Consider the following 57,671-nt stretch of genomic DNA (forward strand, 5'->3'; position numbering starts at 1 on the left):
CAGTATGTAAGACCCCTTGAAGACGACGAGGTAGATAGGCTGGGGGTGGAAGTGCAGCAATGCATGGAGCTGACCAGTACTAATCGGTCGAGGGCTTATCCAATTTGCAAGTTCAATTCGCACACTTTCGTTTCGAATCTAGTTTTCAGGGAGCAATCCTTGAATGATGTTGAAGATTGTTATTTGGAGAGATACCCAAGTGGCTATAAGGGGACCCTCTGCTAAGGGGTTAGACTGCGTAAGCGGTGCGAGGGTTCGAATCCCTCTCTCTCCGCCATCTTTAGGTAAAGATGGACAAGCAATCAAGACACAATTAATATGGCGGTGTAGCTCAGCTGGCTAGAGCGTACGGTTCATACCCGTAAGGTCGGGGGTTCGATCCCCTCCGCCGCTACCATATTACCCAGGAGGCTTAGCTCAGCTGGGAGAGCATCTGCCTTACAAGCAGAGGGTCGGGGGTTCGATCCCCTCAGCCTCCACCATATACGCCGGTGTAGCTCAACTGGTAGAGCAACTGACTTGTAATCAGTAGGTTGGGGGTTCAAGTCCTCTCGCCGGCACCATTAATGCCTGGAACCGTGGTGTAGTTGGCCTAACATGCCTGCCTGTCACGCAGGAGATCGCGGGTTCGAATCCCGTCGGTTCCGCCATTAATCCTAAAAATTAAATATGGCTCGGTAGCTCAGTCGGTAGAGCAGAGGACTGAAAATCCTCGTGTCGGCGGTTCGATTCCGTCCCGAGCCACCTTTAATCCCTGGAGGATTAGCGAAGTGGCCAAACGCATCAGACTGTAAATCTGCTCCCGTACGGGTTCGGTGGTTCGAATCCATCATCCTCCACCAGTTTTATGAGTCATTAGCTCAGTTGGTAGAGCACCTGACTTTTAATCAGGGTGTCGAAGGTTCGAGCCCTTCATGACTCATCTTTAAGAAAAGAGTGATTAATCATTAATTTGATTAGTCGCTCTTTTTTGTTATGTAATTTTAACGGATTATGGATATTTATTAATGCTGCGCAAGATATGATAAACTAATAGAAAACATGCAGAGTGGTGACGTTCATTATATGAAGTTCATACCTGATTTAAAACAGCAAATTGAAGTCATTATAGGCACAACTTTGGATGAATATGAAATTACAATAGAGGAATGGACGCAATCCGTTGCGAATCTGGTAGGTCTTCATGAAAATTCAGAGACCTTTGGTAATGAAGGCGATAGTCAGGGGTTATCTGAACAATCTACATCTCCTAGCTCATCCGATGTGATCAGTTTGAATACGGGAGAGCGTATATTTTTTAAGGTTCGGATGAATGAGATAGATGAGACCGTTGTATGTTGGGGATGCGCTGCAAGATCTATCACTGTGGAGAGACGTAGATTTATTGAGCTTTTGATCCGCTCCAACACAGAATTACCCGATGAGACACAGCCTGTTGTATATGAGAATGATAGGGAGCAGTATTTGACTGAATTGGGTCTCTGGCTTAGAGAGCAGATCGAAGAACCAACCAAGCAGGAATCTGAAGCGGTTCCTGACCGCTTTGTGGTGGCTGCAGATTTGAATACTGAGAAAATTCTGTTCTTGCTGCAAGGAGATACGCCGGATGCACATCGTTTACGATCCAAGGAACTCAACAAGTTGCTTGAGAGTTATTTTGGCGAGGAGATTGTATTGATTCCCTTAGGGGAGCAAGAGTGGGTTTTCATGGGTGATAAAGAAATTGTTACAGAAGAAGCTGAAGAAGATACAACAGAAGCCAAAAAGGATTCACTGAACGCTTTTTGCCTTGGGTTACATGAACTGGTTGCCAGTGAGTGGGCTGGGGTATTCCATCTGTCTGCATCCCTGCCATGCATACCCGCACAACAACTAGTATCAGTCACAGCTCTTCTTAAAGAAAGTGTTCACTTGGGGAGAGCATTCCATGTTACGCAGCATATTCATCTCTCATGGGATCTGCATCTGGAACGATTGGTAGCGAGTATTCCAGATGCACAACGGATACGGTTTATACAGGAAACAGGCAAAGACACGTTAATCTTCAATGACAGTGAGACTCTTGCTACGCTGGAGACCTTTTTTAGCCTGGACTGTAATGTGAGCGAGACAGCCAAACGGCTTTTCATTCATCGTAATACGTTGGTTTATCGTCTGGACAAGATCAAACAAGAGATTGGTTACGATGTAAGGCACTTTGAAAGTGCTGTTCTAGTGCAGTTTTTGCTGCTTATGTACAAAGTGACGAAAAAGCATTGATATTTTTGTGCAGTTTGCGAATAGTCAAACCTCACGGTGATAGGGTATTATAAAAATACAAATTGTATTCGATTACAAAATGATCTCTGAGGAGGCAACAATCATGGCTGGAGTACGTTTAGAGCATATTTTCAAAAAATACCCGGGTTCTGATAAAGCAACTGTAGTTGACATTAACCTGGACATTAAAGATAAAGAATTTCTGGTATTGGTAGGCCCGTCCGGTTGTGGTAAATCAACAACACTGCGTATGATCGCAGGCCTTGAGGAAATTTCTGAAGGTAAACTCTATATCGGTGACCGTGTCGTTAATGATGTTGCACCTAAAGACCGCGATATCGCGATGGTATTCCAATCCTATGCCTTGTATCCGCATATGAGCGTATATCAAAACATGGCGTTTGGTTTGAAATTGCGTAAGGTTAAAAAAGACGAGATCGACAAACGTGTACGTGAAGCAGCTAAAATCCTGGATATCGAGCATTTGCTTGAGCGTAAACCTAAGGCATTGTCCGGTGGTCAACGTCAGCGTGTCGCTCTAGGACGTGCGATTGTCCGTGATCCACAAGTCTTCTTGATGGATGAGCCTCTCTCCAACTTGGATGCTAAACTTCGTGGTCAGATGCGTGCGGAAATCACTAAACTGGCTAAACGTTTGGAAACAACAGTTATCTACGTAACGCATGACCAGATCGAAGCAATGACGATGGGTGACCGGATCGTAGTTATGAAGGATGGTATCATCCAACAAGCAGCTTCTCCGGAAGAGTTGTATAACCTGCCGGCTAACCTGTTCGTAGCTGGTTTCATCGGTTCCCCGACAATGAACTTTATCTCGGGTAAATTGGCTGAGCAAGGTGCTAACCTGCACTTCGTAGCTCCAGGCGTGGACGTTGAAATCCCGCAAGGTAAAGCACAAGTGTTGAAATCTAGAGGATACATTGGCAAAGAAGTCATTCTGGGTGTTCGTCCAGAAGACATTCACGAAGAGCCAGTATTCCTGGAAGCATCCCCGAACTCTGTATTCTCTACTCACGTAGATGTAACAGAGAACCTCGGTCACGAAATGCTCCTCTACTTGAGCGGTGTAGGTAACGATACCACAATCGCACGTGTAGACGGACGTTCTAACACTCGTGATGGTTCCACAGTTAAAATGGCCATCGACATGAACAAAGTTCATATCTTTGACAAAGAGACTGAAGTAAACGTACTTCTTCAAGACTAATATTACTGGGATTCCTCGGTGACGATGGAATCTGACAGTTAACGCAATTATACATTGTAATGAGAGCCCCTTCCGTTATTGCTGGAAGGGGCTTTTTTTAAAATTAATGAATTCTATAATATTCAGCGGGGCTAGGATTCATAATTACCAGATAGACAACCGCTAAACCATCCATGTAGTATTCCCGATGGGTGCTCGATCAGAAGGTTTTTCTTATGAATAGTTGTCGGAGGCTGCGATTGCATTCATCCCGGAATTCATTTAAGATTATTTGAAGGTCTGTCTTCATATATTTGAGAGAACCGACTGTTGGAAGGGTATGCATTCTTTACCCTATGTTGTGAATGCGCTAATAATGGAAAGAACTGATACACGATCTGAATTACATAGAGGTACAGCGAATGCTGAAAGGAAGAGACAAATGGCGAAAAAAGTGAAAGTATCCGAATTGGTACAGCAGTTTCAGTTGGAGGTTGTTTCTGGATCTCACGGATTGAAAAGAGTCATTACGGTAGATGATCTGAACCGTCCTGGTCTGGAAATGGCCGGTTATTTTGAATACCATCCTCAAGAACGCGTTCAGTTGCTTGGAAGAACGGAACTTGCCTTTTTTGCAATGTTACCCGAGCAAGAGCGGCGTGATCGTATGCAACGTCTATGTACGGAAGAGACGCCTTGTATCGTTGTAACGCGCGGACTTGAAGTGCCGCAAGAACTGATTGATATCAGTGAAGAACGGGATTTGGCTGTATTGCGCAGTAATATGGCAACAACGATTCTGTCCAGCCGGATTACCGGATTTCTGGAAGGCAAATTAGCACCTACTGCAACGATTCACGGTGTACTTTGTGATGTCTATGGCGTAGGTATGCTGATCACAGGTAGTAGCGGTATTGGTAAGAGTGAAACAGCACTTGAACTGGTTAAACGTGGACACCGACTGATTGCCGATGATGCGGTAGAGATCCGCCAAACGTCAGATTTTCAGCTGCACGGTACTGCACCTGAATTGATCCGCCACTTGCTCGAAATTCGAGGTGTCGGTATTATCAACGTCATGACATTGTTCGGAGCCGGTGCAGTTCGGAATAACAAACGGATTACCTTGGTTGTACGTTTGGAAGCATGGCAGCAGGATAAACAATACGATCGTCTGGGTCTGGATGAAGAGACTACACGTATCATTGATACAGATGTGCCACTCGTTACGATTCCTGTTCGTCCGGGACGGAACTTGGCGGTTATTATTGAAGTAGCCGGTATGAACTATCGTCTGAAACAGATGGGTCTTAATGCTGCACTGCAATTCACGAACAAGCTGACAGCAACTATCTCGGAAGATATGGAAGACATGGATTAAGAAATATTTGATATAAGGAAATGAAGATAAATGGTTGACATGTTCTGCTTCTCTTAAGGCGCAGGGCATGCCAACCATTCGTCATGCGTGCGATTGATCGAATAAATAGGAGTGTGAATGAATGGATACATTATTACTGTTGAACCCGATTGCGTTCTCTATTGGAGCGTTAAAGGTTCACTGGTACGGGCTTATTCTTGGTGCCGCGGCACTTATAGGACTCCTGCTCGTGATCCGGGAGGGCAAACGATACAACATTCCACAGGAAGTGTTCATGGACATGGTCCTGCTGGGCGTGCCTTCTGCCATCATTGGTGCCCGCATCTACTATGTTGCATTTAAGTGGGAAGATTATAAGGATAATTTCTGGGATGTCTTTAAAATATGGAATGGCGGTATTGCCATCTATGGTGCCCTTATTGGTGCAATCATCTGTGCAGTTATTTTCTTCCGTCGTAAAGGGTATAACTTCTGGCGTATGGCCGATATCTGTGCGCCTGGACTGATTGTTGGACAGATGATTGGACGTTGGGGGAACTTTGTGAATCAGGAAGCCTACGGCGGTCCTGTGGAAGAATCATTTTTGAGAGACAAGCTTCATCTGCCGGACTTTATTGTGAATCAAATGAACGTAGATGGCGTATTCCATCATCCTGCGTTTTTGTATGAATCGATGTGGAGTCTCGTTGGCCTGGTCTTGTTGCTAGTTCTGCGTCGTCAGAAGTTCCTTCGCTCAGGTGAACTGTTCATGTCTTATTTCATCTGGTATTCTATCGGTCGTTTCTTCATTGAAGCTTTGCGTACGGACAGTCTGGGCTTCCAGGCTCCGCAATGGGTTGCTTCATTAGTGAACGGGCTGTGGTCTCCAATGACTGCGATGGGCTTCGAACAAGGCTATCTTGATCCTGCTTATGGTAACGTAAGAATCTCACAACTGCTGGCTATTGGTATCATTATTGTTGCTGTTGCATTCATTGTGGTGAGAAGAGTGACAGGTAAAGCGGATGTTCGTTACAGTGATCCGATTGTATCGTCCAAAGTTACCTCAGATGATATGGAGCATACGGGAACGGTTGTTGGCAAAGAGAGCAAGGTAACACCTCCAGCCAAAGATGATCCGAAGCAAGTTGATGATAAAAAGGAGTAATGCAACATGATTGACACGGTATTGTTTGATCTGGACGGAACGATTATTGATACCAATGAGCTGATTATCAGCTCATTCCAGCATGTCATGGGGGGATGGGAGCATTCAGCTCCATGGACACGGGAACAGATCATTCCACATATGGGTGGCACACTGGAGCAGCAAATGCGTACCTTCTCTGGTCAGGAGGAAGTCTCCGAGTACGTGAAAGGTTATCGTGCCTATAATGACATCCATCATGAAGCGATGGTTAGACCTTTTCCACATGTTATTGAGGTAGTAGAGGCGTTGCATCAGGCTGGCATTGTGATGGGTGTGGTCACAACTAAAATTCGGCCATCTACATTAAAGGTTCTGGAGCGTTTTGACCTACTGAAATATATGAAGACGATTGTAACCGTGACCGATGTGACGAATCCGAAGCCACACGCTGAGCCTGTATTGAAAGCCATGGCGGAACTGGGTGCAGATCCTACTAAAACGTTGATGGTAGGTGACAGTCCGGTGGATATCCAATCGGCTCAAAATGCGGGCGCACTTTCGGCGGGGGTTGCATGGTCTCTTAAAGGGGAAACAATCCTGAACGGATATGGACCCGATCATATGTTGCACGACATGAGAGACTTGTTAAAACTCATTGGTGTTGAAACGGGACGTCCATGAGAAAAGTAACCCGCTATCCGGTAGAGGACCAGAATGCACTTTGGCATATCTACAAGACAGTGAGTCCGTGGAAGGGCGTTCGTAATTTTATCTGGATCCAGTTGTCACGCTACTGTCCAATCCTATCGGTGAAGAATTGGATTTATCGCCGAATGCTGGGCATGAAGGTGGGAAAACACACGGCCTTTGGCCTGATGGTGATGGTGGATGTGTTTTTTCCGGAGAAAATAACGGTCGGCGAAAACTCGGTCATCGGTTACAACACAACAATTCTCGCTCATGAGTATCTCATTAAGGAGTACAGGCTCGGCGAGGTCATTATCGGGGAAAATGTACTGATTGGTGCCAATACAACGATTCTGCCTGGGGTAACCATAGGGGATGGAGCGGTTGTAGCTGCTGGAGCAGTCGTACATAAGGATGTTGCTCCGGGAGCTTTTGTTGGTGGCAATCCACTGCGTGATTTATCCCGTGCGGCAGCTCCTACGGAAGAGACTGTCTTTAACACGGATGATTCTTCTCAGGGCAGTGTGCATTAAGTAAGTAAAGTTATAAATCAAGATGAATCAATGAAGATGTGTCGAAATAAAAAGCTGCTTATGGCAGCTTTTTTCGTATATAAATACCGATTGGTGAGGGTAACAGTGTGTATATAAAACGATATGCCTATCCAAGGGCAATCAAGCTTCGGTATTGTTGACGGTAGTGCGGATTTCATGTTATCATATCCCATATCCTTTAGTTTGTTAGCACTTTACCATGTGAAAGTATTGTTGGAGAAATTAAACGTGATAAAGGTTGAACTAAACCAATAGATGAAGGCTTTTGCAGCAATACGTTGATTCAGGGTTACAAGATAGAATGGGGATTTACACTACATAAATCCTGTTGATATAGAACGAGTACCACTCTTAAATTACTGACTCGGGGTGAATAATACCAATGTCCAAACCAAAAGGATTTGAAAAACCAACCGGATTTCGCGACTATACACCACATGTAGTATCCAAACTGCGGACAATTGAGCGGAATGTACTGGAATGTATGGAACGCTGGGGTTACCGTCAGATCATCACACCAACAATTGAATACTACGACACGGTAGGTGTAGCCAGCTCTACATCGGATCGCAAATTGTTCAAATTATTGAACAGCCGGGGAACCACGCTGGTGCTCCGATCGGATCTAACGGCTCCGATTGCACGCGTCGTTTCGTCCATGCTCAAAGATGAGCAATTGCCGCTGCGTCTGTCCTATCATGCGAACGTATTTCGTTCCATTGAAGAGGAAGCTGGGCGCGAGGCAGAATTCTTCCAGACAGGCGTGGAGCTGGTCGGGGACGATTCACCTGAAGCGGATGCAGAAGTTGTTGCGCTTGCGATTGCCTCTTTGCAGGCAGCGGGCGTGTCTTCTTTTAAAATAGCGATGGGTCATATGGGATTCCTGAACGGATTACTGGAGGAAGTCATTCCAGGCCAGACAACGGAGCAGGAGCAATTGAAGGAAGGGCTGCTCGGACGTGATTATGTGGGCTATCGACAGTCCATTGAAACATTGAATCTGGAACCGAAGTTGAAAGAACAGCTTGAAGCGATCCTGCGTCTGCGCGGTGGCAAGGAAGTATGCACACATGCGGTAGAGCTAAGTTCAAGCGCTGAAGCAGCAAAGTCGATTGCACATCTGTGTGCAGTATTCGAAGTGTTGGAAGCGTACGGTGTATCCGAACATGTGCTGATTGATCTGACGATGATCGGGGATTTCTCCTATTATACGGGCATGACGTTTGAAGGATATGCAGCAGAACTGGGATCTCCGGTATGTAGTGGGGGGCGGTATGACAATCTGTTACAACAATTCGGGCGTTCGTTGCCAGCTACAGGGTTTGCACTGAAAACCAACCGGATTATTGATGGCGTTCACGGCATTACCATTGAAGAGAAGAAACCGATACTTATCCAATATAGCCCGAAACGTCGGGCCGAGGCACTGACAGAAGCGGCAAGATTACGCAGTCTGGGACAAAATGTAGTGACACTCCTTCTTCCTGAAGACGGGGCTGGAGCAAGTGCTGTATCTGCTGGAGCAACAACCGTTCAGGCTGAGCAGGTTATAACTTACGGATCTGAAGAAGGAGGACGCTGAGATGTTGGATATTCTGAAGGTGGCCATGCCGAAGGGCCGAATCTATAAAAAAGCCTCCAAATTGTTCCGTGAAGCGGGGCTGGATATTCCAGAAGACGTGGATGATACACGCAGATTGGTTATTGAAGTACCGGAAGCGGGAATGGAATTCATCATGGCGAAGCCAGTAGATGTTCCAACGTACGTGGAGTACGGTGTTGCTGATATCGGAATTGTTGGTAAAGACGTGCTACTGGAGGAAAATCGGGATGTGTACGAACTGTTGAATCTGGGAATCGCTCAGTGCCGTATGTCTGTGATTGGACTTCCCGACTGGAAGCCAGGCATTCAGCAACGTGTTGCAACGAAGTACCCGAGGATCGCTTCACAGTATTTCCGGGAGCAAGGGCAGCAGGTCGAAGTTATCAAGCTGAATGGTTCCATTGAGCTTGCACCCTTGATTGGTCTGGCAGACCGGATCGTCGATCTGGTGGAGACAGGTCAGACACTGCGCGAGAACGGATTGGTGGAGATGACAGGCATTCTGGACATCACCAGCCGTCTTATCGCCAATCGGGTAAGTTATCGGATGAAAAATGCACGAATTCAGGCTTTGTGTGATGCACTTCAGCAGGTTATTCCGGCATCGAATGAGATATCGGCGGGAAGCCTTCGGGGATAAATTACTGATATGCAAGGACTGCAAGGTAGCAAGAACGAGAAATAAAGCAACGGAAATAACAAAAGAATGAAACGATAGAAGCAAGAAACGTGAAAAATCAGAATCGAATCGGCCATAAAAAGGCAGGCATTACAGAGGATGAGGAGGTTGTACGTATGAAAATTGTACCTGCACGTGAATTTGATCTGAAGCGGGAAGTGGAGTATGGCACGCCAGAGCAAAATGAAACGGTACGGCGTATTGTCAGCGATATTCGCCGTGAGGGTGATGCGGCACTGCTGCGTTACACGGAGCAGCTGGACCGCACGAAGCTGACGGCCGCGGAATTGCGCGTGCCGCAGGAAGAGCTGCAGGCGGCTTATGCAGCCGTGGAGCCATCCTTTGTGACGGCGATTCGGCAAGCCGCCGCCAACATTCGTGCATTTCACGAGAAGCAGAAACGCAACTCGTGGATGGATTGGCAGCCGGACGGCAGCCTGCTGGGCCAGGTCATCCGGCCGCTGAAGCGGGTCGGCGTCTATGTACCTGGCGGCAAAGCAGCGTATCCATCGTCTGTGCTGATGAATGTGATTCCGGCACAGGTGGCAGGCGTGCCGGAGATCGTTCTCGTGACGCCGCCGTCTACGAACGGTGGCGAAGGCATTAACCCGTACATTCTCGTTGCTGCTGCGGAAGCAGGCGTAAGCGAGATGTACCGGGTTGGCGGCGCTCAAGCCATCGCCGCCCTTGCTTACGGCACGGAGAGTATTGCACCGGTCGACAAGATCTGTGGACCGGGCAATATTTACGTGGCGCTCGCGAAGCGCGAAGTGTACGGTGCGGTCGATATCGATAGTATCGCCGGGCCGAGTGAGATTGTGGTACTCGCCGATGATACGGCGAATCCGGTGTATGTCGCCGCGGACCTGTTGTCGCAGGCGGAACATGACGAGATGGCATCGGCCATTCTCGTCACGAATTCGGCCACGCTGGCGGAAGCCGTGCAGGGCGAAGTGCAGCGGCAGCTTGAAGTGCTGCCGCGGCGTGATATCGCTGCTGCTTCGGTGGAGCAGTATGGCGCGATTATTGTGGTCGATTCCATCGATGAGGGAATCGACGTGGTGAACCGGCTCGCACCGGAGCATCTGGAGATCATGGTACAGGAGCCAATGGCTTACGCTGGCCGAATCGAGAATGCCGGCGCGATCTTCCTTGGCCCGTACAGCTCGGAGCCGGTAGGGGATTACTTTGCCGGACCAAATCACATTATTCCGACCAATGGAACTGCGCGATTCAGTTCGCCAGTGGACGTGGATGATTTTATCAAGAAATCGAGTCTGATCTATTATAGTAAAGAAGCGCTGCTGCAGAACGGAGCGGCTATTATAGAGTTGGCCCGCCATGAGGGTCTTGAAGGGCATGCCCGTGCAATCGCTGTACGGTTAGAACAGGAAGGAAAGGCGGAATCGGACAATGGATAATCAAAATAACGGAGTGGAACTTGAAAACAAAGGTGCAGTGCGCCAAGCAGAGGTTGATCGCAAAACGAACGAGACCAATATCCAATTGGCCTTTAATGTAGACGGAACAGGACAATCCACGATTGAAACGGATGTGCCCTTCCTGAACCATATGCTGGATCTGTTCACGAAGCATGGACAATTCGACCTGAACGTACAGGCCCGTGGAGATATTGATATTGACGATCACCACACGGTTGAAGACATCGGAATTTGTCTAGGGCAGACGTTGCGAGAAGCATTGGGTGACAAACGCGGTATTAAGCGTTACGCCAGTGTTTTTGTACCGATGGACGAGGCACTCGCTCAGGTTATTATTGATGTGAGCAACCGACCTCACTTTGAATACCGTGCAGAATACCCTTCTCAACAGGTAGGCAGTTTCTCCACGGAGCTGGTACATGAATTCTTGTGGAAATTGGCGCTGGAAGCTCGGATTACGTTGCATGTCATTGTGCACTATGGTCAGAATACCCACCACATGATTGAAGCGATCTTTAAGGCATTGGGACGTGCACTGGATGAAGCAACGATGATTGATCCGCGTGTAACGGGTGTGCCTTCCACGAAGGGAGTGCTGTAGACGATGGCGATTGCAATTGTCGATTACGGTATGGGTAACCTGCACAGCGTTGGCAAAGCGGTCGAACGTCTTGGCTACGAAGCGCTGGTCACGGGTGACCGGGAAGAGATTATTGGCGCAGATGGTGTCATTCTGCCAGGCGTAGGTGCTTTTGGTGATGCGATGGTTCATTTGCGGGAGAGTGGACTGGATACGGTGGTAAAGGAAGCGGCTGTCGGGTCCAAGCCGCTGCTTGGTATCTGTCTGGGGATGCAGTTGTTGTTCAGCTCAAGTGAAGAGCATGGTGAACATGAGGGACTGGATATATTGCCAGGTAAAGTGGTGCGTTTCGCTCCCGGAGAACTGAAGGTTCCTCATATGGGATGGAACCGTTTGGAGTTCCTGCACGCGGAAAACCCGCTATTTATGGGGCTTGAGGCAGGACACGTCTATTTTGTTCATTCCTATCATGCGCTTACTGAAAACAGGGACGATCTGCTGGCGGTAACGGATTACGGACATCCGGTGACAGCCATTGTAGGCAGAGGATCCAACTTCGGCATGCAATTCCACCCGGAGAAAAGTGGAGAGCTTGGCATGAAGCTGCTCGGCAACTTTTTGGCTCTGACAGGAGCACCTGTACAAAGGTAAAACATCAGCTCTTCTTAACTATAGAAAGCGTACAAATCTAATTCATATTCAGGAGGCCTTGTATGTCATCTTTTATCCTATACCCGGCGATTGATATCCGGGACGGCAAATGTGTAAGACTGGTGCAGGGAGATTATAATCAGGAGACTGTGTATAACGATGACCCGGTTCAAGTGGCTTTATCCTGGGAGAAACAAGGCGGTACATATGTTCATCTGGTGGATCTGGATGGTGCGAAAGCAGGGCATCCTGTTAACGATGAGCTGATTGGGCGGATTGCGTCGTCTGTAAACGTACCTGTTCAGGTGGGCGGCGGACTTCGTACAGTAGCGGATGTAGAGCGTTTGCTGGGTCTGGGTGTTAGCCGGCTGATCATTGGAACAGCAGCAATTGAGGATCGTGCTTTTACAGAGGAAGTACTGGGACGTTACGGGGACAAAGTGGCAATTGGTATCGATGCACGTAATGGTTACGTGGCAACTCGCGGATGGCTTGAAACATCGGAAGTACAGGCAGAGGTACTCGCGAAGGAATTGGCGGCATATGGGGCAGAAACGTTTATCTTTACGGATATTTCCCGTGATGGCATGATGCAGGGTCCTAATGTGGAAGCGATTGTGTCTCTTGCCAAGGCGAGCGGACGTACGGTTATTGCTTCCGGCGGTGTAAGTGTAATGGATGATCTGCTTCGTTTGAGTCGCCACGCGGATGATGGTGTTGGTGGAGCAATTGTGGGTAAAGCACTGTATACAGGAAGTATCGATCTGTCTGAAGCAGTACGTGCGGTCAATAAGTAAGGGATATTCGGATAGAGAGGAAGAGGTAGCATGCTGGCAAAAAGAATCATCCCCTGTCTGGACGTGAAGGACGGCCGGGTCGTCAAAGGCGTCAACTTCGTTAATCTCCGCGATGCGGGTGATCCGGTAGAGCTGGCGGCACTATATGACCGCGAGGGCGCAGACGAACTGGTGTTTCTCGATATCTCCGCTTCGGTAGAAGGGCGCGAAACGATGGAAGAAGTCGTGCGGCAGACGGCGGGCGAGATCGCTATTCCCTTTACGGTAGGTGGTGGCATCTCCAAGGTAGAGGACATGAAGCGGATTCTTCGTGCGGGAGCGGATAAAATCGCAGTGAATACAGCCGCGGTACTTAATCCGCAGTTGATTGCAGATGGTGCACGTCGCTTTGGCTCGCAGTGTATCGTGGTAGCGATCGATGCCAAGTATAACGAAGCTTGGGGCGAGTGGGAAGTCTATACCCATGGTGGACGGAAACCCTCCGGCATCAAGGCGCTGGAATGGGTTAAACAGGCTGAGAGCTTGGGCGCGGGGGAGATTCTTCTCACAAGTATGGACGCGGACGGAACAAAAGACGGCTTTGATCTGAAGCTGACGGCAGCGGTATCCGAATCTGTGCGTATTCCAGTCATCGCATCGGGCGGTGCGGGCAAGGAATCTCATTTCTATGATGTATTTACCACAGGCAAAGCGGACGCAGGGCTGGCCGCAACGATTTTCCATTACAAAGAAATCGCCGTACCGGCGTTAAAACAACATTTGAGAGAACAAGGGGTGGAGATCCGTGACTAAAGTGAGCGATGAAATCAAGGAACAGTTGTCCTTGGAACAGGTTGTGGAACACATTCGTTGGAGTGATGGTTTGGTTCCTGCCATTGTGCAGGATGTGGATACTCGGGAAGTCTTAATGATGGCTTATATGAATCGCGAATCTCTGAAGTTGTCGCTTGAATCCGGTGAAACGTGGTTCTGGTCACGCTCGCGTCAAGAGCTGTGGCACAAAGGTGCAACATCTGGTAACGTGCAGACCATTACTTCCCTGAAATATGATTGTGATGGTGATACCTTGTTGGTTGAGGTCAAACCGAACGGTCCTGCCTGCCATACAGGTGCGGTAACATGTTTCCATAATGAAATCATTGGTTTGCCAGAGAAATCGGCGGATAAGGGTTCGGATGATGCGAGTGAGGCATCTGCTTCGGGAAGTTCCGATTCCGAAAGCCGCTTCGAGGTTTTGGCTGAACTGGAGTCCGTTATTGCAGAGCGTGAACGTGAACGCCCTGAGGGTGCATATACAACGTATCTGTTTGATAAAGGTGTAGACAAAATATTGAAAAAAATCGGTGAAGAAGCATCCGAAACGATCATCGCCGCCAAAAATAAAGATAATGACGAGCTTCGTCTGGAGGTCAGTGACCTGATGTATCACCTGCTCGTCCTGTTACAAGAGCGCAAGCTGCCGCTGGACGATATTATGTCAGAGCTGAGCCGCCGTCATGAACGGCCTCGCCGCGATTAGGAGGCGAGCTTCGTGCGTATAGATTATCACACACACCATGAGCGGTGTGGACATGCCGTTGGCAAACTGGAAGAGTACGTGCAACGTGGTGTGGAGATCGGACTATCCCAGATTGGATTGTCCGATCACATGCCATTATTGCATGTCGATCCGGCTCAATATTATCCGGAAATGGCGATGCCTATGGATGAACTGCCGCGTTACGTAGAGGAGTGTTTCTCCCTGAAAGAACGTTACCGCGGGCAGATTGACGTACGTGTTGGTCTGGAAGGTGACTATATTGAAGGCTGGGAAACAGAGATCCGTGCAATCATTGAGCGTTATCCATGGGATTATGTGATTGGCTCTGTTCATTTCCTCGGGGAATGGGACATTACGGATTTCCGCCAGACCCATCACTGGGAGGGCAAAGACATCCTTGACGTATATCGTCAGTACTATGATGCTGTAAGCAAGGCAGCTGCGACGGGCCTGTACGATATTATGGGCCATACGGATGTCATTAAACGGTTTGGCTATGTTCCTTCAGCTGAACAGACAGAAGAACGTATCTCACTGGAGAACGCAGCGTTGCAGGCTATTGCCAAAAGTGGCTGCGCCATGGAACTGAATGCTTCCGGGTTATCGAAGCCTTGCGCCGAGATGTTCCCTAGTCGCAGAATGCTGACGGAGGCCATTCGATTGGGTATTCCATTAACGATGGGCTCCGATGCACATGACCCTCTTAAGTTGGGGGATTATTTGCCGGAAGCTGAAGCACTTTTACATGAGTTGGGCTGTACGGAAGTCGCTGTTTTTGAAGGCCGTCAGCGCTCGTTCATTCCTTTAAATGTATAAGCCAGTAGAGTATAATGAGGGTAGGAAATAACCTTTTAGAGGTAGTTCAAAAAGTCCGCCTTTGATTACGAAGGATGCCTAATGGCATCTTCAGCATCGAAGCTGGAATTCAGCCGAAATGTCCGTTGCTCACGTAGTTTTGCTACGCTCCGCTACTCCATTTCTAGCTTTATCCCATCTTCTCGGTACTGAAAACCGGTCTTTTTGAACACTCGCTTTTAGATAAGGGATTATATAGGGACTTCAACCCTCGGGAGGGCATTATGCAGCATTCGTTACGTATTTTTTCCGGTTCATCGAACCCTAAGCTGGCAGAACAGGTATGTGACAAGCTGGGAGTACAACTGGGCAAGATCAAGCTGTCCAGGTTCAAGAGCGGAGAAATATACGTTCATTATGAAGAAACGATCCGTAATTGTGATGTGTTTCTGGTACAGTCGTTGTCCCATCCGATCAATGAGCTATTTGTTGAGCTGCTTGTGATGATTGATGCCGCGAAAAGGGCTTCTGCGCGCACGGTGAACATCATTGTTCCGTATTATGGCTATGCTCGTCAAGAGCGCAAATCGGCTCCACGGGAGCCGATCTCGGCCAAGATGGTCGCAGATGTATTAACTACGGCTGGCGCCAATCGAGTGGTAACGATTGACCTGCACGCAGCGGCCATTCAGGGATTCTTCAACATTCCAGTTGATCACATGACATCGCTGGACCTGATCAGTGATTATCTGTTAAGCAAAGGAATTGAAAATCCAGTCGTTGTCTCTCCGGATGCGGGACGAGCTTCCATGGCAGAGAAACTGGCGAACCGCCTGGATTCCCCATTTGCCATTATGATCAAGAAACGTCCAAGCCATAATGAATCGGTAATTACCCATGTCATTGGTGATGTAGAAGGACGGACACCGATTATTATTGAGGATCTGATCGACACCGGAACAACCATTCTGAATGTGGTGGAAGGGTTGAAGGAACGCGGGTCCAAAAATGTATATGTATGTGCAACACACGGATTGTTCTCAGATGGGGCAGTAAGTAAATTGAATCACCCGTCAATTGAAGAGGTGGTAGTTACGGACTCGATCGCACTGCCAGATGACCACCCTGAATGCTTCAAAGTGTTACCTGTTGCGCCAATGCTGGCTCGCGCCGTGCGCATTATTGTGGATGGTGGCTCCATGGCCACATTGTTTAAGGATTCTGGCATTTAGAGCATCGAGGATATAACGGTGTGTGGCCAGATGAACAGTTCCGTGTCTGAGTTGTTGTCTGCTCAGCACGGTTTTTTTGTTTTGGCTCTTGGAATTCAATTCTTGCATTGCTGCTCAGAGGCTTGTGCTATAATAACATAAAATCAGTCATGATAACGTTATCATATGGTATTCAGCCCCTAAGGTGAGATGGATGCTGAACAGTAGAACCACGGCTGAGAACATTGGCATCGTGGAGTGAGGAGTGGGGTCTATTGTCTCGTAATTGGTACTACCGGTTACTGTTCTCGTATTTCCCAATTTTTTTTCTTACGGTGACCATACTCATTTTCATCGCGTTTGTTTTCATCAATGACATATCTAAAGAGGAAACAAAAAAAGCAGACCGGATCTCCTCCAGTTATATGATAGACACAGTGGATCGCACAATCAGGGATATTGAATTATCCATCCTGGAAACGGTACAGAGTCAGCAGGCATACAAACTCTATTTTAATAATACCAACCTGGCCAGCTCGGACACGGTGTATGCAATTGCGCAGAATTTACGTGAGCTAACCAATTCGTCCTCATGGATTCAATCCATCTATCTATATGACAAGCGAAATAAACATGTTCTGACCATAAGTGGTTCCAGAGAAGCAGAAAGTTTCTCGGATAAGGCATGGATTGATCAGATGGCTACCGGATCTATCGGTTCAGGCTGGCAGCCAGTTCGGGAATTCGATACGGGCTCTGTTCAACGTACCCCTATTCGTGTATTGACCGTGAACAAGGACATGCCTTTGCCTTTTGGCTCTCAGGGCACATTGGTCATTAATATCAAGATGAGCAGCATTGAACAAAGTGTAGATAGTATGGTTAATGGTCAGCTCTCATTCCTGACGATTACGGATCGGGACGGTAAGGTTGTGTATAATGCACACTCGGACCAAGAAGGCTCGATAGATGGTCAGGAACTGAACAGGCTGCCACTAGAAAGACTGGGCTGGACAATATCCAGTGGAATCAAGGCCGGCAACTTATTTGGCTGGGTATCTGTCGTGTCTTATGTATGGGTAATCATTGCGATTGTGACTGTCATCTGTGCGATTGTGTATATCGTGTATATTACTCGCCGTAACTATAAACCCATTAAGATCATCATGAACCGGATTGAGTCTCATCAGATTCGGGCGTTTGAGCACTCGGGTGCTCGCACGGATGAGATGAAGATGATTGACGGTGTGCTTGAGAATCTGATTAATCACATGATGGATTATGACAAGAAAAGCAGGGAAAATGTACTCATGCAGCGTAGCAAGTTGTTCAATGCCCTATTGCATGGTGAACACATCGAAAATGCAGCAGAGCAATTAAAAGAACTCTCTCCACTGAATGACGTGTATGACTCCTCGCGCTTTGTCGTTGTCGTTGGAGAGATTAACCGTTATGAGAAGGGATTTCAGGAGAGGTACACAAGAGGTGAACAAAATACGCTGAAGTTTGCCTTGATGAACGTTTTGCAAGAACTGTCACGTAATACGGGAGTACAATGCTGGACGGAATGGATTAGTGTAGATCAGATTGCAATCCTTTTTGTATTCAAAGAACAGAGTGATAACAACTTGGACATGTCTGGTCAGATTCGTGTTGTAGCTGAGGAATGCAAATCTTGGGTGGAACAAAATCTACGTATCTCCTTAAGCTTTGGTATTGGACCTATTGCTCAGGGAATCGGTGCGATACGCAACTCCTATGCGGCAGCAGAAGCGGTAATGCAACGCAAACTATTGATGAATGGAGATGTCGGCCAAGCCGACTGCGGTGAACCACAGCATCCTTTGCTGGATACCTATACTTATCTACAGATGATTGCGGACTTTGTTAAGCGGTTCCGGATGTCGAGTGGACAGTGGCGGGAACAGTTGGAGGAGATCTTTACAGCATTTGAACAGAACAAACTGCCAGATGACGAGATTCGTTCTCTGATTCAGGCCATGTTTCAGATGCTCAGCCGAGAGGTGGCCATGATGTCGGAAGGGCTTCAGGAAGAGCTGTCCGAAGAAAATATAAACAGATGGTTGAGTGCTGTGGAAGAGGCAGAGACGCTTACTGATGTGAAGAGTCTTTTGTTCGATGGTCTGACGGACTTGTTCAGAACGTATGTGGCGGTAACGGAAACCAAGAGTTATAAAGCCATGGTTAACGAAATGAAAAATTATATCGAAGAACAGTTTGCGAATCCTGATCTTTCATTGAAACATCTCAGCGACCGATTCCAGATTACGGGCAAACATGCGAGTTATTTGTTCAAGACAGAATTCAACATGAAGTTTGTTGATTTTGTTACGGAGCTTCGCATGAAGGAGACGGAGCAGCTTCTGCTCAATACGGATTACTCTCTGCAGGATATTGCCCTGAAGGTTGGGTATGCAAATGGAATTACGTTGGGACGTGTATTTAAACGGGTAACGGGCATTACACCAGGAGATTATCGTCGTTTGAAACGAGAACATCGAGAACCCGAAGAGTAACGCAATGATGATCATATTCTGAGATCTGTACATCAGGATAGCACAGGGTGAATTTCATGCAGTCACTTTCCACCAGGAGAGCAGGCTTGCAGAGGTTCGCCCTGTTTTCGTTGAACAGTTCTCTGCTACGTGAGATCGATGCAACTGTTTTCGCAGGATAGCATGCTAATATTCCTGTTTTTCCCCGTATGCGAATATAGGCAGTGTGTGAAAATGGTTTATTCGAATGGGGACAGGCAGTTCCGAGTCGTGAGGCATTGAGAGCCATCACAGCCTAGGGCAGCGCGGCTTTGGGAAAATAATCAGTCTGCGAAAATGGGCTTAGTATATAAACCATAATCCGTTTGTAAGCGCTTCCGAAACTGGTTTATTGCAGGATAACGGAAAAATGTGAAATACTCTGGGCAAGCTTTAAACATTCACGCAAAGCCAAAGGGGATGACAAAATGACAAGAAAAGCAACCAAAGGGAGTCTGAAGAAATGGATGGGTTTGGCGCTTACGGTGGTAATGGGCGTTTCTTTACTTGCGGGATGCTCATCAGCATCAGAAGAATCAGCTGAAGGCGGAACATCGGGCAATGGTGAGCGCGTTACCTTAAAGGTGGAGATTTTCGACCGTGGTAACAGTCCTTCGCCGTACACAATTACGAACAACTATCTATCTAAAATGATTCAGGAGAAGTTCGGTGATCCCAACAATATTGATGTACAGTTTGTACCCGTTCAGCGTTCTGAGGAAGTTACCAAGCTGAATGTCCTGATGGCTAGTAATACGGATGTCCCTGATATTGTCTTTGTTTATGACTCAAGCGTGTTTTATCGATATGCTCAACAAGGTGGACTGACTGATGTCGGTGAGCTGATTGAACAGCACGGTCCAAACCTGAAGAAGTTCCTGGGCGAAGATACTTTGAAGTTCGGGCAAGTAGAAGGACAACAGTTTGCTGTTCCGGGTAAACGTGCTATTACAGGCCGATACAGCTCTTACATTCGTCAGGATTGGCTCGATAAGCTGGGATTGCCAGCACCGAAGACCACGGATGAATTATATACAACTTTGAAAGCGTTCAAGGATAAAGATCCTGGTGGTCTCGGAAGCAAAAACATCCCAATGGGTATGGCTCTTGCACCGGCTCAATTCGAAACGCTCATCTACTCATTCATCAAGCCGGTTAGTGGCGACCTGACTTATGGTCAACGGTATGAGTTGCCGCTGCATGAAGGATTCAAAGAATCGATGCAGTTCCTGAACAAACTGTACAACGAAGGTTTGATCAGCAAAGACTTCAGTTTAGATGAAGACAAAACGCAGTTAGGTAAAGACATTCAAAACGGTAATGTAGGTTACTGGTCTGAAGATGTTGATGCCATGTTCTACGGAGACGGAACACTGGATAATTTAACCAAGAACGTGAGTGGCAGCAAAGTGTTGCCGGTGGATGTATACACTAATCCAAATGCAGACAACAAACACATCAAGTCACGCTACGGAACAAATGGTATGTACATTATGATTCCGAAGAGCAGCAAACGTTCTGTCGAAGCGATCAAATATCTCGACTGGATGGCATCTGACAACAATCTGATTGATATCTACAGTGGTGTGGAAGGCGAGAACTATGATCTGGTAGACGGCATTCCAGTTGTGAAGGAAGATGCATCCCAAGAAGCGCAGGATCGCCTGTTCAATGCAGGGGATACAGCAATTATCTCCAACGGTAAAAACATCGGTGATCAGGCAACGAATGAAAAAGCATGGATTCTGGGCTTCCCGCAGAATAACCAGGAGCTCCTGAAACAATCCATTGATATTGCCAACACCGATACAGTAGGACCGATTATCTTCGATAAACCGATTGAAGCAGAGATGAAGTACAGCACAGCTCTCAAAGATAAATTGAACGTCATTATTGTAAAAACAGCGATGGCTAAGCCAGCAGATTTCGATGCAGTGTATGAGAAAGAAATGGCTGATTTCATGTCGCTCGGTGGTACTGAACTGAAAAAAGAACTTGAAGAAGCAGTTCAAGCACTCCCTGCAAACTAACTAGCTCTACACTTTGAGATCAAAGACAGATATGCATGTTACCGTATAACTTTGGAAGGGACGTGTGCCGCCGGCTTGGCGGCACAGCCGTTTCTTAGTTGATAGGAGGAAACCGACTTGACCACCACATACTTGAAGAGATATTGGCAATTGTACGCGCTAATTTCACTGCCCATTATCTACTTTTTAATCTTTCGTTATGGACCGATGTACGGTGTACAGATCGCCTTTAAGGACTTTAACTTGTTCCAGGGAATCAGTGGAAGTGAGTGGATCGGTTTTGATGCATTTCGTGAAGTCTTTGGAATGCGGGACTTCTACACCACATTGCGCAACACCTTTATGCTGAATTTTCTGGATTTGATCGTTTCATTTCCAGCTCCTATTATTTTGGCGATCATGCTCTATGAAGTTCGATTCAAATGGTTTAAAAAAATATCTCAGACCATTCTGTACATTCCTCACTTTATCTCATGGGTAATCATCGGGGGAATTGTATACCAATTGTTCGGTAATCAATCCGGTATGGTTAACGGTGTACTGGAGAGTATGGGTTTAAATTCAATACCATTTTTGACAGAAAAAAATCCATGGCTTGTGACATACCTGTTCACAGGTGTCTGGCAAAGTGCAGGATGGGGAACCATTCTATATCTGGCTGCATTAACCGGCGTCAACAAGGAATTGTTCGAAGCAGCTGAAATTGATGGAGCATCACGGCTGAAGAGAATCTGGCATATTACATTGCCAAGCATTAAACCAACCATTGTGACCCTGCTCATTCTTAATCTTGGACATATGGTCAGCATCGGTTTTGATCGGCCTTATATCATTGGTAATACGGCTGTGCGTGAATATTCCGATGTACTCAGTACCTTTGTATACAGAGTTGGTCTTGAATCAGGACAATACACGCTGGCAACTGTCGTCGGATTGTTCCAGGCAGTAGTAGGACTTGTATTCGTACTAGGCTCCAACTATATTTCGAAGAAAACAACCGGTGAAGGTATTTTGTAGGTTGTGATGAACGGAAGAGACACCAATCGGCTTGTTTGTATAGACCATCAGTAAAGGAGCTGTGCGCATATGAGTGAACGCACCTCAAACCGGATTTTTGATATCGTTAATATCTCCTTTATCACCTTGTTTGTTATATTCTGTCTGGCTCCATTTCTGCACACGATTGCGATATCATTCAGCTCTAACCGTGCGATTACGTCAGGTGAAGTAACCATATTCCCTAAAGAATTCAATTGGGATGCGTATATTCAGGTGTTCTCTGATCAGTCGATGATCTATTCACTGGGATACACGACGGTTCTGACAATTGCTACTACTGTCCTGTGCATGATGTTCACACTGGCAGCTGCATACCCGTTAACCAAGAAAAAATTGAAAGGGCGCAAGCTCTTCATGTATGTCATCATTATTACGATGTTCTTCAGTGGCGGGATCATCCCTGAGTACTTGCTCATTCGTGACCTGAACTTGCTTAATTCAGTGTGGGCACTGATTCTGCCTGGACTGGTCAGTCCGTTTAACCTGATTATCCTGATCTCATTCTTCAGAGGTATTCCTGAGAGTCTGGAAGAATCAGCAGAAATTGATGGCAGCTCACATATACACACGTTATTTAAAATCATACTGCCATTATCCATGCCAGTACTGGCTACATTAGCTCTTTTCTATGCGGTTGGACGCTGGAATGGGTTCCAGGATTCCCTGATGTATATTAATGATCCGAAGCTGTACCCGCTTCAACTGAAGTTATTCCAAATGGTACAGAACAATATGGTCAGCGAGCTTACTCAGATGGAGGGTGCTAACCGTACGCCATTGACTCCCGAGAGTCTCAAGGCCGCGACCGTTATTTTCGCAACCGTTCCGATTCTGCTCGTCTATCCGTGGCTGCAAAAGTATTTTGTCAGCGGTGCGATGCTTGGCGCGGTAAAAGGTTGAGTTAAGGCTGGTGTGAAAAGTTTAGCCAGAGGGAGGAGAAGGAAAACAGATGCAGCACATAGATAAGGGGATATATTCGTTCTCCACATGCTGGAATATCCGAAAACATGATGTCGGGGAAGATATGATTCGGGAGATTGCAGATCTCGGTTTTCGCCGGGTGGAGCTAAATTATAATGTGACGAAGGAGATGCTCAAGACGATTGAGCCCATGATTGAGCGTGGAGAGATCGGAATTTCTAGTGTCCACAATACCTTTCCACATGACCCTGATCCTGATTATGGGACGGATTCCATCTTGCTCGGCTTCGAAGATGAAGTGAAACGTAAGCGGGCGATCGAATTGCTGGTAGAGTCGGCTGAATATGCCCAGCGTTATGGGGGAGAAGCTGTTGTTGTGCACCCCGGAGAGGTACCTTTCCCAGAGGATATCAGCAAAGATCTTGGAAAGATCTATAACGAGGAAGGCCCGGATTCACCGAAGTATCGCAGCAAATGGGCGGAATTGATGGAGCGGCGGCAAGCTCTCAGTTCAGGGTATGTGGAGAAAATTATCGCCAGTCTGGATGAAGTATGTAATCGGGCGGCAGCTAAGGGTCTGGATGTTCGTTTTGGCATCGAGACGAGATCCAGACCACAACAGATTCCTACCCTTGCCGAAGCCAAGACCATTATTACGGCCCTCAAAGGGGCACCGGTTGGTATCTGGTACGATACGGGTCATGCCATCATGATGGACCGAATGGGCCTTTATGACAGTGTGGGAGAAATGCAGGGGCTGATGGATGATATCGTAGGGGTGCATATTCATGAAACACTCGGTCTCTCTGATCACTGGTGTCCGTATGTTCACAGTAAGGATATGAACTTCTATGATGCCTATCTGCCGATGATCCGCCGGGCACAAGTGAAGGTGTATGAGTTGAAGTCTGCCTGTAAGGCAGAAGAGATTCACGAGAGTCATGACTTGCTTATGAAGAAGCTTGGAGTGACAGAGTAAGACAGAGTAGGCGCGGTGATGGGGGATACAGTTGGCGTGTTCACAGCGTGTGTTCAACGACTGTTTGCTCAGTGACAAAGACCCGTAAATGTGTAGTAAAACAAGTACGTATTTTCTAGCGACTTTTGTCGGTATATGGTATATACTGACGAGAAAAATGAACTCACCTACGGGCGGTATGAGTATGCTTCCGTTCTGAATTGAAGGCGCTGAAGCAACATACTCCGCACATCGGGAGAATGCATTGGTATGGAGGGACTGCACATGTACAAACAACTGGTGGAGAGTAATGACAGAGCGGTAGAAAGAGGCATATCCCGGCAGATGCTTGACCCTGAAAGCCGTTATTATGGAGGCACCATCGATCCCTATACAGGTGTTGCCTGGGTCAACCACACAACTGGCACGCCCACGGATATGTGTTACTGGGGGGCTGCGATCTCCAATCCGGACTCCATCTATTATCGGGATGAGGCGTTGTTAGATCGACTGCTGATAGCTACGGAATATGTACTCCGCTTCCAGCATGAAGATGGTTCAATATCTCCGGGGTGGACTAATTACCACTCCCCTCCAGACACTGCATTTGTCGTTGTGGGATATTCACAGTTGTATCAGCTACTTCAGCAACAGGAATGGGAACCATTGCAACCTGTACTGACCAACATGAGGCTGTTTCTGGAACGCACGATTCCAACCATGCTTACAGGAGGCTGTCATACGCCTAATCATCGCTGGGTGCTATGCGCGGCGCTCGGTTTCTTGCATGAAATTTTTGGTGTGGAGGAAGCTGTGCAGCGCGCAGAGCAGTGGCTGGCGGAAGGCATGGATATTACACCCGATGGGGAGTGGACCGAACGGAGCAACGGAATCTATAATGCGGTAAGCGACATTATGCTCATTCATGCGGCACGTCTGCTCAAGCGTCCAGAGTTGCTGGAGCCGGTGCGTCTAAATCTTCGTATGATGGTGTATCTGGTGCATCCCACGGGTGAGATTGTGACAGATTATTCTGGTCGGCAGGATCTGGGAAGCATTCACGACTTGTCGTCGTATTATCTACCATATGCGATCTTGGCGAAGATAGATGGTGACTCCATTTTTGCGGGCATGGCAACATGGGCAGATAGTACATTAACGGACCCGGGCGTATGCTCGGTCAACGCTCTCGTTAGATTGTTGCTGGAACCTGATCTTCAACAAACCAGTGGTACGAAGAATTCGCTCCCGGAAAATTACGAGTTGATGCTGAATGAACACTTTGTACGCGAGCAATATCTGGGGCAGATGGGTTCGACTGGACATCATGGACGAATCTCTCACAGTCGGATGCACACGGACTTTGGTGCTCCTGTGGCCCGAATCCGTGAGGGTGAGACAAGCGTAACTGTCATGACAGAAGTTCCACCTTTCTTTGCACTCCGACACGGTAAGGTACGTCTGCTTGCTGTGCAACTGGCTTCTTATTTTAATCCAGGATATATACCCATGCAAAACATGACGAAGCTGCCCGAGGGATATCATCTGACGGGTGAACAGAAGAAAGGGTACTACGGTCCGATTCCTACGGAACTCCTGCCGGAATCTGTTGCATCAACTATAAGTCCGTGGTATTTGTTACCCCATCAGAGTCGTCAACTTACTCATGAGCAGACATTGCGCGTAGGGGCAGAAGTTCTGCATACGGAAAATGGCTGGACGATGCATCTCACAGGGAATGAACCGGAGGATACGATGATGCAATTGTCCTTTGTGTTTGGAAGCGAAGGTGAGCTGACCTGTGAGGACGCGATGGAAACGAGTGAGGGTCACTATTTGTGGAAAAGCGGTACATTACGCTATACCTGCGGAGAAGACTGGCTGGAGATCACCGGGGGCGAGCTCGGGCATCTGACGGCAACCGTACGGGAGGCAAAATTACCGGACAAATGCAAGGTTGTGCTGGTCAATTTCATGACGCCTTTTGATAAAACCATTCATATTTCACTTTCGCCTTCGATGGCGCTGAAGAAGTAAATCCATTAAATCCTTTTAAGCTATGACCGTTAGAAGACCGAACCCTAGGGCTCGGTCTTCTTTTATTCCAGTTGTTCTAATGTAGTTTCGATCGGTTTAGTGAACAGAGGATTATCTTGGTTTTGCTCCAGTAAACGATAAGAACATTACCTTTTTCATATAGAAAAGGGATCGCTGTGAATTGGGCACGTTCTATGTGCTTATTGAATTCTTTGGTCCCGTTAATGCGATCCTTATCAGATTCAAGTTTTGAGACTCGAGCACTCTCAGCACATCATCTGATGTGAAGTGATTTTCTGTGTTTTCTATATCTTTGGAACATCCATTCAGAGCAAACAAGCATATTAAGATGAATACAAATGGTTTTATTTTCAAGATCATCAAAATAACATCTCCTTAAAAGTAATAATGATGAGTGTTTAGGACGATAAGGATAATAATTCCATGATATACACTTATCTTATCATAACAGACCCGAATTTAGTTAATCCGACAAGAATGGACTAATGTAATACTGCAAAGAGATCCTGAGGAAATCGTGTGTGGGAGACTCTGGATAAAGACGAATTTCCGTAGAATAAACAACGCCCAAAGATGATATGTTTCCGCAAAATGGAATTTCATCTTCATTTGCATTTTTTTCATAAACGACATGAAACTACATATTGAGAAGTGGGCCTTAAGATGTGGTATACTGGAGAGTATGAATGAAATGCAAAGAGGAGGTGCCTTGGAAGATGAAGGGCAAGCTAGTGCGGGCTGAGGGACACCTTGCCAATATTATACCGATTCACTTGGATGCTTCTTTCTTTTTTGAAAGAGCTGTCCGCTCGCTGGACCGTAATCATGTTGACAAGGCATTAAAATATTTTCGCAAAGCTGTTGAATACGAACCGGAAAATCCGGTAAATCATTGTAATATGGCGGGTATATTATCGGAGAAGGGGGATTACGAAGCCTCCAATGCCATTCTGGCTAACGTGCTGGAAGTGGTAGATCCGTCGATGACGGAATGTTATTTCTATATGGCGAATAATTATGCAAATATGGATCGGTTTGAGGAAGCCGAGCAAGCACTTGTTACCTATCTGGAGGAGGACACCCAGGGTCAGTTCATGACGGAGGCCGAAGAGATGATGGAGCTTCTGTACTATGAGCTGGATCGTCCGACCAAACTGAATCGAATTAAATCACGCAAAGGTGTAGTGGAGCACGATCAGGCACGGGAACTGTTGGAAGAAGGGAAATTTGCACAGGCTGCTGAATTGCTCGAAGGCATGTCTTCTGATTATCCTGATTACTTGGCTGCCCGTAACAATCTGGCACTCGCCTACTATTATATGGGTCTGTTTTCCAAAGCGAAAGAGACCATTGCCGAAGTGCTTGAACAGGAACCAGGTAATCTGCATGCACTCTGTAATCTGGCCATTTTCCATCAAAACGAGAACCGGGCTGATCAAGTGCTGCTTTTGATCAAAAAATTGCGGGTCATCGTGCCATTCCAGCACGAACAAGTCTACAAACTGGCGACAACGATGGGAATTCTGGGCCAACACGATACGGCTTATGTTCACTTCCGGCGTTTGCTCAAGGATGAAGAGACAGCTGCTGATCCGGCACTTGCTCATTATGCAGCAGTGGCGGCTTATAATACAGAACGTTATGATGCTGCTGAGCGTCTATGGCATCATGTATCCAAGCTTGATCCGGGTTCCGAAGTATCCCGGTACTATCTGTCAGGTCTTGAAGCTGTAAAACAAGGCGAGCAAGAGCCAGAGAAGCTAAGTTATCACTATCATCTGCCATTTGACGAGCAATTCAGACAGTGGGAAAACTATGGTAACGGCATTCCTGAAGAAATGAAGAATGATCCATTAATTCGTTCATCGTTCTTCTGGGCATTGCGGCATGGTGATCGGGCAACCAAGCTACAGGTTATTCATGCGCTTGGAATGATCGGTGATTATGAGGTGCAGCAGGCTCTGCAATCCTTTATTGAAGAGCCGGGAGAAGAACAAGATCTGATTGAGGCAGCACAAGCTGTACTGAACGGATTGAAATCGGCTGAACATGAGGATCTGAATACTCAGGTGGTTCGACCCTTTTCTCCTGTAGCCTTGAAGTCCATTGGGAAGGTTCAATCCACATCAGAACAATCGGACACGGGCTCGACCTCCCATTGGCAGGCTGTTGTTGATCGTGCATTACAGATGTCTGAAGCAAAGGCTGAGTTGCAGCAAGAGATGGAACGGCTCTGGACGGATTATGTATCCCGGGTACATCCGGAGGTTCCGGGCACGAAGCAGATTGAGGGTTGGGCTGCAGGACTTGAATATTTAGCAGCGAAGAATCACAGTCGGCCCGTTACCTATCAAAGTATTGCTGAGCGGTATGGGATATCGGCATCAACGGTTAGCAAGTATGCTAAACAGATTCATTCGGTGTGTAACAGCAATCCACCACTTGTATAGAAAGTTGGCCCTCACTCGTTTTCAGAAAGACATCATGAGGTGAAGGATACAACAACCGGGAAAACGGGTAAACTTAACGAATGGGCCTCGTAAATGCCTGTAGGATATCATCTTGGCAAGTTCATCGCTAGTACAACACATTCTCACCTTAATTAAGGAGGCTGTATCTATATGTCTAAATACAGAACGATTGTGATCGGAACGGGACCTGCGGGTCTGACAGCAGCGATATATCTGGCTCGTGCTAATCTGAAACCACTGGTTATCGAAGGTCTTCAGCCGGGTGGTCAATTGACAACGACAACGGAAGTTGAGAATTTCCCCGGTTTCCCGCAAGGTATCATGGGTCCTGAACTGATGGATAACATGCGTAAGCAAGCTGAACGTTTTGGAGCGGAATTCAAAAACGGTTGGGTGGAAGAAGTGGATTTCAGCAAACCGCCCTTCAAGGTCAAAGTTGGAGGAATCGGTGAACTGGAAGCTGAATCGATCATTATCTCCACAGGTGCATCCGCTCGTTATCTCGGTATTCCGGGTGAACAGGAAAATGTGGGACGTGGTGTAAGTACATGCGCGACATGTGACGGCTTCTTCTTCCGCGGCAAAAAGATCGTGGTTGTGGGCGGTGGTGACTCCGCCATGGAGGAAGCGAGCTTCCTGACTCGTTTTGCAACAGACGTCACATTGGTTCACCGTCGGGATGAGTTGCGTGCATCCAAGATTATGCAGGATCGGGCTCGCAGCAATGAGAAGGTGAAGTGGGCGCTGAACCGTACTCCTCTCGAGGTCGTACCTGAAGCTATGGGTGTCAAAGGACTGAAGGTACGCAACAACGAGACGGGGCAGGAAGAGTTGCTTGAAGCGGATGGCGTATTCGTTGCCATTGGTCACACGCCAAATACCGGATTTCTGGGTAATGCGATCACACTGGACGAACATGGCTATGTTGTGGTTAAACCAGGAACGACGGAGACCAATATACCGGGTGTATTTGCCTGTGGTGATGTTCAGGATACGAAGTATCGTCAAGCTATTACGGCTGCGGGTTCTGGATGTATGGCCGCGATGGATTGTGAGAAGTTCCTTGAAGGAAGCATTGTCCATGATTGGAGCGAAACGTTGGATAAATAAGCATGACATGCGTGAGGTTAGGCATATGCTAGGAATAAGAGACAACGGGAAGTCTCATGTAATGAGAGAAGCCGGAAGGCTTCTCTTTTTTTGAAACTACAGTGGGCATGAGTTCGTATACATATGGGGCATATTAGCTGTGAGGTGAAGATTTTGGGGGAAATGATAAAAGATTGGCTACAGAATGCGACAGTGAGACGATTTTTGATCCTGCTCTTGTTCTGTTTAGTTTTGTTCAGTATGGGGAGTATGCTGCACATGATTCTGCTGTTGTTCCTGGTGACGTATGTCATGAACAGGTTACAGCATTTCATTACAGGTGGTTTGAATCGGTTGTTTCCGATCAATTATAAAGTTGTGGTCATCCTACTCTATATGATTGTTATCGCAGTAATTGTGCTTGGCATTTCCAGATATTCACCTCGGATCGTGGATCAGGTCGTTCAGTTAACGAACGAGATTATGAAATTTCTGGATAGTGCAGACGGTGATAATTTTGCATCCAAAATTGCGGGTTATCTTCAATCCTTCGATATTAAAAATTACACCAATGATGCATTGAAATATATTTTCGCTTTGAGCAAATGGCTGGAGTTTATTCTGCTCGTTATCATTCTGAGTCTGTTCTTCTTGTTGCAGAAGCAGGAGATATCCAAGTTCACGTCCAAGTTCAAAACAAGTAAAATTGGATGGTTCTATAATGAAGTAGCTTATCTGGGAGACAAATTCGTATCTTCTTTTGGTAAAGTCATTGAGGCACAGCTTCTTATTGCGGTGTTCAATACAGTGCTGACGATCCTGGGCTTATGGATTCTGGGTTTCCCGTATCTGTTCGCGCTGACCATTCTGGTATTCCTGCTCAGTCTGGTTCCCGTTGCTGGGGTTATCATCTCACTGGTACCGCTCTGTCTGATTGGGTATCAGATGGGTGGACTGAAATTAAGCATTATTGTGATCATCATGATTATTGTTATTCATGCCTTGGAGACGTACTTCCTGAATCCAAAACTGATGGCACATAAGACCAAATTGCCGATGTTCTACACCTTTATCGTACTGATTCTGTCGCAACACTTCCTGGGGATCTGGGGACTGATCATTGGTATTCCGATTTTCGTCTTCCTGCTTGATATTCTGGATGTGAATAAGATGGAGAAAACAGAAGAGCCGGTACGTGTGGAAACGAAGCTATAACGCAAGAAATCAACCAAGTTTAACCCAATTCTACAACTTCAATTTTTTATAAAAGTAAGGGTGCCTTCCAACCATGGAAGGCGCCTTTTTGTTGGCAACACCGTCATTAGATCGCTTTCTACATGGGAATGACAGGTGGGCGAGTGCATAAGACGAGTCACCATTATGAGGGGACGATGAACATCTTTTATGAATGGAACGAGTCAAGATGCAATATCATGAGTGGAGGCTTCCTCTGCTATGGAGGAAGGAATAAAGCGTGCGTTCACAAATGAAGGTAATGAGATTGTATACGTATTCATAAATGCTATGTGATGTGGTTCACAACCCTGGTGAAGCATGATGTATCCGAGGTCTTATCGTCTTGACCCAGGCGTATCCTTCAATTATAGTTGGTACGTAGGACTTAAACTATTTTAGATAGATAAAGGTGGCTTGCAGCATGTCTGAGAAAATCTACGTTGGGGTCGATCTCGGCGGAACAGCAATCAAAGTCGGTATATGCGATGAACAAGGTCAGCTAATGCATACGTATGAAGGACCGACTGAAGTGGATAAGGGCGTAGACACGGTCATCGCCAACATCGAGAAGTATGTCCGACATATCGTAGCCGAATCACCTTACAGTTGGGAACAGCTTGAGGGTGTAGGTGCTGGAGTGGCCGGTTTCACGAATGTACGCGAGGGAATTATCGTTCATGCCCCTAACATCGGATTTCGGAATGTGGCCATTCGTTCGATTCTGGAAGAACGTCTGGGCAAGCCAATCAAAATAGATAACGATGCAAACGTGGCAGCACTGGGTGAAGTATGGGCAGGTGCCGGCAAAGGCGTAGACAATTGCGTATGTTATACGCTCGGTACTGGCGTTGGCGGAGGCTTGATCTTGAATGGCAACATCTATCAAGGCTTCTCGGGTATGGCGGGAGAGCTGGGTCATATTAGTGTTGTACCTGATCTGGAGGCCATCAAGTGCGGCTGTGGTAAAATGGGATGTGTAGAAACAGTATCGTCTGCAACGGGGATTATCCGTATGGCGAAGGATGCAGTAGAACGCGGTGATCATACGTCACTGGCACTCGTCGACAAGATTGCAGCCAAAGAAGTATTTGATGCCGCCAAGGCAGGCGATGAAGTGGCACAGCGCATTGTAAACCGTGCGGCATTTTACCTGGGCAAGTCCATGGCTACTGTAGCTGCTGTCATTAACCCGGAGATGTTCATCATTGGTGGCGGCGTATCCAAAGCCGGCAATTTCTTGTTCGATGAAATACGTACCGTATTTGCTAAGCTGACACCGGAACCACTGCAAGAAGGGGTTCAGATTCTGGAAGCTACACTTGGTAATAATGCAGGTATTGTGGGTGCGGCAGGTCTTCTCTTACGTTCCTAGTAACCTCGTAACAATATATGAAGACAGCAATATGATAAGGAGGGGACATTTATGCTTGAAGGTGAAGGCTCACCAGGCACAGGCGCCACGCTCATTATCATTACGGGCATGTCGGGGGCAGGTAAAACCATTGCAGTACAAAGCCTGGAGGATCTGGGTTTCTTCTGTGTGGATAATCTGCCACCGGTATTGATCCCAAAATTTGCAGAACTAATTGAACAGTCAAACGGCAAGATTGGTAAGGTTGCATTGGTTATCGATCTGCGCGGGCGTGAATTCTTTACGGCTCTGTCCGAGTCTTTGAACTATATTAAAGATCATTTTACCATTCATTGCGAAATTTTATTCCTGGATGCTACAGATTCTGTACTTGTTCAGCGTTACAAAGAAAGCAGGCGCAGACATCCTCTGGCTCCTGAAGGCATGCCGCTGGACGGCATCCGACTGGAACGCAAGATGTTGGAGGAACTCAAAAACTCCGCTACTCAGGTACTGAATACAAGTACAATGAAGCCTGCCCAACTGAAAGAACGCATCATATCCCGCTTTTCTCATCTGGAAAGCCAAATGCTGTCAGTGAATATTACGTCGTTCGGATTCAAATATGGCATTCCAATTGATGCTGATCTGGTGTTTGATGTACGTTTTTTACCGAATCCGCATTATATTGATCATTTACGACCGAATACGGGACAGAATAGTGATGTGTACGAATATGTTATGAAGTGGCCAGAGACACAGGCGTTTCTGACCAAGCTGCTGGATATGCTGCATTTCCTGATTCCGCAATACCGGAAGGAAGGCAAAAGCCAGGTTATTATTGGAATCGGCTGTACCGGAGGCAAGCATCGTTCGGTAGCAATATCGGAATATTTGGGCAAGATGTTGGGAAGCAGCGAGACAGAAGCTGTCACCGTGAGCCATCGCGACGCTGACCGGGACCGTCATTGAAGAGGGTGAAGGGATGAAAGAGGCCGGACCACGAAGAGAACGTCCGAGAATAGTTGTAATGGGCGGCGGAACCGGATTATCCGTGATGTTACGCGGTTTGAAAGAGAAGCCGCTGGATATCACGGCCATCGTCACGGTTGCAGATGACGGTGGGAGTTCAGGCATCCTGCGCAATGAGCTACAAATGCCGCCTCCGGGCGACATTCGAAACGTGCTTACGGCACTGGCTGATGTAGAACCATTGCTTTCAGATATGTTGAAGTACCGTTTCAATACAGGCGCGGGGCTTGCAGGCCACAGCTTGGGAAATTTGATTTTGGCTGCAATGACGGATATTTCGGGCGACTTTGTGACCGCAGTGCGGGAGCTTAGCCGCGTGTTTGCCGTTCGAGGTGAGGTGTTACCAGCAGCCGGGCAGGCCGTTGTGTTGCATGCTGAGATGGAAGATGGCACAATTATTACAGGTGAGTCCAAAATCCCCGAGGCAGGCGGACGCATCAAACGTGTTTTCCTTGAACCGGATCACGTGGAGCCGTTGCCAGAGGCAGTAGAGGCCATTCGTCAAGCCGACGCCATTCTGATCGGGCCAGGCAGCCTCTATACAAGCATCCTTCCCAATCTGCTCGTACCTAAGCTTGCAGAAGCTGTGGTAGAGGCTGATGCGGTGAAGATGTTTATCTGTAATGTTATGACACAGCCGGGAGAAACGGATAACTATACGGTAAGTGACCACCTTAAGGCGGTACATGAGCATATAGGTCATCAACTCTTTGACTATGTTATCGTAAATAACGGTGATATTCCGCTGCAAGTACAGAATAAGTATGCGGAAAAAGGAGCAAAACCGGTTGTACTGGATATGAATGTACTTGAAAGTGCTGGCTATCAGGTGGTTGCAGATACCCTTGTTCTGTTCAAGACTTATCTGCGTCATGATGCCGACAAGTTAAGTCATCACATCTACCAGCTGGTACAAAATTGGATGTTACGGAAGAGGTGAAGTCCCATGTCGTTTGCAGCACAGACCAAAAAAGAGTTAACCATGATCGAGAGCGAACCGTGCTGCGAAAAGGCGGAACTTTCAGCCCTCATCCGTATGCTTGGTGCAGTGCAGTTATCGAATAAAAAAGTAATCTTGGATATTTCGACGGAGAATGCCGCCATTGCAAGACGGGCATACTCTCTGCTTAAAAAGCATTTTCAAGTGCATACGGAATTACTGGTCCGCAAAAAAATGCGGCTGAAAAAGAACAATGTATATATTGTTCGTATTCCAACTATGGTACAGGAGATTCTCAAGAGTCTTCATATTGTATCGGAAGGATTTCTGTTTACACCAGGGATTAATACGGAGCTGTTTCAGCAGAACTGTTGTAAACGGGCCTATCTTCGCGGTGCATTTCTGGCCGGTGGATCGGTTAATAATCCGGAAGGCTCCTCGTACCATCTGGAGATTGCGTCCATGTATGAGGAGCACTGTCAGGCACTCGTTGATCTCGCCAATGAATTTCATCTGAATGCCCGGTGTATAGAACGGAAAAAAGGATTCATCCTATACATTAAGGAAGGCGAGAAAATCATTGAGCTGCTCAGCATCATTGGTGCTCATCAGGCCTTGTTCAAGTTTGAAGATGTACGGATTATGCGAGACATGCGTAACTCCGTTAACCGGATTGTCAATTGTGAGACTGCCAACCTGAATAAAACAATTGGAGCGGCGGTAAGACAAATCGATAATATCCGTTTGTTGCAAAAAGAAGTTGGTCTGGAATCGCTGCCTGAGAAACTTCGCGAGGTGGCGGAGGTTCGACTGGCTCATCCAGATATCAATTTGAAGGAAGTGGGCGAACTCCTTAAAGGTACAGTTAGCAAGTCGGGAGTGAACCATCGGCTTCGTAAAATTGATGAGTTGGCTGAGAAAGTGCGCACAGAACGTTATGGTTAAGACTTCGTAGGGTAAAGTAACAAGGTCGGCTGTTTCTGCTGAACAGAAACGGTTGGGAAAGTTAGCCGTTAAGGATCTGGGAGACTCACTTAGGTCATTGGATGCGCTCTGCAAAAGATGAAATAGGGTAAGATAATGTCCTTCAAAGGACCCTGAGTTTTTTCTTCTAGTGTCCTGCACGGGTTAATGGTATAATGTTGTATAAATATAATTGTGTATTTAATGTCCAGATTTCATAATAGGGGGTAAGTTTCCATGACAAAGCACCCGGTAGTTGTCCGTTTGAAAACGGGTCTCCATGCCAGACCTGCGGCACTGTTCGTTCAAGAAGCGAATAAGTACTCGTCTGAAGTGTTCGTCGAGAAGGACGACAAAAAAGTTAATGCAAAAAGTATTATGGGGATCATGAGCCTTGCGATTAGCACAGGTACGGAAATCCAGATTAGTGCAGAAGGCGCGGATGCCGAACAGGCTGTAAACGCTTTAGTTAGTCTGGTAAGCAAGGAAGAGCTCGAAAACCAATAAGATATGATCAATCCAATGAAGAAGTCCCGAAAGGGGCTTTTTTGCGTTATTGACGTATTTGCTATCGTCAAGTGCAACATTATGGAATTTGTCCCGTCTGTTAAGGTATCAAATCGATTAAAGTTTGAGATGTTAACACATAAGGAGGCTATCGTGATGGGTAAACAATGGATGAAACCGTTTGGTGCAGTGCTGGTGGCAAGTACGTTGCTTGTAGGAGGAACCGCATGGGTTGCACCAGGAAACTATGCTTATGCTGCAGAGGTTCAAGGCGTACAACAGAATGTGATTAATGTCGTGGGTAAAGGTGAGATTCAGGTGAAGCCTGATATTGCTTATCTGTCCATTGGTGTGAACAGTACAGCAGAGACAGCTGCATCTGCTCAAAAAGCGAATGCTGCCAAAGTTCAAAAAGTATCCAACTTGCTGAAGAATACGTGGAAAATCAGTGCAGACGACATTCAAACCAGTCAGTTCTCTGTACAACCCAACTATACGTATAGCGAAAAAGACGGACAACAAATTAAAGGATACACAGCGCATCATACACTGACAGTCACGTATCGTCAGATGGACAAGATCGGCGAGTTGCTCGATGCTGCTTCAGGGGCGGGTGCCAACAATATTGAGAACGTGCGCTTTACTGTAGAAAATCCGGAAACTTATGAGTCCCAAGTGATTGAGAAAGCTGTTGCCAATGCAGATGTGAAAGCTGGCGCCATTGCAAAAGCAGTTAAACGTCAACTGGGTGCTGTTCTTTCCGTGAGCCAAGGTGATGCCAATGTGCCTGTATTCTATGCAAGCGAGGCGTTGATGTCCAAAGCACAAGATACAGCAGGTGGCACGGAGATTGAAACAGGCCAGGTTAAAGTAAGCACAATCCTGAATATCACGTATGAAATGAAATAAATAAGATCGACTAAGAATTGTAAGCTCAAGTAACCTTTATAAATGTCATTTGAAGGGTACAACGAAATAATGACAAAGACTTTGTCCTGTGGACAGAGTCTTTTTTTGTTGGAAAAGCAAACTTTAATGAAGTTTGATAGGAGGGAACCCTTTTTGAAGCAACATGAAATGCTGTATATTGGTATCTTTTTTGTATAGTTGTTCGTGACAAAAAGGTCATATCCCCTTATATTTTGCGCCTGATATTCATCAACATTGTAACTCGGGCTGTAAACCTTTCCGAAATTGGGTTAATTATAATAAAGAGGTGAGCGTATGAGATATGCGATCAGGTCAGGATTACATACGCAATGATACCTAATTGTGAATTCAGAGAGGAGTTTTATATATGACATCATGGAAAAAATGGACAAGTGCGTTGCTTGCAGCAGGAATTATTGTAGGTAGTGGTTCGGTATGGCAGGATAGCTCGGTACAGGCGGCTTCTGTATCCTCGAAAGTGACAACCCCGGCTGAGGTAACGCTGAAATCGGGTGGAAAAACACTGTCTCAAAAAGGACTTCTTCAAGGTGGATCGACTTGGGTCTCGCTGACAGCGGTCAAAGATGTAGCGGGCGGTACGTTGAAATATGATGCCAAAACCAAGTCATATACGGTAACAGCAGCCAACAATGCGATGACTGTTAGCCTGATGGATGGACAGCCAAACGTTTACATTAACGGTTATTACCCTCAGGTGGAAGCAAAATTGATTCAGGGTCGATTATATATCCCATTCTCGGCAATGAGAGATTATCTGGGTGTACAGGGAAATTGGGATGGCAAAACCAAAACGTTGACACTCAGCAAGGTGAAACAAAATAGCGTGAAAGTTAAGTCGGCCACAGTTAATGTCACTGTGAAAAATGCTGAAGTAGATGTTCAATATCCGCAGGTAAGTGGACTTGCCAGCAAAGAAGCTGAAGCGGCCATCAACAAAGTGCTCAAAGATGAAGTGGACACGGCTGTTGCTGCTTTCAAAAAACAAACCACTGAATTTGGCGGGGCAACCGCAAAACGTCCATATGCTTTTGAAACTTCGTATGTCGTGACCTACAATGAGAACGGGGTACTAGGTTTGATCACTCAACGTTATGAGGACTATGCAGGAGCACATGGCATGACGACTCGTACCGGCCACACCTTTGCACTGGACACAGGCAAGGAACTTACGTTAGATGATGTGCTGCAAAATAACAAAACCATGCGCGAGACGTTGGGTAAAAAAGTGGGCGAGCAACTGAAAGCCCACGGTGGATACCTGGAAGGTTACAAAGGGTTAAATAAAGACCAGGATTTCTATGTGACACCAACGGGTGTAGTTGTGTTCTTCCAGTTGTATGAATATACGGCGTACGCAGAAGGCTTCCCTGAAATGCCATTTACGTATAAAGAGCTTCTCCCTAAAGGCACAGAACCTTTTAGTAATGTAACTGGAACCAAATAACGAACTATTAATGTGCACTTTTCGGTTATCCTTCTTATAAAATGAAAAAGAAGCCCTCATCATAATTATGATGAGGGCTTCTTCTCGTTAGACAACACAATGAGGTGTTGCTGATTACGTTAGGTATTGATATGTTAACGCGTAGACCGGGGTCTACAGCACACTTAGATGCCTTGGGAACCTACGTTTTCAATAACTTTATCAATGATACCGTAATCGGCAGCTTCAGCAGCACTCATGAAGTAGTCACGATCTGTATCTTTCTCGATCCGCTCCAGTGGTTGACCTGAACGCTCAGAGATGATGCGGTTCAAGGTATCACGCATTTTCAGGATGCGGCGAGCACGAATTTCGATGTCCGAAGCTTGACCTTGAGCACCACCAAGCGGTTGGTGAATCATGATTTCACTGTTAGGCAACGCAAAACGTTTCCCTTTTGCACCAGCATTCAGCAAGAATGCACCCATGGAAGCCGCCATACCTACACAGATGGTAGATACATCCGGTTTGATGAATTGCATTGTATCGTAAATGGCCATACCGGCTGTAATCGATCCGCCTGGGCTGTTGATGTATAAGTGAATGTCTTTCTCCGGATCTTCCGCAGCCAGGAACAACATCTGTGCCATAATGGCATTAGCCACTACATCATTAACATCGCTACCAAGGAAAATAATACGATCCTTCAGCAATCTGGAGTAGATGTCATAGGCGCGCTCACCCCGGTTGCTCTGTTCAACGACCATTGGAATAAAACTCACGTGAAAAACCTCCTCGGAATGTAAATGTTATTGGTGTTTATATTTAAACTGTTACCGTATTACCCACATAATAAACAATTCCAAACAAAAAGTCAAAGAAAGTCAAACTAACTTGCAAAAAAAAGAAACCTTTCCGGTTTCATTGGTTAAAAGGGTTATGAGCTGTTAAATAAAAGTGGCGCGCCCGCCAAGAATCGAACTTGGATCTCAGGCTTCGGAGGCCTACGTCATATCCATTGGACCACGGGCGCACATTATGTGACAGCAATAATGATTATAGCTCATGAAATATTTAATTGCAAGCAGTTCGTGATGTGTATTGGTTTGGATTACCCTAAAAATGATCATGATGAAGAAGAGTGGATAAAGAGTGCATTTAAGTAAATGCTATTAGAGGTTTTGGACATGCGTATGAAATGTGATTCTGAGCGATATGTAGATGGAATTCATTTGTTTCTTCTATATATGGTATACGCGAGCTAGTCCTTGATCATGGAAGTCTAGGATTGTGAAAATAGGCGCGTACAAACGCTGAATGTGTGTCGAAATAACACGTTGAAACACTTGCATGTCACGTCAGTTTTAGGTAGAATAGACGTGGGACTTAAAAAGTTAACCCGGGACGTTTTAGGGCCACGAAAGAGAGCTTGGAACGAGAACTTGCGGGAGTGGAAAGCATGCGAACGATTTTAGAAGTACAAAAGCAGCTTCTGCCTGATCTCATGGATATCTTGAAAAAGAGGTATACGATTCTGCAACAGATCATGTTATCGGATGTGATCGGACGGAGAACGTTAGCTAATTCCATGCAGATGACCGAGCGGGTTCTGAGGGCTGAGACCGATCTGTTAAAGGCTCAGGGACTTATTGAAATTGACAGTGCAGGAATGAAGATCAGCGAGGCAGGGTATGATTTGCTGCAGCAGTTAGAGCCCGTAGCCAAAGAGTTGTTCGGATTATCCGAGCTGGAAGAGCGCATCAAGCAAGCCTACGGTCTGCAAAAGGTAGTTGTGGTTCCTGGCGATTCGGATGTTTCTCCATTTGCCAAAAGGGAACTGGGCAGAGCCGGAGCGAAGGCTCTCGGCAATATCATGAGTGACAACGACGTTGTCGCCGTTACTGGCGGCTCAACAACGGCCGAAGTCGCAGAGCAACTGACTCCGCCAACATCGCTCAAAGGTGTCTGGTTCGTACCGGCACGCGGTGGACTTGGAGAAAGCCTTGAAATTCAGGCAAATACGATTGCATCCACGATGGCAAAACGGGTAGGAGCGCAATATAAACTCCTGCATGTACCGGATTTGCTTAGTGATCATGCCTATGAATCATTAATCCAGGACCCCAGTGTTCAGGAGATTCTGCAGCTGATTCGAAAATCGCGGATTGTTATTCATGGCATTGGTGATGCCGTGGAGATGGCGACACGACGTAAACTTGCGACGGAGATCATAGATGAACTTCAGGAGCAAGGAGCCGTATCTGAATCTTTCGGTTATTACTTTAACGATCAGGGTAAGGTGGTACATACCATGCTTACACTGGGGATGCGACTTCAGGATATTGAACGAACCGATGTAGTGATTGGAATCGCAGGTGGCAAAAGCAAAGCTGCTGCTATACATTCCGTGTTGCGATTTGGTCAGGAAGATATTCTGATTATTGATGAGGCTGCTGCCGAAGTCATCGTTGCTGAAATGGAATAAAGTTTTACTTTGCAACACAACTATTGTTGTCTTGACGGACTTCACCGTCTGTCTTGAATATATAAGTTTCATAAAAAAAATTAATCAAAACTTGGGAGGAACTTACTCATGATTAAAGTAGGTATTAACGGTTTTGGACGTATTGGACGCTTGGCATTCCGCCGTATTCAAAATGTAGAGGGCATTGAAGTAGTAGCAATCAACGACTTGACTGACGCTAAAATGTTGGCTCATTTGCTCAAATATGATACAACTCAAGGTCGCTTCGATGGCGATGTTGAAGTACACGATGGCTTCTTCAAAGTGAACGGCAAAGAAGTTAAAGTATTGGCTAACCGTAACCCAGAAGAACTTCCTTGGGGCGACCTGGGCGTAGATATCGTTCTGGAATGTACTGGTTTCTTCACAACTAAAGAAGCAGCTGAGAAACACTTGAAAGGTGGAGCTAAGAAAGTTGTTATCTCCGCACCAGCTACTGGCGACATGAAAACCATCGTTTACAACGTAAACCATGAAATCCTCGACGGTACTGAAACTGTAATCTCCGGCGCATCTTGCACAACGAACTGCCTGGCACCTATGGCAAAAACGCTGCAAGACAAATTCGGAATCGTTCAAGGTTTGATGACTACAATTCACGCTTACACTGGCGACCAAAACACATTGGATGCTCCACACCCTAAAGGTGACTTCCGTCGTGCTCGCGCAGCAGCTGAAAACATCATCCCTAACACAACGGGTGCTGCTAAAGCAATCGGTCTGGTAATTCCAGAACTGCAAGGCAAATTGGATGGTGCAGCTCAACGTGTACCAGTAGCTACTGGTTCCCTGACTGAGCTCGTAACTGTTCTGGGTAAAAAAGTTACTGCTGAAGAAGTTAACGCAGTAATGAAAGAAGCTTCCGACCCACAAACTTTCGGATACACTGAAGACGAGATCGTATCTTCCGACATCCAAGGTATCACTTTCGGTTCCCTGTTTGATGCAACTCAAACTAAAGTTCTGACTGTTGGCGACCAACAATTGGTTAAAACTGTAGCTTGGTATGACAATGAAATGTCCTACACTGCACAATTGGTTCGCACTTTGGAGCACTTTGCAAAAATGATTAAGTAATATCTGCAATAACATAGAGCGGAAACAGATGCTATATTGTTTCCGCTCTTTATATATCAATATTTTGCAAATTTCTCAAAAACACCAGGATTGACAAGGGATTTCAGCCCTTGATGGGTCCACCAAATACATGGGTGCGGAGGAAATACAGATGAACAAAAAAAGTGTACGCGATATCGAATTGACAGGAAAACGGGCTTTTGTCCGTGTAGATTTCAATGTGCCGCTCGAAGATGGTAAAATTACAGATGACAAACGTATTCGTGCAACGCTTCCTACAATCAACTTCTTGATTGAAAAAGGCGCTAAAGTCATTTTGGCAAGCCACATGGGTCGTCCTAACGGCGAAGTGGTTGAATCCTTGCGTTTGACTCCAGCAGCGGAGCGTTTGTCTGAATTGTTGGGTAAAACAGTCGTTAAAGCTGACGATTCTGTTGGTGACGCTGTTAAAGCTCAAATCGCTGAACTGAACAACGGCGACGTACTGTTGCTTGAAAACGTTCGTTTCCACGCAGGCGAAGAGAAAAATGATCCGGAACTGGCAAAACAATTTGCTGAACTGGCTGACGTTTTCGTTAACGATGCGTTTGGCGCGGCTCACAGAGCACACGCTTCGACTGAAGGAATCGCTCACTTGCTTCCAGCGGTGTCTGGTTTGTTGATGGAAAAAGAACTTGAAGTGTTGGGTAAAGCAATCTCCAACCCTGAGCGTCCTTTCACAGCAATCATTGGCGGATCCAAAGTTAAAGACAAAATCGATGTAATCGACAACCTGCTGAACATTGCAGACAACGTGATCATCGGTGGCGGTCTGACTTACACGTTCCTCAAAGCACAAGGACATGAAATTGGACAGTCCTTGCTGGATGACTCCAAACTTGATGTTGCTCTCGGTTTCATCGAAAAAGCGAAAAAATTGGGCAAAAACTTCTACCTGCCGGTAGATATCGTAGTGTCTGACGATTTCAGCGCGAAAGCAAACACACAAATCGTTGATATCGATGGCATCCCAGCAGATTGGGAAGGAATCGACATCGGTCCTAAAACACGTGAGATCTATGCTGACGTAATCAAAAACTCCAAATTGGTTGTATGGAACGGACCAATGGGCGTATTTGAAATCGAGCCATTCTCCCACGGTACTCGTGCAGTAGCGGAAGCTTGCGCTGAGACAGAAGCTTACACTGTAATTGGTGGCGGTGACTCCGCAGCAGCAGCTGAGAAATTCAAATTGGCTGACAAGATGAACCACATCTCTACAGGTGGCGGTGCATCGCTCGAGTTCATGGAAGGTAAAGTACTTCCAGGCGTAGTGGCATTGAACGACAAGTAAGTTTTAGTAGTCTATAGCATGAAGGAGTTGAAACCCATGAGAACACCGATTATCGCAGGTAACTGGAAAATGTTCAAAACGGTTTCCGAATCCAATGACTTCATTCAGGAAGTTAAAGGAAAAGCGGAAGTTGAAGGCGTGGAAACTGTAATCTGCGCACCGTTTACGAATCTGCCATCTCTGGTAGAAGCCGTTAAAGGAACAAACATCAAAATTGGTGCACAAAATCTTCACTTTGAAGACAATGGTGCATTCACAGGTGAAATCAGCGGTGTAATGCTGAAAGACCTGGGTGTGGATTATGTCATTATTGGTCACTCGGAGCGCCGTCAATATTTTGCGGAAACCGATGAGACTGTCAATAAAAAGTTGCACGCAGCATTCCGTCACGGATTGACTCCAATCTTCTGTCTGGGTGAAACGCTCGAAGAGCGCGAAGCGAATCAAACAAAAGACGTATGTAAAGTGCAAACGGTCGCTGCTTTTGAAGGGCTGTCCGCAGAGCAAGCGGCACAAGTCGTTATCGCTTATGAGCCAATCTGGGCGATTGGTACAGGCAAATCCTCCACTTCCCAAGATGCGAATGAAGTTATTGCTTACATCCGTACGCTGGTGAAGGATCTGTACAACGAGACGGTTGCGAATGCAGTTCGTATTCAATACGGCGGCAGTGTTAAACCGGAGAACGTAACAGAATACCTCGGACAAAGCGACATCGACGGCGCGCTTGTTGGCGGTGCCAGCTTGCAGCCGGCTTCGTTCATCGCGCTTGTTGAGGGGGCGAAGTAAGATGACAGCTCCAAAACCTGTAGCACTGATCATCATGGATGGCTTCGGTCTGCGTAACACGGTGGAAGGCAACGCGGTAGCGCAAGCCAAGAAACCGAACTACGACCGTTTTATGAGCCAATTCCCACATACAACGCTCACTGCTTGCGGTGAAGCTGTAGGTTTGCCAGAAGGGCAAATGGGAAATTCCGAGGTAGGTCACCTGAACATTGGTGCCGGCCGGATCGTATACCAGGATTTGACCCGTATCTCCAAATCCATTCGTGACGGCGAGTTCTACGACAATGAAACACTTGTCAAAGCGGTTCGCGAAGCGAAACAAAACGGTAAAAAGCTTCATCTCTACGGCTTGTTGTCCGATGGCGGCGTACATAGTCACATCGACCATCTGTTCGCTATGCTGGATCTGGCCAAAAAAGAAGGAATGAATGATGTATATATTCATGCTTTCATGGATGGCCGTGATGTTATGCCAGACAGTGGTAAAGACTTCATGCAGAAGCTGATCGCCAAGATTGAAGAAGTCGGTGTAGGACAAATCGCAACGGTTCAAGGTCGCTATTACGCGATGGACCGTGACAAACGTTGGGAACGGGTTGAGAAATCATACCGCGCCATTGTTTATGGAGATGGACCGAAATACACTGACCCACTCAAAGCGGTTGAAGAATCGTATGAGAAATCCGTATTTGATGAATTCGTTGAACCAACGGTTATCGTCAAAGCGGATGGTGAGCCGGTAGGTTTGGTAGAGAGCGGCGATTCCGTTATCTTCCTGAACTTCCGTCCTGACCGTGCGATCCAGTTGTCGCAAGTGTTCACGAACCAGGATTTCCGCGGTTTCGATCGTGGTCCGAAGTTCCCAGTGGGCTTGCACTTTGTATGTTTGACTTTGTTCAGTGAGACGGTTGAAGGTTATGTGGCTTATTCGCCGAAGAACCTCGACAACACCCTGGGTGAAGTTCTGGTACAAAACAATAAAAAACAACTGCGTATTGCAGAAACGGAGAAATACCCGCACGTTACCTTCTTCTTCAGCGGCGGTCGTGATGTGGAGCTTCCAGGCGAAACTCGTGTACTGATCAACTCACCAAAAGTTGCAACATATGATCTGCAACCGGAGATGAGCGCGTATGAAGTGGCTGACGCATGTGTTCGCGAGATCGAAGCAGACAAACATGACGCCATCATTCTGAACTTTGCTAACCCTGACATGGTTGGACACTCCGGTATGCTGGAGCCTACAATCAAAGCGGTTGAAGTAACAGATGAATGCATGGGCCGTGTTGTGGATGCAGTACTTGCCAAAGGCGGCGTTGTACTGATCACTGCGGATCATGGTAACGCGGATATGGTATTCGATGAGCAAGGACGTCCGTTCACAGCTCATACAACGAACCCGGTTCCATTCATCGTTACAGATGCCAATGTAACATTGCGTGAAGGCGGAATTCTGGCGGATATCGCGCCAACGATCCTTGACCTGATGCAATTGCCTAAACCGGAAGAAATGACAGGTACATCCGTCATCGCTACCCGTAAATAAGTTACGCAACAACATATATGAAATTGGGAAGTTTGGAGTTTACCCGGAACGAAGGAAGCAGAAATGGTCTGAAGAAGCAACGCGTTCGCCTTTATCACATGATTCCAACTTATGAAAATAAGTTCAAAGGAATCAGGGGATAACAGCGATCAGAAGACGATTCTGCTGACGTAGTGAAAAAGGGAAAACACAAGTGGTCCTAATTTATAATAAATTTAAATTTAAAGGAGATTATCACAAATGACTATTATTTCTGACGTGTACGCTCGCGAAGTCCTCGACTCCCGCGGTAACCCTACAGTAGAAGTTGAAGTATACCTGGAGTCCGGCGCAATCGGACGCGCAATCGTTCCATCCGGTGCATCCACTGGTGCCCACGAAGCAGTTGAGCTTCGCGATGGCGACAAATCCCGTTACCTCGGTAAAGGTGTTCTGCAAGCTGTTAAAAACGTAAACGAAACAATCGCTCCAGAAGTTATCGGTATGGATGCATTGGATCAACTGGGTATCGACAAATTGATGATCACTTTGGATGGTACGCCAAACAAAGGTAAACTGGGTGCTAACGCAATCCTGGCTGTATCCATGGCAGTAGCTCGCGCAGCTGCTGACGCTCTGGACCTGCCATTGTACGTTTACCTGGGCGGATTCAACGCTAAAGCATTGCCAGTACCAATGATGAACATCATCAACGGTGGTGAGCATGCGGACAACAACATCGACGTTCAAGAGTTCATGGTTCTTCCAGTTGGAGCACCAAGCTTCAAAGAAGCTCTTCGCGTAGGTGCGGAAATCTTCCACAACCTGAAATCCGTATTGAGCTCCAAAGGCTTGAACACAGCTGTAGGTGACGAAGGTGGTTTCGCACCGAACCTTGGTTCGAACGAAGAAGCAATCACTACAATTATCGAAGCGATTGAAAAAGCTGGTTACAAACCAGGCGTTGACGTATTCCTGGGTATGGACGTAGCTTCCACTGAGTTCTACAAAGATGGTAAATACACACTTGCTGGCGAAGGTAAATCTTACACTTCCGCTGAGTATGTTGACCTCTTGGCTTCATGGGTTGAGAAGTACCCAATCATCACAATCGAAGACGGTATGTCTGAAGATGACTGGGATGGTTGGAAATTGCTCACTGAGAAATTGGGAGACAAAGTACAACTCGTTGGTGACGACTTGTTCGTAACTAACACTGAGCGTCTTGGCAGAGGTATTGAAGAAGGTATCGGTAACTCCATCCTGATCAAAGTTAACCAAATCGGTACATTGACTGAAACATTTGATGCAATCGAAATGGCTAAACGTGCAGGATACACAGCTGTAATCTCCCACCGTTCCGGTGAGTCCGAAGACAGCACAATCGCTGATATCGCTGTTGCAACAAACGCTGGTCAAATCAAAACGGGTGCTCCTTCCCGTACAGACCGTATCGCGAAGTACAACCAATTGCTCCGCATTGAGGATCAACTGGGTGAACTGGCTCAATACAATGGTCTTAAAGGATTCTACAACCTTAAAAAATAAGCTGGATATCCAGCTTTTACGGGCAAGCCGGGTAACCGGCTTGTCTTTTTTATTGAAACGGAGTATGGGTACAACAAACGGATCACGTAGATGGTGAAATTTAGGGCATTGTATGAACTGCACTACTTGTATCACAACAATAGCTATGTTACAATTAAAGTAACTGTTTTTATGGTGAGATGTTATGCCCACATGGGTAGGAGGTGGAAAGAATGGATATTGCTTTGAAATTGCTGCTCGTTGTCTTCTCGATCGGTCTAATCACTGTAGTATTGCTGCAGCACGGGAAAAGCGCTGGTTTGGCGGGTGCCATCTCCGGTGGTGCGGAACATCTTTTCGGTAAAACGAAAGCGCGCGGATTGGATCTCTTCCTGCAACGTGCAACGGTGGTACTGGGTGCAGGATTTATGATTTTGTCTATTATTGTTACGGTGGTTTCCAAGTAAAATTGGAACTGCTGGGCAATGAATAGCTTAAGCTAATGGCTTAATTGATGAACCTTCGTTTCGTGGAGAAACGGGGGTTTTTTAATAAATTCTTACGTGTCCAAACTTTTCCAACAATAATCTAATCTGTAGACTCCATGATTTCGGTCTTCTTCTCACTTCTGTTCGGTTTTCCTTCCTTAACATGCAACACAACCCCTATCATGTATGGATATGTCCCTCGCTTATTCGTTACGCGCGAACTCACTCTTTATAATGAATGTCATGTGTACAGAAAATTTTCGGATGTAGTCCTTTTCCAGATGCGTGCAGCACGTGTATCGCATAAAATGTCTGTAGAGATACGTGAAAGCGTGATTTTAGTGGAGCGCCAGGCAACTGTGGTTTTTTTGCGAGGTACGGATGGGCTGGATTGAATTCGTGTATACTAGGGTATGAGATAGTATGGATGCGCGACTATACTCTTCACGACAGTGATACGATTGCATGAAAATGGTAAGAATTCCGATACATAAACAGATGAGATCCGATTACACTTTTATGTTTCCCGAGGTGAATATATTAATGATAACAGAACAACAATTGCTCGACTTCATGCGGGAGACCGCTTATAAACCGATGACTTATCAGGAGTTGGAACAGCACTTCGCGATCGAAGACGCAGCTGATTTCAAAGCCTTTTTGATTATGCTGAATACGCTGGAGGAATCCGGCAAAGTTTTGCTGACTCGCAACAATCGCTATGGCATGCCAGAGCGCATGGATTTGGTTCGCGGACGTTTACAGGCTCACGCCAAAGGTTTTGCTTTCCTTATTCCTGAGGATCGAGAGCACCCGGATGTGTACATTCACGCCAATGACATGAAGAGTGCGATGAATGGTGACACGGTATTGGTCAAAGTCACGTCCCAAGGCCCTTCTGGCGGTCGCCTGGAAGGTGAGATCGTCCGTATTGTTACTCGTGCGGTGACACAAGTTGTCGGCGTGTTCCAAAGCCATGAGGTGTACGGCTTCGTTATTCCGGATGACAAACGGATTAATCGCGATATTTTCATCCCGCGTACCAACTTTGCTGGGGCGGTTGATGGACAGAAGGTCGTAGCGAAAATCGTCAGCTATCCGGAGGGCCGTGCGGCAGCCGAGGGTGAAGTGATCGAGATTCTCGGTCATAAGGATGAGCCGGGCATTGATATTTTGTCCGTCATTCGCAAGCATCAGCTGCCAGAAGCTTTCCCGGATGAAGTGGTCGAAGAAGCGGAAAAAGCACCAGACTCTATTACCGATGAAGAAATCGTTCAACAAGGTCGCCGTGATCTGCGTGGACTGAACATTGTCACGATTGATGGTGAAGATGCCAAGGATCTGGATGATGCTGTTAACGTAGAGAAGCTGCCTAACGGGAACTATCGTCTGGGTGTTCATATTGCCGACGTTGGCTATTATGTGCAGGAGAATTCCAAGCTGGACCAGGAAGCCTACAACCGTGGATGCAGTGTGTATCTGGTGGACCGGGTTATTCCGATGCTGCCACAGCGTCTGTCCAACGGGATCTGTAGTTTGAACCCGCAGGTAGATCGTCTGACCCTGTCTTGTGAGATGGAGTTTAATGACCAGATGAAGGTTGTAAAACATGACATTTTCACGAGTGTAATCAAAACCAAAGAGCGGATGACGTATTCCAACGTCCGTAAAATCCTTGAAGGTGAAGAGCCGGAATTGCTCGAGCGTTATAAGGATTTGGTGGATGATTTTCATCTGATGAAAGAGATCGCCTTGAAACTGCGTGCTATGCGTATGCGTCGTGGGGCGGTTGACTTTGATTTTGAAGAATCCAAAATCATTGTGGATGCAGAGTGCAAACCGATCGATATCGTAAAACGGGAGCGTTCGATTGCAGAGCAAATCATTGAGGAATTCATGTTGGCAGCGAACGAAACAGTGGCAGAGCATTTCCACTGGTTGAAGGTTCCGTTCATCTATCGTGTACATGAAGATCCGGATCAGGAAAAACTGCAAAATTTCCTTGCCTTTGCGGCGAATTTCGGACACCAGGTCAAAGGACGTGGCAACGCAATTCATCCACGGGCGCTTCAATCGTTGCTTGAGGATATCAAGGAAACCAAAGAACAAACCGTGATCAGTACGATGATGCTTCGTTCCATGAAACAGGCGAAGTATGATTCTGAAATGTCAGGTCACTTTGGCCTCGCAGCAGAATTCTATAGTCACTTTACGTCTCCAATTCGTCGTTATCCCGATCTCGTCATTCACCGGGTGATTCGCGAAGTCATTGAAAATAATGGTGCTTTGCCGGAGAACCGTCAGGAGTATTTGGCAGCACGTATGGCCGATATTGCCCAGCAGTCTTCGGAACGTGAACGTGTGGCGGTAGAAGCTGAGCGGGATACGGAGAAAATGAAAAAAGCCGAGTACATGCTCGATAAAGTAGGCGAAGAGTTCGAAGGCATGATCAGCAGTGTGACCAGCTTCGGTATGTTCATTGAACTAGAGAACACGGTTGAAGGTCTGATTCGTCTGAGCGCGCTCACGGACGACTATTACCATTTTGATGATCAGCATATGGCTCTGATTGGTGAACGTACCTCAAAAGTCTTCCGCATCGGTGATGAAGTGAAGATTCGTGTGGCACGTGTAAGCATGGAAGAGTATACGATTGATTTTGAAATGGTGGATATGAAACCTCGCGCTGAACGTCCTGGCGGCTTCGGTGGTGGACGTGGCGGTAAAGGTGGACGTCCTAATAGTAGCGGCGGCGGACGCGGCGGTGCCAAGGGTGGACCAGGTGGATTCAGCGGTTCGCGTGGCGGCAAAGGCAGCTCAGCCAGTGCTGGAGGCAACCGTGGTGGCCGATCAACGGAAGAGAGCAGCAAAGGTGGACGTGGCGGTCGCAGTGGAGCAGCGAGTGCAGGTACGGGCGCAGGCTCATCCGGTGGCTACGCTGGTAAAGGTGGCGGCAAACCGAAAGGTGAGCGTCGTGCTGGTGATACTGGCGGATCGACTGGTCGGGGTAAAGGCGCGGTGAGCTTTGGTTTTGGCTCAGGTAAAGGCGGTTATAGCTCTACATCGGGTGGATCGGATAGTAATTCAACTGGTGGACAAGGAAGTGGACTGAACAGCGGCAGCGGTCGCGGTGAAGGAAGCTTTAAGTCCGGCAAGGGCGGCGGTAAAGGTGGCAAAGGCGGAAGTGGACGCAAAAACACTTCGCCAAGCGGCGTATTTATCGGAGAAGCTGCGACACCTGGTGGAACTCAGGAAGGCGGAGCACCACGACGCAAGCGGAAGAAGAGCAAAGGTGCAGCGGGTAACGGCACGGCAGCTTTTGTACGGAAAAAGAAAAAATAAAGCTAACGTTACCTGAAGAGATGGATTACCATTCGTTCCTCTAGGTTAAGCGTTGGAGAAAATAGTCACTTCAGCCGGACTGTTGTTTCGCACAGTCTGGAAGTGGTGTGATGAGGAGGGGCGGCAGAGGTCGCCTCTTTCTTGATTTTAACAGCCGTACTTGCTACAATTAAGGTCTGGCACGTGGTACCTTGGTGCAACATTGGGTGCGCTGCTATACAGCATGGTACCGGCTTATTTTACGGAGAAGGAGTGAGGACATGGGCAAGAATGACGGACAGAGTAAAGTGCTCGCACAGAATAAAAAGGCTTCCCATGACTACTTCATTGAAGATACGTATGAAGCGGGCATGGTGCTTACCGGAACGGAGATCAAATCTCTTCGTAACGGCCGTGCGAATATTGGTGATGCATTTGCCACGATTCGGAACGGTGAGATTCATATTCATAATATGCATATTAGTCCTTTTGAACAAGGGAACCGAAATAATCCGCTCGATCCGACACGTACGCGTAAGTTGTTAATGCATAAAGTGCAGATTCACAAGCTGCTCGGGCTGTCGAAACAGGATGGGTACAGCATTGTGCCGCTGAAAATCTATATCCGTAACGGTTATGCGAAGCTTTTGCTCGGACTGGGTAAAGGTAAGAAGCAGTTTGATAAGCGTGAGACTGCAGCCAAGCGGGATGCACAACGTGATATTCAACGGGCAATGCGAGAGAAGCAGAAGGTTGCACGTTAAGTGAAGCGCGGGGTGTGGAAAGCTGTATTATAGGTATAAGTTAGTTTTCTGATGGAACTAGGAAGATAGACGTACGAGGTAAGGAGTCTCAGTGTTTGTCCGGTAATGGGCAAGATTGAGGCTTTTTATTTGTACTAGCGAAGGTAATTAGATGAGGTTGTTGAAGTGTGCTGTGAACTGAATTTTTGTGATATGTGCAGAAGAAGTAAGTAGGGGCATGGAATATGGCGTAGTGATGAATCAAAATTATCAGCTGTTGCGTAGTTTGCCTGAATCGTGGGTAAAATACTTAGGTACCGTTGTTCGTGATCCGATCTGGGTAAACTTTACTTCCGAATGGTGACGCGGTATAATATGTAGACGATTGAGCCTGTTGTATTGGATAACTTTGTACACGTGCTCAGCCTGCTGGAATGTCTTCCAGCAATCTGTACTATTTCGGCTTGCTACTCTATGTTATGATTACTCATGTAGCAGACAGGAATGCCGAGTTTGAAAGAAGCATCTTTTTACCTTGGAGGAAAAAGATGTGCAGCACCTTTGCTCCGTATTCACGGATTAATCCTGGAGCCCTTCTTAATTGAGGGGGCGTTTATGGATTCGACGGGGATAGTTCGAGCATGGGTAGCGGGTAGTGGGGACGCGTCCGCTTCATCAACGCTAAAGCCTATTAAACGGCAAACAACAAACAAACTACGCTTTCGCAGCCTAAGAAACTGTGTGCGTGCTTCTAACCTGCATCGCCCATGTGACAGGATTAGGGGCTAACAAGTAGTGGGATACGCTGTCACATCTCCGCCTGGGGTGTGCTGAAGAAGACAATCAGGCTGACCCAACGTATAGCCGGTTACGGGGCGATACTCGGGTGACATCAAAACTGTGACTACACCCGTAGAAGCTTATGTGTCGTTATCTTCGGACAGGGGTTCGACTCCCCTCGCCTCCATATGTCAAATCCACAACCGAATCTGGTTGTGGATTTTGCGTTTCAGGTAGATGCAGCTTTAGTATAAGCTCAACATGTTCTTTGTACACAATGACTTTATCTACGTAACTTGCAACAAACTTCTTGATCTCAGGAAGATTTCGTGCAGCAATATGATCTTTGAACTTTGATAGCAGTTGGCGTAGCACCTCCTCAGTAACTGGTGCTCTTTCCTTCTTTGCTTGATGTTCAATGATGGATTGGTCAAGCTTTAGCTTCAGGTCTTCAAGTTCGTTCAGTTTACTGAGTAGAGTAATATTGGATACACCGTTAGCTACCGCATTAATGATGTTATCTATTTGCTTATTCGTCTCGCCTAGCTTCCTCTCAAGTCTTACTGCTTCTGACTGATAACTTACATCTTTCTTAGCTTGGAATTCTGTTAACTGCCTAGCCAGCATAGGAATAGACTCATCATTGAAAATTTTCTTTTGAAGTTCATCAATGGCGTAGCTCTCAATATACTCGCGGCGAAGTTCAGGATTTTTGCAGGCTTTGCACTGATCACGATTGCCACAACGATACGTTACATATTTTAGCTTGTTCCGTCCACTAAACTTCGTATTGCCCATCATGGCATATTCATAGCCAAGATTATTTGAGCACTCTCCGCAAACAATCAAGCCACTCAGTAAATACAATTCTTTAGCTTTGTATCGTCCAGTTTGATTCTTATTGGCTGCTATTTTCACTTGAACTTGCTGGAACAGTTCTTTTGAAACAATGGTGGGCATTCCTCCGTCAATGCGTATAACTTCCTCACTATCTTTCTTTCGGTTGCTGTTCCGTTTGCCTAGTGCATCCTTGCTATCTGTAAGGTTGAAGATATACACTCCTGTGTACTTTTCATTACGGAGAATGCCATGCAGAGTGTTTTTGCCAATGGGCTTGCCATAACGAGAAAGGAATCCTTTTTCATGAAGTGCAGTAATGATCTGATTGTATCCGTACCCATCGTGGTACATTGAAAAGGTAGTTTGGATAATGCCGCGTTCATCTTCATTGATGATGTATTTCTTAGAAATTGGATCAACCGCATACCCGATAGGTGGAAGTCCGCCTGTATGCATACATTTGTAGGCAGTTTCTTTCATTCCTTTCATAACCTCTCTTGCAAGGTTTTTGCTGTAATATTCGGCCATACCCTCAAGTAGTGACTCAAGAATGATGCTCTCAGGGGAGCCATCAAGATTTTCAGTTACACTAAGTAATTTTATATCATTGGCTTTCAGTTTACGCTTGTATTTTGCGCTATCATACTTATCTCTGGAGAACCTGTCCAGTTTATGAACGATTACAACATCGAACAGCCCTTTATCGCTATCAGCAATCATTTTCTGAAAATCTGGACGGCGGTCGGATGTGGCTGATTTAGCACGGTCGGCATAGACCTTCACAAGTTGATATCCGTTTTTAGAGCAGTAATCTTCAATAGCACGTATTTGTGCATCTATGGACTCATCTCTCTGGTTGTCTGATGAAAAGCGACAGTATGCTGAAGCTCTTATAGTTTTCATAATAGATTCCCCTTTTTTATACAAGGTCGCTCCCTGTATTGAAAGATAAGAGCGACCTTTGTATGTTATATGGTTCGTTCTTGGCGGTGGATGGCAGCAAGCGTTGCAACCGCAGGCTGGAAGTATTGTTCTGGAGTTTCTCGTACTTGACCAACGAGATCCCATGCAGATGTGTCAGGATCATGTATTGCTTTCTTAAGCTTGTCTCGTGAAATTTGGATTCGGTAGTTTGTAATTCTCATATCTGTATCTCCTTATGCTTCGCGAAATCATGGTTAGTTATATCACATAAGTCCTTTGGCTTTGAGACTTACGTAATTGTTATCTCCAAGTATGATATGATCAAGGAGTTCAATACCTAGGATTACACCTGCATCACAGAGCCGTTTTGTTACGTCAATATCCTCACTACTCGGAGAAGGGTCTCCGGAAGGGTGATTGTGACAAGCAATGATGGATGCTGCATTTGATAATATTGCAAGTTTGAAAGTCTCTCTCGGATGAACAATAGTGTTGTTAAGTGTGCCACAAGAAACAATATGCACAGCGTTGGGTTGATTCTTTGTATCCAGAGTCATGATACAGAACACCTCTCTATCGTAAGCATTAAGGAACTTCTTTAAAATAAACACAGCATCCTCTGGAGTTTTGATTTTGTTCTTAGGAAAATGAATTGATTTTTCATCACGTACCATTTTTAGTTTTATGATTTGAACACTTGTCTGCGTAGCTTTTGTTCGTTTGCTCATTCGTACACTCCTCACTCTATAGAGGTTCTATTACCTCATGAGATATATAGCCTTCCGTGGTATTTACGGTATACAAGATCATAATATCTATTTGTATTCGATGTTGATTCGTAGATACGACCTTCAGGTATAGGTTCCGGAAGACTATTTAGAGAGGGAAGTGTGGCGGTGTGGCGCTTATTCTAAATAGTATTTATCTTTTCTCATATTTTAAAAAAATGCATAGTATAAGATGAGAAAAGTAATCTTAATTCTTTTTTTGTCGCCACAAGCGCCACAATAGTCCTGCTTAAAGAAGATAGAACGTAACTATCTGAAAATGAATTCAAGAGGTCTACGTCTATGAGATTGATCAAGTAAAAGTGCCCATCATCACATTTCGTCTATAGAAACCTCAGTGTATTCGTTTACTCGGTTCAAGAATGTTGGACGGGGAGGCTTAGCTATAGATATGAAACGAATGCCATTGCAAAAACGGTTACCTGCACTCTTCTCAGGTGCACTTTTTATTCCTTTTCCAAGAAGGGTTGCACGCAGGGCTGTAATGAAACGTTGATTATTACTAAAGTTATAATTGTGATTACTACTTCTGCACCAATTCTTATAAGCTATTAAAAGAGAAGCATTAGAGATTCGATCTTGGGGTGAACCTTTCTCAATCATATCGTCTACAAATGTAGTAATTGGATTTTGTTCTTCTTCGTACATGCTAAGGACGTTCTGAACAATAACTGGGTTAGTGAAAACCAATCCATTACTTCGGAGCCTATTTAATCCTTCAAGTGAGAAATTTAATATGCCAGGTAGTTCTGTCTTTAGTTTTTCAGTTAATCTAACATCAGCTTCTTCTTTCTCAAAGGTGCGATTAAATGGGATAATTATAAGTCTTCGAAAGTAGCCATGACTTTTGTCACGTGAGTAAGGAAGGTTGTTCATCCCCAAAACGATCTTACAAAATGGTCGATAGGTGAAGCCTTGCTCATGCTTGCGTTCAACACGAATAGTATCACCCGAAGTGATGGCTTTAAAGAATTGTGTGTTTATTCCTTTGGAATCCGTCTCATTCTCAGTGGAAAGAAGAAGTTGCTTATTCACGAGTTCAGCGCGAGCAAAAGACTTATCCAAATCACTTAGTGTTAACGAACAAGTGTTAGATGAACCTACTAGAGTTGATAATATGTCAGAGAGGACGCTTTTACCGTTTGCTCCTTTGCCATAAAGTATAAATGCTTTTTGAGCACTAATATCAGAAGTTAAACAGTATCCAAATATCTCTTGAACTAACTTGATAAGGTCATCATCGTTTTCAAATATATCTTTGAGGAACTTCATAAATGTTGGGCATCTAGCGACAGGGTCAAAATCGATAGGAATCCGAATTGTTGAATGGTATTTCTTATCATGTGGCACTAGCTGATAATTATCTAAATTAAGCATCCCGTTCACTAAGTTGATATGGTTACGGTCAGCATCCATTTTATCAACTGATGGAGCTTCGAGTTCCAAAGCATGCAAGTAATTATCTTGAATTTTAGGAGTCCAAAAGTTAGGCGCATATTCATGTAAGATATCTCGCATTTTTCGTTGCAATTCGTTTGAGTTAAGCAAACTCCATAACCCTAAGCCATTATCGTAGAGATAAAATAGATTAGGATTTACAAAAATGATATCAAGTTTTGAGTCTACAACATATTTTGTAAAAATATTAGAGTTTAGCTTAATAGGTGTACCTGTCTTCTTATCTAATGTGAAGCCTAAGTCTGTGAGATCAATCTCAGGCTCCGTATGAGCCCCCAAGGCGATTAACCGGCCTGGACTGTTAATGATCTCTTCACTCTTATCTCGTGTAATTTTGTTGTTGAAACACGATTTAATTTGTTCCTCGTCACATCCGAAAGTGGTGCATTTGGTCAAAGCATTAATAGGTTTTAATTTCATCTCGCTGATACGTTTTTCGCTTCGTTGGTTATGTTTATATGACATCTTAGAAAATTTGCTAGCTGCCTCCGGGAATCCAGCATTGACTAACATTGAAATCCAATTAAACCATTCAGGTTCAGATAAGCTCTCCTGTTTCTGAGTTTCAAAATCTTCTAAGAAGGCAGAACATCGTTCAGATAAATCAGCTAATACTTCATGGTTAGTATTATGGGTCTTTGGTAACCTCCTCCTCTTTTTTGGAAAAGTTGAGCTCTGTAACATCCAAGTTGGTGCTAATGCCGGGAGATTAGGTTTTTGGGATTGATCCATTTGTATATGCCTCCGTTTTGATGTATGGATGGGGGGAGAACTGTGTAGCTTCCGTTTCCTAAAATTGCGAGTTCAGAATGAATTTGAGTTTTATCTGGATTAGAAATATGTCTAGTCCTGCATTGCTGATCAGTGGGTGCTCTGAATACATATCGCATACCGCCCCCTGGTGTAGAGAATGACCATGTATCTGGAATTTCACCATTATTGAGTTGAAGGAGCTGCCTATGACCATACTCACCGTCTATATCAAGCGCGACAAGTCCTTTATCATTTCCTAATACAAGTCCTAAGTTAGCATTAGGCCACCGCTTGAACCAATCCTGAACCTCTTGATCAGAGGGTATGTTCCGATCCTTCCATTTAATCAGAGGGCTCTTACCAGGAGAACGGCAGTTCTCTGTGTGGTAATCATTCATGCCAGAATGATCACCAGAGCATAATGGAATGATTGGTAAACCTAGCCGTTTATATTCAAGGGCGTATTCTAGCATCACTATAAATCTCCTTTTATTAAAACTGATTTTTAAAGACTGGAATAACATTGATGTAATTTGGTGGTGTATCAAGGCAAACTTCCATGTACAAGCTAATTTTTAAAATATTTACCCCCAGAGGAATGATTTCGTTTTCCACTTTATTTTTGATCATATCTATCCCATCCTCGAAATCTTTAGTTCTCTCCATGTAGTATGATTCTTGATTATCACAAGTAATAAGCAAGCAATTATCAATCTCGCAAGAATGATTGATCTGAATGGTT

The 57,671-nt window shown here is 46.0% G+C and carries 48 protein-coding genes, 9 tRNA genes, 1 rRNA gene and 1 other RNA gene (1 of these 59 running past the window's edge); 51 read left to right on the forward strand and 8 right to left on the reverse strand.

Going from position 1 to position 57,671, the window contains the following annotated elements; all coding sequences use genetic code 11:
- From AB4111_RS27460 to AB4111_RS27660, 41 genes are all read left to right on the forward strand, one after another.
- Positions 1-103 (forward strand): 23S ribosomal RNA (locus tag AB4111_RS27460); the annotation flags it as partial.
- 82 nt (positions 104-185) lie between these two features.
- A tRNA-Ser gene (locus AB4111_RS27465) sits at positions 186-277 on the forward strand.
- Between the two features lie 43 nt (positions 278-320).
- A tRNA-Met gene (locus tag AB4111_RS27470) sits at positions 321-397 on the forward strand.
- A gap of 9 nt (positions 398-406) precedes the next feature.
- Positions 407-482, forward strand: a tRNA-Val gene (locus AB4111_RS27475).
- Positions 483-487: 5 nt separating this feature from the next.
- Positions 488-563 (forward strand) — tRNA-Thr (locus tag AB4111_RS27480).
- Between the two features lie 9 nt (positions 564-572).
- Positions 573-650: transfer RNA gene (locus tag AB4111_RS27485), tRNA-Asp, on the forward strand.
- Between the two features lie 21 nt (positions 651-671).
- A tRNA-Phe gene (locus AB4111_RS27490) sits at positions 672-744 on the forward strand.
- Positions 745-756: 12 nt separating this feature from the next.
- A tRNA-Tyr gene (locus AB4111_RS27495) sits at positions 757-842 on the forward strand.
- A gap of 7 nt (positions 843-849) precedes the next feature.
- Positions 850-922: transfer RNA gene (locus tag AB4111_RS27500), tRNA-Lys, on the forward strand.
- A 143-nt stretch (positions 923-1,065) separates the two neighbouring features.
- Positions 1,066-2,259 carry a PucR family transcriptional regulator gene (locus AB4111_RS27505; RefSeq protein ID WP_442034225.1) on the forward strand — a complete coding sequence of 398 codons (1,194 nt, stop codon included), beginning with the start codon at positions 1,066-1,068 and terminating at the stop codon, positions 2,257-2,259.
- A gap of 103 nt (positions 2,260-2,362) precedes the next feature.
- Positions 2,363-3,487 (forward strand): ABC transporter ATP-binding protein, encoded by a 1,125-nt coding sequence (locus AB4111_RS27510; protein ID WP_062837775.1) that lies wholly within the window; start codon positions 2,363-2,365, stop codon positions 3,485-3,487.
- A gap of 421 nt (positions 3,488-3,908) precedes the next feature.
- On the forward strand, positions 3,909-4,847 hold the full coding sequence (hprK, locus tag AB4111_RS27515; RefSeq protein ID WP_091011999.1) for an HPr(Ser) kinase/phosphatase: 939 nt from the start codon (positions 3,909-3,911) through the stop codon (positions 4,845-4,847).
- Between the two features lie 121 nt (positions 4,848-4,968).
- Positions 4,969-5,994 (forward strand): prolipoprotein diacylglyceryl transferase, encoded by a 1,026-nt coding sequence (gene lgt, locus AB4111_RS27520; RefSeq protein ID WP_442034228.1) that lies wholly within the window; start codon positions 4,969-4,971, stop codon positions 5,992-5,994.
- 6 nt (positions 5,995-6,000) lie between these two features.
- Entirely contained in the window at positions 6,001-6,657 is a 657-nt protein-coding gene (gene ppaX / locus AB4111_RS27525) for a pyrophosphatase PpaX (protein WP_442034230.1), read from the forward strand.
- Positions 6,654-7,196: an acyltransferase gene (locus AB4111_RS27530; protein ID WP_442034232.1), complete on the forward strand. Its 543-nt coding sequence runs from the start codon at positions 6,654-6,656 to the stop codon at positions 7,194-7,196. Before ppaX ends, AB4111_RS27530 begins: the two co-directional genes overlap by 4 nt.
- Before the next feature lie 403 nt (positions 7,197-7,599).
- Positions 7,600-8,799 (forward strand): ATP phosphoribosyltransferase regulatory subunit, encoded by a 1,200-nt coding sequence (locus tag AB4111_RS27535; protein ID WP_442034234.1) that lies wholly within the window; start codon positions 7,600-7,602, stop codon positions 8,797-8,799.
- A 1-nt stretch (position 8,800) separates the two neighbouring features.
- The gene (gene hisG, locus AB4111_RS27540) at positions 8,801-9,460 is read left to right on the forward strand and encodes an ATP phosphoribosyltransferase (protein ID WP_442034236.1); all 660 of its coding nucleotides are present in this window, start codon (positions 8,801-8,803) and stop codon (positions 9,458-9,460) included.
- A gap of 155 nt (positions 9,461-9,615) precedes the next feature.
- The gene (gene hisD, locus AB4111_RS27545; protein ID WP_074092955.1) at positions 9,616-10,920 is read left to right on the forward strand and encodes a histidinol dehydrogenase; all 1,305 of its coding nucleotides are present in this window, start codon (positions 9,616-9,618) and stop codon (positions 10,918-10,920) included.
- Entirely contained in the window at positions 10,913-11,542 is a 630-nt protein-coding gene (gene hisB / locus AB4111_RS27550; protein ID WP_442034238.1) for an imidazoleglycerol-phosphate dehydratase HisB, read from the forward strand. The genes hisD and hisB overlap by 8 nt, the downstream gene beginning before the upstream one ends.
- 3 nt (positions 11,543-11,545) lie before the next feature.
- Positions 11,546-12,172 (forward strand): imidazole glycerol phosphate synthase subunit HisH, encoded by a 627-nt coding sequence (gene hisH / locus AB4111_RS27555; protein WP_442034240.1) that lies wholly within the window; start codon positions 11,546-11,548, stop codon positions 12,170-12,172.
- Between the two features lie 62 nt (positions 12,173-12,234).
- Positions 12,235-12,969, forward strand: a complete 735-nt coding sequence (gene hisA / locus AB4111_RS27560) for a 1-(5-phosphoribosyl)-5-[(5-phosphoribosylamino)methylideneamino]imidazole-4-carboxamide isomerase (RefSeq protein ID WP_091012008.1) — start codon at positions 12,235-12,237, stop codon at positions 12,967-12,969.
- Positions 12,970-12,999: 30 nt separating this feature from the next.
- On the forward strand, positions 13,000-13,761 hold the full coding sequence (gene hisF / locus AB4111_RS27565) for an imidazole glycerol phosphate synthase subunit HisF (RefSeq protein WP_017691268.1): 762 nt from the start codon (positions 13,000-13,002) through the stop codon (positions 13,759-13,761).
- Entirely contained in the window at positions 13,754-14,488 is a 735-nt protein-coding gene (hisIE, locus tag AB4111_RS27570; protein ID WP_374954439.1) for a bifunctional phosphoribosyl-AMP cyclohydrolase/phosphoribosyl-ATP diphosphatase HisIE, read from the forward strand. Before hisF ends, hisIE begins: the two co-directional genes overlap by 8 nt.
- A 12-nt stretch (positions 14,489-14,500) precedes the next feature.
- Positions 14,501-15,325 (forward strand): histidinol-phosphatase HisJ, encoded by an 825-nt coding sequence (gene hisJ, locus AB4111_RS27575; protein ID WP_442034243.1) that lies wholly within the window; start codon positions 14,501-14,503, stop codon positions 15,323-15,325.
- A gap of 263 nt (positions 15,326-15,588) precedes the next feature.
- A complete protein-coding gene (locus AB4111_RS27580; RefSeq protein WP_036616184.1) occupies positions 15,589-16,536 on the forward strand; it encodes a ribose-phosphate diphosphokinase in 948 nt (315 codons plus the stop codon).
- A gap of 254 nt (positions 16,537-16,790) precedes the next feature.
- Positions 16,791-19,052: a helix-turn-helix domain-containing protein gene (locus tag AB4111_RS27585; RefSeq protein ID WP_442034245.1), complete on the forward strand. Its 2,262-nt coding sequence runs from the start codon at positions 16,791-16,793 to the stop codon at positions 19,050-19,052.
- Positions 19,053-19,498: 446 nt separating this feature from the next.
- Positions 19,499-21,100 (forward strand): extracellular solute-binding protein, encoded by a 1,602-nt coding sequence (locus tag AB4111_RS27590; RefSeq protein ID WP_442034247.1) that lies wholly within the window; start codon positions 19,499-19,501, stop codon positions 21,098-21,100.
- Positions 21,101-21,217: 117 nt separating this feature from the next.
- The gene (locus tag AB4111_RS27595; RefSeq protein ID WP_253429029.1) at positions 21,218-22,117 is read left to right on the forward strand and encodes an ABC transporter permease; all 900 of its coding nucleotides are present in this window, start codon (positions 21,218-21,220) and stop codon (positions 22,115-22,117) included.
- A gap of 69 nt (positions 22,118-22,186) precedes the next feature.
- Complete coding sequence (locus AB4111_RS27600; protein ID WP_215078266.1) at positions 22,187-23,059, forward strand: carbohydrate ABC transporter permease; 873 nt, start codon at positions 22,187-22,189, stop codon at positions 23,057-23,059.
- Between the two features lie 49 nt (positions 23,060-23,108).
- Positions 23,109-24,059 carry a sugar phosphate isomerase/epimerase family protein gene (locus AB4111_RS27605; RefSeq protein WP_442034250.1) on the forward strand — a complete coding sequence of 317 codons (951 nt, stop codon included), beginning with the start codon at positions 23,109-23,111 and terminating at the stop codon, positions 24,057-24,059.
- A 264-nt stretch (positions 24,060-24,323) separates the two neighbouring features.
- Positions 24,324-26,075, forward strand: a complete 1,752-nt coding sequence (locus AB4111_RS27610) for a hypothetical protein (protein WP_442034252.1) — start codon at positions 24,324-24,326, stop codon at positions 26,073-26,075.
- A gap of 737 nt (positions 26,076-26,812) precedes the next feature.
- The gene (locus tag AB4111_RS27615) at positions 26,813-28,546 is read left to right on the forward strand and encodes a tetratricopeptide repeat protein (protein ID WP_442034254.1); all 1,734 of its coding nucleotides are present in this window, start codon (positions 26,813-26,815) and stop codon (positions 28,544-28,546) included.
- Between the two features lie 171 nt (positions 28,547-28,717).
- Complete coding sequence (gene trxB / locus AB4111_RS27620; protein WP_124118319.1) at positions 28,718-29,677, forward strand: thioredoxin-disulfide reductase; 960 nt, start codon at positions 28,718-28,720, stop codon at positions 29,675-29,677.
- A gap of 162 nt (positions 29,678-29,839) precedes the next feature.
- Entirely contained in the window at positions 29,840-30,871 is a 1,032-nt protein-coding gene (locus AB4111_RS27625; RefSeq protein ID WP_442034460.1) for an AI-2E family transporter, read from the forward strand.
- Positions 30,872-31,313: 442 nt separating this feature from the next.
- Complete coding sequence (locus AB4111_RS27630; RefSeq protein ID WP_062837749.1) at positions 31,314-32,264, forward strand: ROK family glucokinase; 951 nt, start codon at positions 31,314-31,316, stop codon at positions 32,262-32,264.
- 51 nt (positions 32,265-32,315) lie between these two features.
- Positions 32,316-33,215 carry an RNase adapter RapZ gene (gene rapZ / locus AB4111_RS27635; protein ID WP_017691251.1) on the forward strand — a complete coding sequence of 300 codons (900 nt, stop codon included), beginning with the start codon at positions 32,316-32,318 and terminating at the stop codon, positions 33,213-33,215.
- 13 nt (positions 33,216-33,228) lie between these two features.
- A complete protein-coding gene (locus tag AB4111_RS27640; RefSeq protein WP_017691250.1) occupies positions 33,229-34,215 on the forward strand; it encodes a gluconeogenesis factor YvcK family protein in 987 nt (328 codons plus the stop codon).
- A 6-nt stretch (positions 34,216-34,221) separates the two neighbouring features.
- Positions 34,222-35,160 (forward strand): DNA-binding protein WhiA, encoded by a 939-nt coding sequence (whiA, locus tag AB4111_RS27645; protein ID WP_253429043.1) that lies wholly within the window; start codon positions 34,222-34,224, stop codon positions 35,158-35,160.
- Between the two features lie 255 nt (positions 35,161-35,415).
- Positions 35,416-35,685, forward strand: coding sequence for an HPr family phosphocarrier protein (locus AB4111_RS27650; RefSeq protein ID WP_017691248.1), 270 nt, complete (start codon positions 35,416-35,418; stop codon positions 35,683-35,685).
- Between the two features lie 156 nt (positions 35,686-35,841).
- Positions 35,842-36,594 carry an SIMPL domain-containing protein gene (locus tag AB4111_RS27655; protein WP_253429045.1) on the forward strand — a complete coding sequence of 251 codons (753 nt, stop codon included), beginning with the start codon at positions 35,842-35,844 and terminating at the stop codon, positions 36,592-36,594.
- A gap of 388 nt (positions 36,595-36,982) precedes the next feature.
- Positions 36,983-38,080 (forward strand): stalk domain-containing protein, encoded by a 1,098-nt coding sequence (locus tag AB4111_RS27660; protein ID WP_442034259.1) that lies wholly within the window; start codon positions 36,983-36,985, stop codon positions 38,078-38,080.
- Between the two features lie 164 nt (positions 38,081-38,244).
- On the opposite strand, the gene clpP is transcribed toward AB4111_RS27660, so the two are convergent.
- Together clpP and AB4111_RS27670 are read right to left on the reverse strand one after the other, a co-directional pair.
- Positions 38,245-38,841, reverse strand: a complete 597-nt coding sequence (clpP, locus tag AB4111_RS27665) for an ATP-dependent Clp endopeptidase proteolytic subunit ClpP (protein WP_017691245.1) — start codon at positions 38,839-38,841, stop codon at positions 38,245-38,247.
- 176 nt (positions 38,842-39,017) lie between these two features.
- Positions 39,018-39,092: transfer RNA gene (locus AB4111_RS27670), tRNA-Arg, on the reverse strand.
- Between the two features lie 426 nt (positions 39,093-39,518).
- On the opposite strand from AB4111_RS27670, the gene AB4111_RS27675 reads away from it, so the two are divergent.
- The 10 genes from AB4111_RS27675 to ssrA all read left to right on the forward strand — a co-directional run bounded on the left by AB4111_RS27675 (position 39,519) and on the right by ssrA (position 52,356).
- The gene (locus AB4111_RS27675) at positions 39,519-40,544 is read left to right on the forward strand and encodes a sugar-binding transcriptional regulator (RefSeq protein WP_221822444.1); all 1,026 of its coding nucleotides are present in this window, start codon (positions 39,519-39,521) and stop codon (positions 40,542-40,544) included.
- A 108-nt stretch (positions 40,545-40,652) separates the two neighbouring features.
- Positions 40,653-41,660 carry a type I glyceraldehyde-3-phosphate dehydrogenase gene (gap, locus tag AB4111_RS27680; RefSeq protein ID WP_056695277.1) on the forward strand — a complete coding sequence of 336 codons (1,008 nt, stop codon included), beginning with the start codon at positions 40,653-40,655 and terminating at the stop codon, positions 41,658-41,660.
- A gap of 151 nt (positions 41,661-41,811) precedes the next feature.
- Complete coding sequence (locus tag AB4111_RS27685; protein ID WP_047841460.1) at positions 41,812-42,993, forward strand: phosphoglycerate kinase; 1,182 nt, start codon at positions 41,812-41,814, stop codon at positions 42,991-42,993.
- Between the two features lie 36 nt (positions 42,994-43,029).
- Positions 43,030-43,782, forward strand: coding sequence for a triose-phosphate isomerase (tpiA, locus tag AB4111_RS27690; protein ID WP_076333467.1), 753 nt, complete (start codon positions 43,030-43,032; stop codon positions 43,780-43,782).
- A gap of 1 nt (position 43,783) precedes the next feature.
- Positions 43,784-45,328, forward strand: coding sequence for a 2,3-bisphosphoglycerate-independent phosphoglycerate mutase (gpmI, locus tag AB4111_RS27695; RefSeq protein ID WP_253429051.1), 1,545 nt, complete (start codon positions 43,784-43,786; stop codon positions 45,326-45,328).
- Positions 45,329-45,568: 240 nt separating this feature from the next.
- Positions 45,569-46,855, forward strand: a complete 1,287-nt coding sequence (eno, locus tag AB4111_RS27700; protein WP_076291983.1) for a phosphopyruvate hydratase — start codon at positions 45,569-45,571, stop codon at positions 46,853-46,855.
- Positions 46,856-47,067: 212 nt separating this feature from the next.
- Positions 47,068-47,301: a preprotein translocase subunit SecG gene (secG, locus tag AB4111_RS27705; protein ID WP_062837740.1), complete on the forward strand. Its 234-nt coding sequence runs from the start codon at positions 47,068-47,070 to the stop codon at positions 47,299-47,301.
- 564 nt (positions 47,302-47,865) lie between these two features.
- Positions 47,866-50,664 carry a ribonuclease R gene (rnr, locus tag AB4111_RS27710; RefSeq protein WP_442034264.1) on the forward strand — a complete coding sequence of 933 codons (2,799 nt, stop codon included), beginning with the start codon at positions 47,866-47,868 and terminating at the stop codon, positions 50,662-50,664.
- Positions 50,665-50,924: 260 nt separating this feature from the next.
- On the forward strand, positions 50,925-51,407 hold the full coding sequence (gene smpB / locus AB4111_RS27715) for an SsrA-binding protein SmpB (protein WP_062837738.1): 483 nt from the start codon (positions 50,925-50,927) through the stop codon (positions 51,405-51,407).
- Positions 51,408-51,991: 584 nt separating this feature from the next.
- Positions 51,992-52,356: a transfer-messenger RNA gene (gene ssrA, locus AB4111_RS27720) on the forward strand.
- Here the strand turns inward: ssrA and AB4111_RS27725 are convergent.
- From AB4111_RS27725 to AB4111_RS27750, 6 genes are all read right to left on the reverse strand, one after another.
- Entirely contained in the window at positions 52,317-53,909 is a 1,593-nt protein-coding gene (locus AB4111_RS27725) for a recombinase family protein (RefSeq protein WP_442034267.1), read from the reverse strand. The two genes, ssrA and AB4111_RS27725, sit on opposite strands and share 40 nt — an antisense overlap.
- A gap of 65 nt (positions 53,910-53,974) precedes the next feature.
- Entirely contained in the window at positions 53,975-54,151 is a 177-nt protein-coding gene (locus AB4111_RS27730) for a hypothetical protein (RefSeq protein ID WP_442034269.1), read from the reverse strand.
- A 42-nt stretch (positions 54,152-54,193) separates the two neighbouring features.
- Positions 54,194-54,658, reverse strand: a complete 465-nt coding sequence (locus AB4111_RS27735) for a JAB domain-containing protein (RefSeq protein ID WP_442034271.1) — start codon at positions 54,656-54,658, stop codon at positions 54,194-54,196.
- Positions 54,659-55,030: 372 nt separating this feature from the next.
- Positions 55,031-56,908 (reverse strand): DNA primase family protein, encoded by a 1,878-nt coding sequence (locus AB4111_RS27740; protein ID WP_442034273.1) that lies wholly within the window; start codon positions 56,906-56,908, stop codon positions 55,031-55,033.
- Positions 56,872-57,402: a bifunctional DNA primase/polymerase gene (locus AB4111_RS27745; RefSeq protein ID WP_442034275.1), complete on the reverse strand. Its 531-nt coding sequence runs from the start codon at positions 57,400-57,402 to the stop codon at positions 56,872-56,874. Before AB4111_RS27745 ends, AB4111_RS27740 begins: the two co-directional genes overlap by 37 nt.
- A gap of 19 nt (positions 57,403-57,421) precedes the next feature.
- Positions 57,422-57,671: the final stretch of a hypothetical protein gene (locus AB4111_RS27750; protein WP_442034277.1), read on the reverse strand. The gene runs 674 nt beyond the window's last position; 250 of the gene's 924 nt are visible here — the last part of the coding sequence; the start codon falls outside the window, past its right edge — the gene reads right to left on this strand; its stop codon occupies positions 57,422-57,424.

It is taken from the genome of Paenibacillus sp. 2KB_22, from assembly GCF_052115745.1.
In the GTDB taxonomy this organism is placed as follows: Bacteria; Bacillota; Bacilli; order Paenibacillales; family Paenibacillaceae; genus Paenibacillus.

What these genes read in the sequence shown, in the direction of transcription:
- AB4111_RS27615 (WP_442034254.1), top strand. Translation starts at nt 26,813, where the DNA reads ATGAAGGGCAAGCTAGTGCGGGCTGAGGGACACCTTGCCAATATTATA.
- AB4111_RS27590 (WP_442034247.1), top strand. Translation starts at nt 19,499, where the DNA reads ATGACAAGAAAAGCAACCAAAGGGAGTCTGAAGAAATGGATGGGTTTG.
- AB4111_RS27740 (WP_442034273.1), bottom strand. Translation starts at nt 56,908, where the DNA reads ATGGATCAATCCCAAAAACCTAATCTCCCGGCATTAGCACCAACTTGG.
- rnr (WP_442034264.1), top strand. Translation starts at nt 47,866, where the DNA reads ATGATAACAGAACAACAATTGCTCGACTTCATGCGGGAGACCGCTTAT.
- AB4111_RS27530 (WP_442034232.1), top strand. Translation starts at nt 6,654, where the DNA reads ATGAGAAAAGTAACCCGCTATCCGGTAGAGGACCAGAATGCACTTTGG.
- AB4111_RS27605 (WP_442034250.1), top strand. Translation starts at nt 23,109, where the DNA reads ATGCAGCACATAGATAAGGGGATATATTCGTTCTCCACATGCTGGAAT.
- hisD (WP_074092955.1), top strand. Translation starts at nt 9,616, where the DNA reads ATGAAAATTGTACCTGCACGTGAATTTGATCTGAAGCGGGAAGTGGAG.
- gap (WP_056695277.1), top strand. Translation starts at nt 40,653, where the DNA reads ATGATTAAAGTAGGTATTAACGGTTTTGGACGTATTGGACGCTTGGCA.
- trxB (WP_124118319.1), top strand. Translation starts at nt 28,718, where the DNA reads ATGTCTAAATACAGAACGATTGTGATCGGAACGGGACCTGCGGGTCTG.
- AB4111_RS27610 (WP_442034252.1), top strand. Translation starts at nt 24,324, where the DNA reads ATGTACAAACAACTGGTGGAGAGTAATGACAGAGCGGTAGAAAGAGGC.
- gpmI (WP_253429051.1), top strand. Translation starts at nt 43,784, where the DNA reads ATGACAGCTCCAAAACCTGTAGCACTGATCATCATGGATGGCTTCGGT.
- AB4111_RS27535 (WP_442034234.1), top strand. Translation starts at nt 7,600, where the DNA reads ATGTCCAAACCAAAAGGATTTGAAAAACCAACCGGATTTCGCGACTAT.
- smpB (WP_062837738.1), top strand. Translation starts at nt 50,925, where the DNA reads ATGGGCAAGAATGACGGACAGAGTAAAGTGCTCGCACAGAATAAAAAG.
- secG (WP_062837740.1), top strand. Translation starts at nt 47,068, where the DNA reads ATGGATATTGCTTTGAAATTGCTGCTCGTTGTCTTCTCGATCGGTCTA.
- whiA (WP_253429043.1), top strand. Translation starts at nt 34,222, where the DNA reads ATGTCGTTTGCAGCACAGACCAAAAAAGAGTTAACCATGATCGAGAGC.
- hisG (WP_442034236.1), top strand. Translation starts at nt 8,801, where the DNA reads ATGTTGGATATTCTGAAGGTGGCCATGCCGAAGGGCCGAATCTATAAA.
- AB4111_RS27660 (WP_442034259.1), top strand. Translation starts at nt 36,983, where the DNA reads ATGACATCATGGAAAAAATGGACAAGTGCGTTGCTTGCAGCAGGAATT.
- lgt (WP_442034228.1), top strand. Translation starts at nt 4,969, where the DNA reads ATGGATACATTATTACTGTTGAACCCGATTGCGTTCTCTATTGGAGCG.
- AB4111_RS27725 (WP_442034267.1), bottom strand. Translation starts at nt 53,909, where the DNA reads ATGAAAACTATAAGAGCTTCAGCATACTGTCGCTTTTCATCAGACAAC.
- hisB (WP_442034238.1), top strand. Translation starts at nt 10,913, where the DNA reads ATGGATAATCAAAATAACGGAGTGGAACTTGAAAACAAAGGTGCAGTG.
- AB4111_RS27655 (WP_253429045.1), top strand. Translation starts at nt 35,842, where the DNA reads ATGGGTAAACAATGGATGAAACCGTTTGGTGCAGTGCTGGTGGCAAGT.
- AB4111_RS27510 (WP_062837775.1), top strand. Translation starts at nt 2,363, where the DNA reads ATGGCTGGAGTACGTTTAGAGCATATTTTCAAAAAATACCCGGGTTCT.
- AB4111_RS27675 (WP_221822444.1), top strand. Translation starts at nt 39,519, where the DNA reads ATGCGAACGATTTTAGAAGTACAAAAGCAGCTTCTGCCTGATCTCATG.
- ppaX (WP_442034230.1), top strand. Translation starts at nt 6,001, where the DNA reads ATGATTGACACGGTATTGTTTGATCTGGACGGAACGATTATTGATACC.
- AB4111_RS27685 (WP_047841460.1), top strand. Translation starts at nt 41,812, where the DNA reads ATGAACAAAAAAAGTGTACGCGATATCGAATTGACAGGAAAACGGGCT.
- AB4111_RS27640 (WP_017691250.1), top strand. Translation starts at nt 33,229, where the DNA reads ATGAAAGAGGCCGGACCACGAAGAGAACGTCCGAGAATAGTTGTAATG.
- rapZ (WP_017691251.1), top strand. Translation starts at nt 32,316, where the DNA reads ATGCTTGAAGGTGAAGGCTCACCAGGCACAGGCGCCACGCTCATTATC.
- AB4111_RS27630 (WP_062837749.1), top strand. Translation starts at nt 31,314, where the DNA reads ATGTCTGAGAAAATCTACGTTGGGGTCGATCTCGGCGGAACAGCAATC.
- hprK (WP_091011999.1), top strand. Translation starts at nt 3,909, where the DNA reads ATGGCGAAAAAAGTGAAAGTATCCGAATTGGTACAGCAGTTTCAGTTG.
- tpiA (WP_076333467.1), top strand. Translation starts at nt 43,030, where the DNA reads ATGAGAACACCGATTATCGCAGGTAACTGGAAAATGTTCAAAACGGTT.
- eno (WP_076291983.1), top strand. Translation starts at nt 45,569, where the DNA reads ATGACTATTATTTCTGACGTGTACGCTCGCGAAGTCCTCGACTCCCGC.
- AB4111_RS27580 (WP_036616184.1), top strand. Translation starts at nt 15,589, where the DNA reads ATGCAGCATTCGTTACGTATTTTTTCCGGTTCATCGAACCCTAAGCTG.
- AB4111_RS27730 (WP_442034269.1), bottom strand. Translation starts at nt 54,151, where the DNA reads ATGAGAATTACAAACTACCGAATCCAAATTTCACGAGACAAGCTTAAG.
- AB4111_RS27735 (WP_442034271.1), bottom strand. Translation starts at nt 54,658, where the DNA reads ATGAGCAAACGAACAAAAGCTACGCAGACAAGTGTTCAAATCATAAAA.
- AB4111_RS27650 (WP_017691248.1), top strand. Translation starts at nt 35,416, where the DNA reads ATGACAAAGCACCCGGTAGTTGTCCGTTTGAAAACGGGTCTCCATGCC.
- AB4111_RS27505 (WP_442034225.1), top strand. Translation starts at nt 1,066, where the DNA reads ATGAAGTTCATACCTGATTTAAAACAGCAAATTGAAGTCATTATAGGC.
- AB4111_RS27600 (WP_215078266.1), top strand. Translation starts at nt 22,187, where the DNA reads ATGAGTGAACGCACCTCAAACCGGATTTTTGATATCGTTAATATCTCC.
- hisH (WP_442034240.1), top strand. Translation starts at nt 11,546, where the DNA reads ATGGCGATTGCAATTGTCGATTACGGTATGGGTAACCTGCACAGCGTT.
- AB4111_RS27745 (WP_442034275.1), bottom strand. Translation starts at nt 57,402, where the DNA reads ATGCTAGAATACGCCCTTGAATATAAACGGCTAGGTTTACCAATCATT.
- AB4111_RS27625 (WP_442034460.1), top strand. Translation starts at nt 29,840, where the DNA reads ATGATAAAAGATTGGCTACAGAATGCGACAGTGAGACGATTTTTGATC.
- hisA (WP_091012008.1), top strand. Translation starts at nt 12,235, where the DNA reads ATGTCATCTTTTATCCTATACCCGGCGATTGATATCCGGGACGGCAAA.
- hisF (WP_017691268.1), top strand. Translation starts at nt 13,000, where the DNA reads ATGCTGGCAAAAAGAATCATCCCCTGTCTGGACGTGAAGGACGGCCGG.